The organism is Sphingobium sp. FG125, assembly GCF_057809795.1.
Window position 1 is genome coordinate 54,137 of record NZ_JBMDKQ010000003.1, and the last position, 57,291, is coordinate 111,427.

General features: G+C 63.1%; 52 protein-coding genes, 1 tRNA gene and 1 pseudogene (2 of these 54 only partly in view). 21 read left to right on the plus strand and 33 right to left on the minus strand.

The features are described 5' to 3' along the window. The 4 genes from ftsH to ACODSR_RS03490 all read left to right on the plus strand — a co-directional run. Positions 1–605, plus strand: the final stretch of a protein-coding gene (gene ftsH, locus ACODSR_RS03475; protein WP_489073760.1) for an ATP-dependent zinc metalloprotease FtsH. The gene continues 1,345 nt to the left of window position 1, outside the view; only the last 605 of its 1,950 coding nucleotides appear in the window; its start codon lies beyond the left edge, outside the window; its stop codon occupies positions 603–605. A 180-nt stretch (positions 606–785) separates the two neighbouring features. Further along, positions 786–2,243, plus strand: coding sequence for an IMP dehydrogenase (gene guaB / locus ACODSR_RS03480; protein WP_489073762.1), 1,458 nt, complete (start codon positions 786–788; stop codon positions 2,241–2,243). A 123-nt stretch (positions 2,244–2,366) separates the two neighbouring features. Then, complete coding sequence (locus tag ACODSR_RS03485; protein ID WP_489073764.1) at positions 2,367–3,542, plus strand: RsmB/NOP family class I SAM-dependent RNA methyltransferase; 1,176 nt, start codon at positions 2,367–2,369, stop codon at positions 3,540–3,542. Positions 3,543–3,633: 91 nt separating this feature from the next. Then, positions 3,634–4,155, plus strand: coding sequence for a tetratricopeptide repeat protein (locus ACODSR_RS03490; protein ID WP_489073766.1), 522 nt, complete (start codon positions 3,634–3,636; stop codon positions 4,153–4,155). Positions 4,156–4,590: 435 nt separating this feature from the next. Here ACODSR_RS03490 and rsmA read toward each other — a convergent pair whose 3' ends face one another. From rsmA to ACODSR_RS03510, 4 genes are all read right to left on the minus strand, one after another. Next, complete coding sequence (gene rsmA / locus ACODSR_RS03495; RefSeq protein WP_489073767.1) at positions 4,591–5,430, minus strand: 16S rRNA (adenine(1518)-N(6)/adenine(1519)-N(6))-dimethyltransferase RsmA; 840 nt, start codon at positions 5,428–5,430, stop codon at positions 4,591–4,593. Beyond that, on the minus strand, positions 5,420–6,460 hold the full coding sequence (gene pdxA, locus ACODSR_RS03500; protein WP_489074148.1) for a 4-hydroxythreonine-4-phosphate dehydrogenase PdxA: 1,041 nt from the start codon (positions 6,458–6,460) through the stop codon (positions 5,420–5,422). The genes rsmA and pdxA overlap by 11 nt, the downstream gene beginning before the upstream one ends. Then, positions 6,438–7,823 (minus strand): peptidylprolyl isomerase, encoded by a 1,386-nt coding sequence (locus ACODSR_RS03505; RefSeq protein ID WP_489073769.1) that lies wholly within the window; start codon positions 7,821–7,823, stop codon positions 6,438–6,440. Before ACODSR_RS03505 ends, pdxA begins: the two co-directional genes overlap by 23 nt. Positions 7,824–7,909: 86 nt before the next feature. Continuing rightward, complete coding sequence (locus ACODSR_RS03510) at positions 7,910–10,159, minus strand: LPS-assembly protein LptD (RefSeq protein ID WP_489073771.1); 2,250 nt, start codon at positions 10,157–10,159, stop codon at positions 7,910–7,912. Between the two features lie 196 nt (positions 10,160–10,355). On the opposite strand from ACODSR_RS03510, the gene ACODSR_RS03515 reads away from it, so the two are divergent. The 3 genes from ACODSR_RS03515 (at position 10,356) to ndk (ending at position 12,860) form a co-directional block, all read left to right on the plus strand. After that, entirely contained in the window at positions 10,356–11,801 is a 1,446-nt protein-coding gene (locus tag ACODSR_RS03515; RefSeq protein ID WP_489074150.1) for a leucyl aminopeptidase, read from the plus strand. Between the two features lie 109 nt (positions 11,802–11,910). Further along, complete coding sequence (locus ACODSR_RS03520; protein ID WP_489073773.1) at positions 11,911–12,348, plus strand: DNA polymerase III subunit chi; 438 nt, start codon at positions 11,911–11,913, stop codon at positions 12,346–12,348. 89 nt (positions 12,349–12,437) lie between these two features. Beyond that, positions 12,438–12,860, plus strand: a complete 423-nt coding sequence (gene ndk / locus ACODSR_RS03525; RefSeq protein ID WP_006953431.1) for a nucleoside-diphosphate kinase — start codon at positions 12,438–12,440, stop codon at positions 12,858–12,860. A gap of 63 nt (positions 12,861–12,923) precedes the next feature. On the opposite strand, the gene ACODSR_RS03530 is transcribed toward ndk, so the two are convergent. Both ACODSR_RS03530 and ACODSR_RS03535 read right to left on the minus strand, forming a co-directional pair. After that, positions 12,924–13,598, minus strand: a complete 675-nt coding sequence (locus ACODSR_RS03530) for a glutathione S-transferase family protein (RefSeq protein ID WP_217673470.1) — start codon at positions 13,596–13,598, stop codon at positions 12,924–12,926. Positions 13,599–13,805: 207 nt separating this feature from the next. Then, the gene (locus ACODSR_RS03535) at positions 13,806–14,870 is read right to left on the minus strand and encodes an AraC family transcriptional regulator (protein ID WP_489073775.1); all 1,065 of its coding nucleotides are present in this window, start codon (positions 14,868–14,870) and stop codon (positions 13,806–13,808) included. A gap of 173 nt (positions 14,871–15,043) precedes the next feature. Here ACODSR_RS03535 and ACODSR_RS03540 point away from each other — a divergent pair, with 173 nt between their 5' ends. The 3 genes and pseudogenes from ACODSR_RS03540 to ACODSR_RS03550 form a co-directional block, all read left to right on the plus strand. Beyond that, complete coding sequence (locus ACODSR_RS03540) at positions 15,044–17,287, plus strand: TonB-dependent receptor (protein WP_489073777.1); 2,244 nt, start codon at positions 15,044–15,046, stop codon at positions 17,285–17,287. 11 nt (positions 17,288–17,298) lie between these two features. Then, the gene (locus tag ACODSR_RS03545) at positions 17,299–17,787 is read left to right on the plus strand and encodes a cupin domain-containing protein (RefSeq protein WP_489073779.1); all 489 of its coding nucleotides are present in this window, start codon (positions 17,299–17,301) and stop codon (positions 17,785–17,787) included. Positions 17,788–17,831: 44 nt separating this feature from the next. Next, positions 17,832–17,966, plus strand: a pseudogene (locus ACODSR_RS03550) (ATP-binding protein); the annotation flags it as partial. 70 nt (positions 17,967–18,036) lie between these two features. On the opposite strand, the gene ACODSR_RS03555 reads toward ACODSR_RS03550, so the two are convergent. Both ACODSR_RS03555 and ACODSR_RS03560 read right to left on the minus strand, forming a co-directional pair. Next, positions 18,037–18,204: an Arm DNA-binding domain-containing protein gene (locus ACODSR_RS03555; RefSeq protein ID WP_489073781.1), complete on the minus strand. Its 168-nt coding sequence runs from the start codon at positions 18,202–18,204 to the stop codon at positions 18,037–18,039. A 163-nt stretch (positions 18,205–18,367) separates the two neighbouring features. Then, positions 18,368–18,441 (minus strand) — tRNA-Cys (locus ACODSR_RS03560). A gap of 199 nt (positions 18,442–18,640) precedes the next feature. On the opposite strand from ACODSR_RS03560, the gene ACODSR_RS03565 reads away from it, so the two are divergent. The 6 genes from ACODSR_RS03565 to ACODSR_RS03590 all read left to right on the plus strand — a co-directional run bounded on the left by ACODSR_RS03565 (position 18,641) and on the right by ACODSR_RS03590 (position 27,246). Then, entirely contained in the window at positions 18,641–19,273 is a 633-nt protein-coding gene (locus ACODSR_RS03565; protein WP_489073783.1) for a protein-L-isoaspartate O-methyltransferase family protein, read from the plus strand. A 10-nt stretch (positions 19,274–19,283) separates the two neighbouring features. Continuing rightward, a complete protein-coding gene (locus ACODSR_RS03570) occupies positions 19,284–20,759 on the plus strand; it encodes a TolC family outer membrane protein (protein WP_489073785.1) in 1,476 nt (491 codons plus the stop codon). 37 nt (positions 20,760–20,796) lie between these two features. After that, a complete protein-coding gene (locus ACODSR_RS03575) occupies positions 20,797–21,303 on the plus strand; it encodes a DUF2497 domain-containing protein (protein WP_489073787.1) in 507 nt (168 codons plus the stop codon). Positions 21,304–21,411: 108 nt separating this feature from the next. Then, complete coding sequence (gene add / locus ACODSR_RS03580; protein WP_489073789.1) at positions 21,412–22,551, plus strand: adenosine deaminase; 1,140 nt, start codon at positions 21,412–21,414, stop codon at positions 22,549–22,551. A gap of 45 nt (positions 22,552–22,596) precedes the next feature. Then, a complete protein-coding gene (locus tag ACODSR_RS03585; protein ID WP_489073790.1) occupies positions 22,597–25,563 on the plus strand; it encodes a valine--tRNA ligase in 2,967 nt (988 codons plus the stop codon). A gap of 231 nt (positions 25,564–25,794) precedes the next feature. Continuing rightward, positions 25,795–27,246: an MATE family efflux transporter gene (locus ACODSR_RS03590; RefSeq protein ID WP_489073792.1), complete on the plus strand. Its 1,452-nt coding sequence runs from the start codon at positions 25,795–25,797 to the stop codon at positions 27,244–27,246. A gap of 9 nt (positions 27,247–27,255) precedes the next feature. On the opposite strand, the gene ACODSR_RS03595 is transcribed toward ACODSR_RS03590, so the two are convergent. Next, positions 27,256–28,911, minus strand: a complete 1,656-nt coding sequence (locus ACODSR_RS03595; protein WP_489073794.1) for an ATP-binding protein — start codon at positions 28,909–28,911, stop codon at positions 27,256–27,258. A 195-nt stretch (positions 28,912–29,106) separates the two neighbouring features. On the opposite strand from ACODSR_RS03595, the gene ACODSR_RS03600 reads away from it, so the two are divergent. Then, positions 29,107–30,198 (plus strand): acyltransferase family protein, encoded by a 1,092-nt coding sequence (locus tag ACODSR_RS03600; RefSeq protein ID WP_489073796.1) that lies wholly within the window; start codon positions 29,107–29,109, stop codon positions 30,196–30,198. On the opposite strand, the gene ACODSR_RS03605 is transcribed toward ACODSR_RS03600, so the two are convergent. The 13 genes from ACODSR_RS03605 to ACODSR_RS03665 form a co-directional block, all read right to left on the minus strand. After that, on the minus strand, positions 30,176–31,180 hold the full coding sequence (locus ACODSR_RS03605; protein WP_489073798.1) for an LLM class flavin-dependent oxidoreductase: 1,005 nt from the start codon (positions 31,178–31,180) through the stop codon (positions 30,176–30,178). The two genes, ACODSR_RS03600 and ACODSR_RS03605, sit on opposite strands and share 23 nt — an antisense overlap. A 46-nt stretch (positions 31,181–31,226) precedes the next feature. Next, positions 31,227–31,667 carry an Hpt domain-containing protein gene (locus ACODSR_RS03610; RefSeq protein ID WP_489073800.1) on the minus strand — a complete coding sequence of 147 codons (441 nt, stop codon included), beginning with the start codon at positions 31,665–31,667 and terminating at the stop codon, positions 31,227–31,229. A gap of 245 nt (positions 31,668–31,912) precedes the next feature. Further along, positions 31,913–32,152: a sulfurtransferase TusA family protein gene (locus ACODSR_RS03615; RefSeq protein ID WP_489073802.1), complete on the minus strand. Its 240-nt coding sequence runs from the start codon at positions 32,150–32,152 to the stop codon at positions 31,913–31,915. 5 nt (positions 32,153–32,157) lie between these two features. Then, positions 32,158–33,522 (minus strand): ribosome biogenesis GTPase Der, encoded by a 1,365-nt coding sequence (gene der / locus ACODSR_RS03620; RefSeq protein ID WP_489073804.1) that lies wholly within the window; start codon positions 33,520–33,522, stop codon positions 32,158–32,160. A 128-nt stretch (positions 33,523–33,650) separates the two neighbouring features. Next, entirely contained in the window at positions 33,651–35,000 is a 1,350-nt protein-coding gene (locus ACODSR_RS03625; RefSeq protein ID WP_489074152.1) for an outer membrane protein assembly factor BamB family protein, read from the minus strand. 14 nt (positions 35,001–35,014) lie between these two features. Then, a complete protein-coding gene (locus tag ACODSR_RS03630) occupies positions 35,015–35,713 on the minus strand; it encodes a tetratricopeptide repeat protein (protein ID WP_489074154.1) in 699 nt (232 codons plus the stop codon). 76 nt (positions 35,714–35,789) lie between these two features. Further along, positions 35,790–36,662, minus strand: coding sequence for a 3-methyl-2-oxobutanoate hydroxymethyltransferase (gene panB, locus ACODSR_RS03635; RefSeq protein ID WP_489073806.1), 873 nt, complete (start codon positions 36,660–36,662; stop codon positions 35,790–35,792). Between the two features lie 58 nt (positions 36,663–36,720). Further along, positions 36,721–37,056 carry a type II toxin-antitoxin system RelE/ParE family toxin gene (locus ACODSR_RS03640; RefSeq protein WP_489073808.1) on the minus strand — a complete coding sequence of 112 codons (336 nt, stop codon included), beginning with the start codon at positions 37,054–37,056 and terminating at the stop codon, positions 36,721–36,723. Further along, on the minus strand, positions 37,049–37,330 hold the full coding sequence (locus ACODSR_RS03645) for a type II toxin-antitoxin system Phd/YefM family antitoxin (protein WP_489073810.1): 282 nt from the start codon (positions 37,328–37,330) through the stop codon (positions 37,049–37,051). Before ACODSR_RS03645 ends, ACODSR_RS03640 begins: the two co-directional genes overlap by 8 nt. 110 nt (positions 37,331–37,440) lie before the next feature. After that, positions 37,441–39,900 carry a TonB-dependent receptor gene (locus ACODSR_RS03650; protein ID WP_489073812.1) on the minus strand — a complete coding sequence of 820 codons (2,460 nt, stop codon included), beginning with the start codon at positions 39,898–39,900 and terminating at the stop codon, positions 37,441–37,443. Positions 39,901–40,060: 160 nt separating this feature from the next. Then, positions 40,061–40,249, minus strand: coding sequence for a YezD family protein (locus tag ACODSR_RS03655; RefSeq protein ID WP_294136866.1), 189 nt, complete (start codon positions 40,247–40,249; stop codon positions 40,061–40,063). A gap of 102 nt (positions 40,250–40,351) precedes the next feature. Continuing rightward, positions 40,352–41,020: an RBBP9/YdeN family alpha/beta hydrolase gene (locus ACODSR_RS03660; protein WP_489073815.1), complete on the minus strand. Its 669-nt coding sequence runs from the start codon at positions 41,018–41,020 to the stop codon at positions 40,352–40,354. A 162-nt stretch (positions 41,021–41,182) separates the two neighbouring features. Then, complete coding sequence (locus tag ACODSR_RS03665) at positions 41,183–41,548, minus strand: PRC-barrel domain-containing protein (RefSeq protein ID WP_489073817.1); 366 nt, start codon at positions 41,546–41,548, stop codon at positions 41,183–41,185. 88 nt (positions 41,549–41,636) lie between these two features. On the opposite strand from ACODSR_RS03665, the gene ACODSR_RS03670 reads away from it, so the two are divergent. Beyond that, complete coding sequence (locus ACODSR_RS03670; protein WP_294136863.1) at positions 41,637–42,068, plus strand: OsmC family protein; 432 nt, start codon at positions 41,637–41,639, stop codon at positions 42,066–42,068. On the opposite strand, the gene ACODSR_RS03675 is transcribed toward ACODSR_RS03670, so the two are convergent. The 4 genes from ACODSR_RS03675 to ACODSR_RS03690 all read right to left on the minus strand — a co-directional run bounded on the left by ACODSR_RS03675 (position 42,040) and on the right by ACODSR_RS03690 (position 47,023). Further along, positions 42,040–42,918, minus strand: coding sequence for a DMT family transporter (locus tag ACODSR_RS03675; RefSeq protein ID WP_489074156.1), 879 nt, complete (start codon positions 42,916–42,918; stop codon positions 42,040–42,042). The genes ACODSR_RS03670 and ACODSR_RS03675 overlap by 29 nt on opposite strands. Positions 42,919–43,015: 97 nt before the next feature. Further along, positions 43,016–43,834 (minus strand): class I SAM-dependent methyltransferase, encoded by an 819-nt coding sequence (locus ACODSR_RS03680; protein WP_489073819.1) that lies wholly within the window; start codon positions 43,832–43,834, stop codon positions 43,016–43,018. Between the two features lie 97 nt (positions 43,835–43,931). Continuing rightward, on the minus strand, positions 43,932–45,461 hold the full coding sequence (locus ACODSR_RS03685) for a TadA family conjugal transfer-associated ATPase (RefSeq protein WP_119747268.1): 1,530 nt from the start codon (positions 45,459–45,461) through the stop codon (positions 43,932–43,934). Further along, the gene (locus tag ACODSR_RS03690; RefSeq protein ID WP_489073822.1) at positions 45,458–47,023 is read right to left on the minus strand and encodes an integral membrane-like protein; all 1,566 of its coding nucleotides are present in this window, start codon (positions 47,021–47,023) and stop codon (positions 45,458–45,460) included. The genes ACODSR_RS03685 and ACODSR_RS03690 overlap by 4 nt, the downstream gene beginning before the upstream one ends. Positions 47,024–47,140: 117 nt before the next feature. On the opposite strand from ACODSR_RS03690, the gene ACODSR_RS03695 reads away from it, so the two are divergent. Together ACODSR_RS03695 and ACODSR_RS03700 are read left to right on the plus strand one after the other, a co-directional pair. Continuing rightward, positions 47,141–48,151 (plus strand): glycosyltransferase family 2 protein, encoded by a 1,011-nt coding sequence (locus ACODSR_RS03695; RefSeq protein WP_489074158.1) that lies wholly within the window; start codon positions 47,141–47,143, stop codon positions 48,149–48,151. Beyond that, complete coding sequence (locus ACODSR_RS03700; protein ID WP_489073824.1) at positions 48,124–48,849, plus strand: class I SAM-dependent methyltransferase; 726 nt, start codon at positions 48,124–48,126, stop codon at positions 48,847–48,849. The genes ACODSR_RS03695 and ACODSR_RS03700 overlap by 28 nt, the downstream gene beginning before the upstream one ends. Here ACODSR_RS03700 and ACODSR_RS03705 read toward each other — a convergent pair. After that, complete coding sequence (locus ACODSR_RS03705; protein WP_489073826.1) at positions 48,841–50,337, minus strand: hypothetical protein; 1,497 nt, start codon at positions 50,335–50,337, stop codon at positions 48,841–48,843. The genes ACODSR_RS03700 and ACODSR_RS03705 overlap by 9 nt on opposite strands. Positions 50,338–50,455: 118 nt before the next feature. Here ACODSR_RS03705 and ACODSR_RS03710 point away from each other — a divergent pair, with 118 nt between their 5' ends. Next, positions 50,456–50,809, plus strand: a complete 354-nt coding sequence (locus tag ACODSR_RS03710) for a YciI family protein (RefSeq protein ID WP_489073828.1) — start codon at positions 50,456–50,458, stop codon at positions 50,807–50,809. Positions 50,810–51,076: 267 nt separating this feature from the next. Here ACODSR_RS03710 and ACODSR_RS03715 read toward each other — a convergent pair whose 3' ends face one another. The 6 genes from ACODSR_RS03715 to ACODSR_RS03740 all read right to left on the minus strand — a co-directional run. Next, complete coding sequence (locus ACODSR_RS03715) at positions 51,077–51,331, minus strand: ATP synthase F1 subunit epsilon (RefSeq protein ID WP_006951519.1); 255 nt, start codon at positions 51,329–51,331, stop codon at positions 51,077–51,079. A 151-nt stretch (positions 51,332–51,482) separates the two neighbouring features. Further along, positions 51,483–52,928, minus strand: coding sequence for a F0F1 ATP synthase subunit beta (atpD, locus tag ACODSR_RS03720; protein WP_119747278.1), 1,446 nt, complete (start codon positions 52,926–52,928; stop codon positions 51,483–51,485). Positions 52,929–52,952: 24 nt separating this feature from the next. Then, positions 52,953–53,837, minus strand: a complete 885-nt coding sequence (locus ACODSR_RS03725; RefSeq protein ID WP_489073830.1) for a F0F1 ATP synthase subunit gamma — start codon at positions 53,835–53,837, stop codon at positions 52,953–52,955. A gap of 147 nt (positions 53,838–53,984) precedes the next feature. Beyond that, the gene (gene atpA, locus ACODSR_RS03730; protein WP_489073832.1) at positions 53,985–55,514 is read right to left on the minus strand and encodes a F0F1 ATP synthase subunit alpha; all 1,530 of its coding nucleotides are present in this window, start codon (positions 55,512–55,514) and stop codon (positions 53,985–53,987) included. Between the two features lie 2 nt (positions 55,515–55,516). Then, the gene (locus tag ACODSR_RS03735) at positions 55,517–56,071 is read right to left on the minus strand and encodes a F0F1 ATP synthase subunit delta (RefSeq protein WP_489074160.1); all 555 of its coding nucleotides are present in this window, start codon (positions 56,069–56,071) and stop codon (positions 55,517–55,519) included. A gap of 182 nt (positions 56,072–56,253) precedes the next feature. Further along, positions 56,254–57,291, minus strand: the 3' portion of a protein-coding gene (locus ACODSR_RS03740) for a S1C family serine protease (protein ID WP_489074161.1). 510 nt of this gene lie beyond the right edge of the window; the window shows 1,038 of its 1,548 coding nt (coding positions 511–1,548); its start codon lies beyond the right edge, outside the window; the stop codon is at positions 56,254–56,256.

A 57,291-nucleotide genomic window follows, 5' to 3' on the forward strand; every position in this document is an offset into this window, starting at 1 on the left:
TCATCCCGCGTGGCCGCGCTTTGGGCATGGTCATGCGCCTGCCCGAACGCGACAGCTACAGCTATCACCGCGACAAGATGCACGCGAACATGGCCGTCGCCATGGGTGGCCGCGTCGCCGAAGAAATCATCTTTGGCTATGACAAGGTGTCGAGCGGCGCATCGGGCGATATTCAATATGCCACCAAGCTGGCGCGCGACATGGTCACCCAATGGGGCATGTCCGACAAGCTGGGTCCGCTGCAATATGAAGAGCAGCAGGGCGAAACCTTCCTTGGCTATTCGCAAAGCGCCCGCGTCCATATGTCGGACGAAACCGCCAAGCTGATCGACAAGGAAATTCGCGGGCTGGTGGAGCAGGGCTATAATCGCGCCAAGGAGCTGCTGACCGGTCATGAGGATCAGTTGCACCTGCTGGCCAACGCCATGCTGGAATATGAAACGCTGAGCGGTGACGAGATCAAGGCGCTGCTGGAAAAGGGTGAGATCACCCGCGACGATGGCACGACGATCAAGCCGTCGGTCATTCCGGCAGCAGGTTCCTCCATCCCGCGCGCAGGCAAGCGCAAGGGACCGTTTGGTAACCCGTCGCCAGCCGGAGCCTGATTCGCCAGGACATAGACAGGGCGCGCGACCGCAGGGTTGCGCGCCCTTTTTCATGCCCCCGCCACCTGCGCAATAAAATGCCCCAAAGGGACTGGCCGTCCGCGCCCATAGTGGTTACATGGGCCGCCACAAATCCCCCGGAACCAACCAGAGGTTCCGCATCAGAAAGTGGCATTTTCCATGGATATCCGCCTCGGCCTCACCTTTGACGACGTGCTGTTGCAGCCCGGCGAATCCGACGTGCTGCCCAGTCAGGCAGACACATCCACCTATGTCACGCGCGAGATCAAGCTGAACATCCCGATCCTGTCGTCGGCGATGGATACGGTGACGGAGGCCGACATGGCGATCGTCATGGCGCAGCTGGGCGGCATCGGCGTGCTGCACCGGAACATGACGGTAGAGGAACAGGCCGACGCGGTGCGCGCGGTCAAGCGGTTCGAGAGCGGCATGGTCGTCAACCCCATCACCATCCTGCCCAGCGCCACGCTGGCCGACGCGCAGATGCTGATGAAGAAGCACCGGATCAGCGGCATTCCGGTGGTGGAAGAATCGGGCAAGCTGGTTGGCATATTGACCCACCGCGACACCCGCTTTGCCGAAAATCCGGCCCAGCCGGTCAGCGAACTGATGACGAAGGATAATCTGGCCGTCGTCCCCGCAGGCGTCAGCCAGGACGAAGCCAAGCGGCTGCTGCACCAGCGCCGGATCGAAAAGCTGCTGGTGGTGGACGACGCCTATCGCTGCGTCGGCCTGATCACGGTCAAGGACATGGAAAAGGCGGTCACCTATCCGCAGGCGACCAAGGACGGCACTGGCCGCCTGCGCGTGGCGGCGGCGACCACGGTGGGCGACAAGGGGCTGGAGCGCAGCGAGGCGCTGATCGACGCGGAATGCGACCTGATTGTCATCGACACCGCCCATGGCCACAGCAAACAGGTTTCCGCCGCCGTCGAAGCGGTCAAGCGTCTGTCCAATCATGTCCAGGTCGTTGCCGGCAACGTCGCCACCGCCGAAGCGACCCGCGCGCTGATCGGCGCGGGGGCAGATTGCGTGAAGGTCGGCATCGGGCCGGGATCGATCTGCACCACCCGCGTGGTGGCAGGCGTGGGCGTGCCGCAGCTGACCGCGATCATGGATTCGGCCGAAGCCGCCGCCAAGCTCGGCGTGCCGGTGATCGCCGATGGCGGGCTGCGCACATCGGGCGACGTGGCCAAGGCGCTGGCGGCGGGCGCTGGTTGCGTCATGGTGGGATCGCTGCTGGCCGGGACCGCCGAAGCGCCGGGCGAAACCTTCCTCTATCAGGGTCGCGCCTATAAAAGCTATCGCGGCATGGGCAGTGTCGGCGCGATGGCGCGGGGTAGCGCCGACCGCTATTTCCAGGCGGACATCAAGGATCAGATGAAGCTGGTTCCCGAAGGCATTGAGGGTCAGGTGCCGTTCAAAGGCCCGGCCAAGGATGTGATCCACCAGCTGGTCGGCGGGGTGAAGGCGGCGATGGGCTATACCGGCAGCCGCACCATCCCGGACCTGCAGGAGCGCGCCCGCTTCGTGCAGATCACCAATGCCGGGCTGTCCGAAAGCCATGTCCATGACGTCACCATCACGCGGGAAGCCCCCAATTATCCGACGCGCTGAGTCACGAGAAAAGCCCCTCCCCTTCAGGGGAGGGGTTGGGGTGGGGGACTTCATCCCGGCGCTGCGCCTGTCGCACGCCCCCACCCCCAACCCCTCCCCTGAAGGGGAGGGGCTTATTTTGTTATGACCCCCGCCGCGCGCCTTCAGGCTGCGATCGAGTTGCTCGACGCGATCATCGCGTCGGCGCGGGACGGTGGGCCTGCCGCCGACACGTTGATCGCGCGCTATTTCAAGGAGCGGCGCTATGCTGGGTCGCGGGACAGGCGGGCGGTGCGTGACCATGTCTATGACGCGATCCGCCGCGCGGGCGAGCGGCCCGATACCGGGCGCGAGGCGATGATCGGGCTGGCGCAGGATCGGCCCGATCTGGCCACGCTGTTCGACGGATCAACCCATGCGCCTATGCCGATTGAACCCGGCGAGGTTGGCACCAGCGCCGGGGCGGTGCCAGCCTGGCTTGTGCCGCTGCTGGCCGCGCCGGTCGAACAAGATGCCCTGCTGGGCCGCGCGCCAGTCGATCTGCGGGTCAATCGGCTGAAGGCCACGGCTGCCGCCGTCGCGCCGCACCTGCCCGACGCCCAGCCGATCGCGGGATTGCCCGATGGCCTGCGGCTGCCCGAAGGCTTCCCGGTCGAGCAGTCCGAAGCCTGGAAACAGGGACTGGTCGAGGTGCAGGATGGTGGCAGCCAGATGATTGCGCTGGCCTGCGCCGTCGCGCCCGGTATGACCGTAGTGGATTTATGCGCCGGGGCGGGGGGCAAGACACTGGCGCTGGCCGCCGCGATGGCGGGGCAGGGGACGCTGATTGCCGCCGATACGATCCGCGCGCGACTGGCGCGGCTCAGCCCGCGGGCCGAGCGGGCGAGGGCGACCTTCATCGAAACGCTGCTGATCGATCAGGGGCATGAGGGGCGCGGGTTGGACAGTCTGAAGGCCCAAGCCGATGTCGTGCTTGTCGATGCGCCCTGTTCAGGCACCGGCACATGGCGGCGTAACCCGGAGGCGCGCTGGCGGCTGACGCAGGCGCGACTGGACCGGCTGGTCGCGGAACAGGCGCGGATTCTGGATTTTGCCGCGCCCTTGCTGGCCCCCGGCGGGGGGCTGGTCTATGCTACCTGCGCGCTGACGGATCAGGAGGGACGCGATCAGGTGGATGCTTTTCTGACCCGGCATGACGGATGGACGGTAGAGGCGCTGGATATGCCGCTGGGCCGCGCCCATGGCGCTGGCTGGTTGCTGACGCCGGGCCATGATGGCACGGACGGTTTCTTCTTTGCGCGGCTGCGCCGGTCGGCGTGAAAGCGGCGGCGTGAAACAGGCCATGGACAAGCGCCCGCAAAATGGCGACAGTTGGGCCACATCAATGCCTGAAACATGGCTGGAGACACTCATGCGTTTTACCCCCGCTTCGATCGCGCTCGCCGCTGTCCTGACCACCGTGTCCAGCGTCGGCCTGACCCAGCGTCCCGACGCACAGATCGAGCCGCGGTCGATCGAATGGCAGAAAGCCGGTGCCGCGGCCTTTGCGGCGGGCAATCTGAACGGTGCGACCGATGCGCTGGAAAGCGCGCTGGCGGTCGATCCGCGCAACCGGGCTGCCTATGTCGATCTGGCTGAGGTCGCCCGCGCACAGGGGCTGCAAGGCAAGGCGATCCGGCTTTACAAGGAGGCGTTGCTGCTCGACCCGACCGACGTGACCGCGCTGGCGGGGCAGGGCGAGGCAATGGTAGAGAAGGGCGCTTTGGCCAAGGCCAAGGAGGTGCTGGCCAAGGCGCAGAGCTTGTGCAAGGCCGACTGCGCGCCCGTTGGCAAACTCGCCGCCGCGATCCAGAAAGGACCGCCCGCCGTGGCGCTGACCGCCAAGGATGCCGTCCCGACCGCGCCCAAGACGGTGCCGACCGAGACGCCGTAAAATAGGATTTGCGGCGCTTAACTTCGCATATTTCCCGGCAAATGCGACATTTTGTTATCGGGTTGCGATAGATTATTATGCGGGCCGTTTTGGGTATCGACAGTGAGAAAGAGCCTGCGCGCACAATGTAATACCACAGTGCTGTGATTGTGACTCATCTCCCCTCCCCGGCGGGGAGGAGCCTAATGGGTCGTGATCATTGCACCTTGGTATAACATGGCTGGCGGCGTGTAGGACAGCGGTCGTCCCGCGCGCCTGGAGTGTGGTGATTTTAGGGCGAATCCTCTACCTCCGTTCGTTTCGAGCCCTTCGACTGCCCGCCTGCGGCTGGCGCTCAGGATAAACTACGTCGAGAAACCAGTGCGCGACGTTTCTCGACTTCGCTCGAAACGAACGGATGAAGGTAAAATCATAGCGCCTAGGCGCCGTGCAAGCCTACCGCCCCAGCACCCTTGCCACTGCAACAAACTCCTCGACGCTGACCGTTTCGGCGCGGCGTTGTGGGTCGATGCCGATTTCGGCCAGTGCATCGAGCGCGCCGGGCAGGCCTTTCAAACTTTGGCGCAGCATCTTGCGGCGCTGGCCGAAGGCGGCGGCGGTCAGGCGTTCGAGATGTTTGAGTTGCACACCGTCCGGCGCGGCCTTGGGCGTCAGGTGGACGACGGCGGACATGACCTTGGGCGGCGGTGTGAAGGCGCTGCGGTGGACTTTCATCGCGATGCGCGCGTCGCTGCGCCATTGGGACAGGATGGCGAGGCGGCCATAATGGTCGGTGCCGGGCTGGGCGACGATGCGTTCGGCGACTTCCATCTGGAACATCAGCGTCAGGGTTGACCACCAGGGCAGCGGCTCCCATGGGGCGGACAGCCAGCCGATCAGCAGCGCGGTGCCGACATTATAGGGCAGGTTGGCGATGATATGCGCGCCATCGCCCGCTTCGGCGCGGGCGTCGATTTCCATCGCGTCGCCCGACAGGATGCGCAGCTGGCCTGGAAAGGCGGCGTCCAGTTCCGCAAGGGCAGGCAGGCAGCGCCGGTCACGCTCGACCGCGACCAGCCTGGCCCCCGCGCGCAGTATGGCGCGGGTCAGGCCGCCGGGACCGGGACCGACCTCGAACGCGGGCTGGCCGTCGATCGTGCCGGGAACAGCGGCGATCCGGTCGAGCAATTGTTCGTCGAGCAGGAAATTCTGCCCCAGCGCCTTGCTGGCCTGAAGCCCGTGCGTGGCGATCACCTCCCGCAGCGGCGGGAGCTTCACCTTGGCTTCAGCAGACATAGGCGGCACGCGCGCGGGCGGCGTCGGCGGCCATGCGCAGCGCGGCGATCATCGCGCCGGGATTGGCGCTGTCGGTGCCTGCAATGCCAAAGGCGGTGCCATGGTCGGGCGATGTGCGGATGATCGGCAGGCCCAGCGTGATGTTGACGCCATCGTCGAAATTCAGCGTCTTGATCGGGATCAGCGCCTGATCATGATACATGCACAGCGCCGCATCATAGGCTTCGCGGGCGCGGGCATGGAACATGCCGTCGGCGGCCAGCGGCCCGACTATGTCATAACCTTCGTCGCGCAGCGATTCGACCGCCGGGCGGATGATGTCGATTTCCTCATGCCCCAGCGCGCCGCCTTCGCCCGCATGGGGGTTCAGCCCAGCGACGGCCAGGCGGGGGCGGGCAATGCCGAAATTCTTTTGCAGTCCCTTGGCCGTGGTGATCGCGCGGGCGCGGATCAGGTCGATGGTCAGCGCGGACGGCACTTCGCTCAATGGAATATGGATCGTGACCGGCACGACCTTGAGCGATGGTCCGGCCAGCATCATTACCGCATTGTGGGCCGACACGCCGCAGCGTTCGGCGACAAATTCGGTCTGGCCCGGATGGGTAAAGCCCACGCCATACAGCTGTTCCTTGCCCACCGGCGCAGTGACGATGCCCGCCGCCGATCCCGACCGGGCGAGGCCGACCGAGGCTTCGAGCGATTCAAACGCGGTGCGCGCACCATCGACGCTGGGGGTGCCGGGAATGATCTCGCCCGCCTGTCCGACCTGAAGGCAGGGCAGGGCCGAGCCGAAGGCGGCCGCGGCCTCCCCCGGCGCGCTGATCATCGCGATCGGGCCGAGCCAGACCGCGCGCAGGGCCGCAACATCGCCAACCGCAAAGAAGGGCGGCAGGCCGCGCGCGTCGCGCATCACCCAGCTTTTGGCGACGATCTCCGGCCCGATCCCGGCGGGATCGCCAAGCGAGACCGCAAAGGGCAGCGGCGGCTGGCCGAGCGGGGGCGCGGCGTCAGTTATATTCGATGATCGCATCACGACGCAGATCGCGCAGATAGATGCGCGCACGCTTGTTGACCCGTTCTTCTTCCAGCTGTGCCATAATCTGTTCGGGATTGGGCGCATTGGCCGACGCCGGATCATCACGACCACAGACGATCAACACGCGCACGCCGTCGGTGATGGAGCCGAAGGGGGGCGTGGCTTCGCCGACCTGGAGGTTGAGCAGGATTTCCTGCAACTGGGGCGGCAGGTCGCGCAGCTTCACATTGTCATTGTCGACCACGTCCGCGCCGATCTTTGCACCGACCTCATTGGCCTGTCCGCAGCCCTTGATCTCCTTGATCGCGGCGGCGAAACCTGCGGCCTTGGCGCTGGCCTGCTCCTTGGTCGTGCCTTGCGGGAACAGGACCGACAGCTGTTTCAGGCTGAGCAGCGAATCGCGCGGATCAGCGGTCAGCACCTTGCGCTTGTCCATCACATAGATCAGCGACACGCCGCCTGCGACCTCGATCGGCCCGGCAATCTGGCCGACCTGCATGTCGGCGGCGGCGGTGGCCAGTTCAGGCGGCAGCTGGACCGGGCGCACCCAGCCCAGATCGCCACCGACCGCTGCGGTCGATGCTTCGGAAAATTGCCGGGCATAGGCGGCAAAGCTGCCGCCCTGCTGGATCTGCTGAATGATGTTGCGCGCGTTGGCGAGAATCTGTTCGCGATTTTCCGGGGTCGCCGACAGATAGATTTCGCCGATGCGGAATTCGTCGCTGCCCTTGGCGGCATTCAGCCGGTCGACCACCGACTTCACCTCGTCCTCGGACACGTTGACGAAAGGCTGGATGTTGCGCCGTTGCAGGCGGCTCCAGGCGAGTTCGCCCTCGATCTGGCGCTTGATGCTGGCGGCCGAGCTGCCCTGGCTGCGCAGATAGGCGTCGAACTGGGTTGGCGACTGGCGGAAATTGGCCGCAACCCGCTCATAGCTTTGCTGGATTTCAGCCGGATCGACCTTGATGTCGTTGGCGGCGGCTTCCTGAATCTGGAGCGTTTCGTCGATCAGGTTGCGCAGCACCTGCACCCGCAGGCGCTCTTTTTCTTCCGCTTCCACCTTGCCGCCATTGGCGGTGATGATCAGCGCAAGGCGCTGGTCGATGTCGGTGCCGGTGATGATGCGACCGTTGACGATCGCGGTTGCCTTGCGGACATTGGGGTCGCTCTTGCCAAAGACGGTGACATCCTTGGGCAGGTTGAGCTGCTGGCTGGCGACGGCGCCGCCATCATCGACCGTTTGCGCGGGAACGCCCTGCACCCCGACGCCAAGCAGCGCTGAGGACAGGAACAGGGTGCGCAGGGCCGAACGAACGGCCGGAAACATGCGGGTGGGCGTGGAAACGACAGGCAGCATCGTCGGCAAATATCTCCAATACGGTCCGGCACGAATGCGCCAGTCCGCCTGAACCAGCCCTGACAGGGTAGCGGGAAGGGTGATCCTTATATGCCAATATTGCGGAAAGCTAGCCGAAGCTGGAAAGCATTGCCCTTTCGCGCGTCGCCATTGGCCTGATAGTCGCGCCGCCAGGTGAGGCCGAGCGTCAGACAATCATCCTCATAGGCGATGCCCAGGCGATGGCGGACCGGTTCATAACCGTCGGCAATGCTGAGCGGATCTTCCTTCCCATCGGTCAGGTCGATCACAGTGGAGCCGAACACCGACCAGAAGCGCGCGAACTGGATGCGCCCGCCAAGACGCAATTCTTCCCGGTCCTGCAAATCCTCCAGCGCCGCCAGTGCATCGCGGTTGAGCCGCAGATAGCCGACCATGGCGTAAGTATTCTTGCTGCCCACGGTCGCGTCCAGCTCATTGCGGCGAACGGCCAAATGATCCTTGTCCAGCCGGAACCTGTGGGTGAAGCTGATGAAATCCTTGTAGCGCACCGTCGTGCGGCCAACGATGTCGGACGTGCGATCCGACAGGCCGGTGCCGTCGGGCAATATGCTGGTGCGGCTGTTCAGGCGATAGCTTTGCCCCACGATGGTCTGGAGCGAGAAATCGGGCAGCGACAGGCTATATTCGATGCCATAGGTGATCCGCGTCGAATCCTCGAACCGGTCATAGCCGGCAAAGCGGTTGAGCGCGAAGAGGTTGCTGTCCTCCAGATCGACGGCGCGGGCATCCTCATTGGGGAGCGACAGGTTGGCGAGTTTGGGCGCGGCGACGATCTGGACGCGCGGGGCGATCCGCTGCACGCCGCCAAAGGCTTCGCCAATGAAGGGCCAGCGCATGTCCACTGCGGCGGCGGCGATGCCGCGCGCCTGCCACCCCGGATCGCCCGCATAGCTGGCGGTCGTCGTTAGCGCATTGTCGCTGCTGTGATAGGCATCGCCGCGCAGATAGCCGGTGAAGGTCACTTCCTGTCCCATGCCGGTCAGCGTGCGCAGATTCCATTCAGCCCCGGCAAAGGCGCGCTGCGTATCCTGGCCATGGGTGCGGGTGATCGCCAGCGTATTGGCCTGCAATTGCAGGACGCCGCCCAGCAGCGGGTCTTTCAATCGCAGCCGATAGTCGATGACCGGCAGTGCGATCGGCGTCTGCCCCTGCGAATCGCCCGCGCGCAGCGTCTGCACCGCCCAGCCGCGTAGCGAGAAATAGCTGTTCTGGCCGATTCGCTGCGCGCCGAGGGTCGAGCGCAGCCGGTCATCGCGGCTGATATCGTAGCGGCGCAGGAAGGTGCGGTCGCTCGCGAAGCGGATCGATCCATCGACGCTCCACTCCGGCGTCAGCTGCAACCCGCCGCTGGCGTCGAGATAGAAGCGCGGATCCTTTTCGGATGCGGCAGGCGTGGTGCCGCTGCTGTCGCCGGTGGCGACGCGGCTGCCATAGGTGGCATAGCCGGTGATCTGGTATGCGCCGCGATCATAGAGATGGCGGAAGCCCGCCTCCAGCATGGGCAGGCTGTTGCTATAGACGTGCGGCGTGACCGTCAGGTCGCGATTGGGCGCCAGCTTGAAATAATAGGGCAGCGCCACTTCAAAGCCGTTATTCCGGTCATAGCGCAGATTGGGCACCATCAGGCCGCTGCCGCCGCCTTCACCCACCGGATGGGACAGGCCGGGCAGCGGGATGAGCGGCAGGCCGAACAATTCGATATTGGCGTTGGTGTAGGTGACCCGCTCGCGCGTCGGGTCATAGACGACCTTGACCGCGTTGATCTGCCAGGTGGGTTCCTTGGGGCAGCCGTCGCTATCTTCCACCGCGCAGCCGGTATAGGCGGCGCGGTTGAGCGTATAGATGCCGTTGGTGCGGGTGCCGGTCGCTGCTGCCAACCGACCGCCTGACTGGAGGACCAGCAGCATATTGTCGACCACGCCGTCCTTGAGCGTATCGGTGACGTCGAACCGGTCGCCATAGGCGATATTGCCGTCGGGATCGGTGACCGAGACATTGCCGATCGCCTCCACCTTGCCACTGGTGCGGTTCCACACGACCTTGTCGGCGCGCAGGCGATTGCCATCGCGCAGCAACTGAACCGCGCCGCTGGCGGTGACGATTTCGCTATTGCTGTCATATTGCAGGGCGTCGGCGGAAAAGCCGATCTGGTCATCGCTCGCCGGAATGGGGGCGTCTGGCGCGCTGATCGGCACCTGTGGTTCATTGAGTTGCTGTGCCTTGGCCGGGGCGGTGACCGACAGGCACGACAAAGCGCAGCCGATCAGCAGGGCAGGACGCAAAGACAGGGACATAGGGGAGATAGCCAAAAGGTCAGGCCTCATGAAGGGGCGGTATCAGCGCCTGCCTATCGCACTGCTTGGCGCGCGCCGCAATCGCTGCGCTACGCTCTTTTCCGGCAAAATCGGTCGAACGCCTTTGCCAGACGGGACAAGCCGCACTATTTGGCAAGGATTACGTCCCAAAGCCCGAACAAGAAAAGGTCCCTTGATGGATATCGCGATCAGCCCGACCCGTCCCGATGCCGACACTCTGGTCCTGGCGCTGCCCAAGGGTGCGCCCGACAGCCTGCCGGTTGCCGCATCCGCGACGCTGGTGGCGGGCGCTGCGGCGGCGCGCTTTACAGGCGAAGCGGGCGCGACGTTCGAGAGCTTCGCGGATGAGGGCGGCAAGGTGCTGCGCATCGTCCTGCTGGGTACCGGCACGGGCAACGACGCGGATCTGGAGCGGGCCGGTGGCGCGCTGACCGCGCGGTTGCTGACCAGCGGCGCGACCCATGCGGCGGTCGAATTTGTCGGCGGCGCGAGCGGCGAGGGCGCGGCGCGGCTGGCGCTCGGCGCATTGCTGCGCGGCTGGCGGATCGACACCTATCGCACCCGGCAGCCCGAAAAGGCCAAGCCGACGCTGGCGACGGTAACGATCGTGTCGGCGGACGCTGGCGCGGCATGGGACCGGCATGCGGCTGTCGCGGCGGGCGTTGCCCTGACCCGCGAACTCGTGTCGGAACCCGCCAACATCATCTACCCCGAAAGCTTCGTGGCGCGCTGCCAGCATCTGGCGGACCTCGGCGTCAAGATCACGGTGCTGGATCGTCCGGCGATGGAGAAGCTGGGCATGGGCGCGCTGCTGGGCGTGGCGCAGGGTTCGGTGCGCGACGCGCGGATGCTGGCGCTGGAATGGGACGGCACGGATGGCAAGACCGAAAAGCCGCTCGTGTTCGTCGGCAAGGGTGTGACCTTCGACACCGGCGGCATTTCGATCAAGCCCGCCGCCGGCATGGAGGACATGAAGTGGGACATGGGCGGCGCAGGCGCGGTCGCAGGCGCGATCAAGGCGCTGGCGGGGCGCAAGGCCAAGGCGCATGTGGTGGGCATTTGCGGGCTGGTCGAGAATATGCCCGATGGCAACGCCCAACGCCCCGGCGACATTGTGACATCCATGTCCGGCCAGACGATCGAGGTGATCAACACCGACGCCGAAGGGCGACTGGTGCTGTGCGATGCGCTGACCTGGGCGCAAAAAACCTACACGCCCGACACCGTGGTGGATCTGGCGACGTTGACCGGCGCGATCCTGGTCTCGCTGGGCGATCAATATGCCGGGCTATTCTCCAACGACGATGGCCTGTCGGACGATCTGACCGCGGCGGGCAAGGCGACCGGTGAGCCGCTGTGGCGCTTCCCCCTGTCAGACGCTTACAACAAGCTGATCGACAGCCCGATCGCCGATATGAAGAATATCGGCGGCCGTTACGCCGGGTCGATCACTGCCGCCCAGTTCATCAAGCGCTTCATCGACGATGGCGTAAAATGGGCGCATCTCGACATTGCCGGGATGGTATGGGCAGACAAGCCGGGCGCAACCTTCGACAAGGGCGCGACCGGCTATGGCGTGCGCCTGCTAGACCAGTTTGTTGCGGACAAGTTCGAGCAGTAAGATGCCCCCACGCCCGTTCGGGCTGAGCCTGTCGAAGCCTCGTCCTTCTGCGCAAAGAAGAACGACCCTTCGACAAGCTCAGGGCGAACGGGATTAGGATTTTAAGGCCATGCAGGTCGATTTCTATCAGCTGAGCCGCGATCCCGTCGATCAGGTGCTGCCCGCCATTGCGGCGCGCATCCTGGCGATGGGCGCGCGCCTGCTGGTGGTGGCGGAACAACCGGACCGGCTGGAGCGGATTTCCGCCGGGCTGTGGAATGGTCCGCCCGACAGCTTCCTGGCCCATGGCCGCGCGGGCGAGGCGGGGGAGGGGCATCAGCCGATCCTGCTGGGTGCGTCCTGCGATGCGGCCAATGGCGCGCGCCATGTCGCGCTGGCCGATGGGCTGTGGCGCGAAGAGGCGCTGGATTTCGATCGGGTATTCCACTTCTTCGACGATAGCACGATTGAGGCGGCGCGGGCGAGTTGGCGGGCATTGGCCAAGCGGGACGGGATCGAATCCCGCTACTTCAAGCAAGACGGCCGCAAGTGGCTGCAAATGGCATAGAAGGGGCCAGGGTTAAGCCCCTTGCGGCCCGGCCCTGCCCCGTCTAAAGGCGCGCCCAGCATTTCCAACCATTCGGAGTATCGAGGGCCATGGCCGTCACGCGCACTTTTTCGATCATCAAGCCCGACGCGACCCGTCGCAACCTGACCGGCGCTGTCACCAAGATGCTGGAGGAAGCCGGTCTGCGTGTCGTCGCATCCAAGCGCATCCGCATGAGCCGCGAACAGGCCGAAGGCTTTTATGGCGTCCACAAGGAACGCCCCTTCTTCGCTGACCTCGTCGCCTTCATGATTTCCGGCCCCGTTGTCGTCCAGGTGCTGGAAGGCGAAAATGCCGTGCAGCGCAACCGCGACATCATGGGCGCGACCAACCCCGCCAATGCCGACGCCGGCACGATCCGCAAGGAACTGGCCGAATCGATCGAAGCCAATTCGGTCCATGGTTCGGACAGCGAAGAAAATGCCGCGACCGAAATCGCTTTCTTCTTCAAGCCGGAAGAAATTGTCGGCTGATCCACGCTGCGGCGTGAGAATGCATTAGGGCCGGGGAGCGCTTGCTTCCCGGCCCTTTTTTAATCACACCGCCTGCGGTGGCACTTCGAACCGGTCGATCACCCAATCTTCGGCCTGCGCGCCGCCGATCCATTCCTGCATCCACGGGTGCGCGATGATGGCGTGCATATAGGCTTCGGCAAAGCGGGCCACGGGCAATTGATAGGTGATGAGGCGCGTGACCACCGGCGCGAACATCACGTCGGCGGCGCCGAACGGGCCGAACAGGAAATCGCCATCCCCGCCATGGCGGGCGCGGGCCTGCGCCCATAGTTGCATCAGCCGCGCCAGATCCTGCTTGACCGCTTCGGACGGTGGCACCGCATCGTAAATCTGGCGGATATTCATGCTATGCTCGCGGCGTAGCGCGGCGAAGCTGGAGTGCATTTCCGCCGCCATCGACCGGGCCATGGCGCGCGCGGCGGGATCGGCTGGCCAGAATTTCTCATTCCCGGTCTTTTCGTTGAGATATTCGACTATGGCCAGGCTGTCCCACACGACAATATCGTCGCCATCCCACAAGATCGGCACCTTGCCGGACGAGGGCGCAAACTCGTCGCCCTCGCGCCGCTTTTCCCACGCCTCGTCATAAAGAGGGACGACCGCCTCTTCAAAGGGCAGGCCGGACAGCTTGCACGCCAGCCAGCCGCGCAGCGACCAGCTCGAATAGGCTTTATTCCCGATAAACAGCTTCATCATGCCGCTGCTTTAACCGCAGCGGCGCGCATAAGTCGAGAGCGGGAAACCAGCGACGGAACAGAGAATGTCCGCAGCGCAATCCCAACCCGCAATTTCCGATATCAAGGGATCGCACGACTGCCTCCGTCGGGGAGACGATTCAATTTCCGTCAGCGTATATCGAAAGCTTTGAGCATTTTTGATTTCATGCAGAACGCATATTCTTCATCACTCTGAATAACTTAACAAGTGCGCAATAGCGCCCTGTTCCAAACGGCCGGACGAGGCAATATTGCTATCGACTGGCGTGTGTTCAGCTTTTCTCCACTGGCTTGGCGACACGCCGGTCCAATGCCGGAAAGCTCTGCGGAAGCTGCCCGCATTCTGATAACCAAGGCGATAGGCGATCACCTTCATTTCGACGGCCTGACCAAGCATCTGTATGGCCCTGTCCCGGCGGTACAGGTCGATCAGCCGCTGATAATTGAAATTCGCAGCAGCGAGCCGGCGATGCAGCGTGCGTTCGCTGCATCCGAGTTGGCGAGCGGCCAGGGCCGCTGACGGCAGGTCGCTCAGCCGCTGCCCAAGCAGGGCCTTGAGCCGGTCGACGATGTCATTTTCACCCGCTTTTGCGGAAAGCCAACTCTGACAATAATCCTCCGTGATCGCGCGCGCTTCGTTATCGACGGCCACGATGCGTTTTGGCAGATCATCGAGGTGACCGCAGATAAAGCCCGCCGCCTGATCGAAGCGGATCGGTATGTCGCCAAGCAGCCGAAAATGATCGCTTTCGGCAGGTTCTGGGAAGGGAAATCCATATTCAAGAACCTGCAGCGAATGTCCGCTCAAGGACCTGAGCGCTGGCGCGACACCTGCCAGGGTCGTCTCCATGCAGAGCCGAAATGCACGCTCGCCAAGAGGATAGCGAGGTGAAAAGCGAAATTGCCAACTGTCCGGGCCGATCACAAGATCGCTGACCAACGGGTAGCCGATCACCACCGAATAGCGCGTCCATGTCTCGATCACGTCGCGCACTGTGTCTGAGTTGATCAGTCGATAGCCCAATATGCCCATATACTGAAATTTGGTGGCCAAACCGCAACGGATAGAAAAATCGACCGGCGTGCGTGCATCGAGCAATTCGAACAATTCGGACATCTTGGCATTGTCGATCGGCTGAAGTTCCATGACCGAACGCAGCGACACTCCCGATCCTTCAAGAATTTTTTCAGGGTCGCCGCCGATTTCCGCCAGATATAGAAGATGCCCTCTGAGCTTAGTAGGCTTGTCCATCTCATCCTCGCTTCAGTTCGCCTGCACAGCCTCAGTTGCGGGGCGCTGGCCGATCAAGCTCTTTTTTTGGCCGTATCGGCACCTTTTTTGACCCTAGGTCGGTCAACCTACCCCACATATACCTACCGGCTAAAGCGGGGCAACGATGATTGTCCGCGAGTGGGAGAGAGATGATGGCTAAACGCAGATTAGTGATGATGATGGTGCTGCTTGCCGGAACGGGGCTCGGCGCCCAGGCGCAGGCGCAAACCGCGGCAGCACCAGTTGATGCTACATCCTCCACGGGTCGTGACGAACCCACCGACATCGTCGTAACGGCGTCGAAAATTCGTGGCGCCCTCGACAGGGCGCCCTTGTCGGCGACCAGCCTGGCGGGAAGCACGCTCGAAGCGCTCGGTGTGCGCTCCGTCCGTGATGCGCAGATTCGCATGCCTTCTGTGGTCTACGACAATAGCGGTGGCTCGGCGCAGGTGTATATCCGTGGCATCGGGACCAATTCAGCCTATGCAGGGCTTGAATCGAGCATCGGGACTTATGTCGATGGCGTCTACCTCCAACGGCAGGTGGGCGCGTCCGTTGATGTTCTCGACATGCGCAGCATCGAAGTGCTGAACGGTCCGCAGGGTTCGCTCTATGGACGCAATGCGACCGGCGGCGTCATCTTGATCAATACGAACGACCCGGTCGACGCGTTCGAGGGCAAAATGCGGGCGACCATCGGCAATTACAACCGCCGCGAAGCGGAGGCTGTCCTCAATGCACCCCTTGACGAGAAACTTGCGTTGCGCGTGGCGGGGCGCTTCTCGCATCTGGGCGGTTACACCACCAATGTGGCGAATGGCGACCGGCTGAGCGGCTATGACCAGGGCACCGGACGGGTCAAGCTGAAGTGGACCCCGTCGAGCGACTGGTCGATCGTGCTGTCCGGTGAATATCACGAGCAAAGCCGGGATCCGATCGCGCGGCGATTGCTGGTCGCGTCGCCGCTTTGTTTTGCCTGCGCCGTATTCGGGACAGTGCCTTCGCCCGCTGGAAATTTTTATGAGGTCAGCCAGACTAAGACGCGGAACACTAAAATTCGCTATGCCGCCGCTACGCTCAATATTGCCTATACCGGCGATAAATTCGACGTCGTCAGCGTCAGTGGCGTGCGCGATTTTCATTACAAGGTCTTTGTGGATCAGGACTTTGCAAATGGCGATCTGTTCAACAGCCGGGCGGAAGAATTCGGCACCACCTTCACGCATGATACATATGTTCGCACCCACTTCGACGGCCCGTTCAACTTCCTTGCCGGGTTGAGCGGCGAAATCGACGATGACTCCTTGCTGATCCAGGTCTTTGGTGCCGCATTCGGCCCCCTTCAGGGCGCGGGCGGCACGTCAAAGGTGAAGCTGGCGTCGATCTCCCCTTATGCCGAAGGCTATGTGCAATTCACCGACAGCCTGAAGCTAATCCTTGGCGGTCGGTATAATATCGACCGCAAGAGATTGCGCGCCGTCAACAATGCGGCAGCCACGCCGGCGCTGGGCGCCGTTCCGCTGGTGGAGCAGCAGGGAATCTATCGCAATTTCACACCGCGCATCGTCCTGTCGCATGAAACACCGCGTTCCACCGTATATGTCAGCTACAGCAAGGGCGCAAAGAGCGGTGGGTTCAATACGCCGGCCTTCATGCCATTGGTCGAATTGAAACCCGAGACGCTGGAAAGTTTCGAAGCGGGCATAAAGGCGAACGGCTGGGATAATCGCATTCATGTCTCCGCTGCTGGTTTCTATTATAATTACAAGAATATACAGGTCAGCTTCGTCGACGCCGCCACCGGGGGTGTGCGCGCCGAAAATGCGGCGAGCGCTCGTGTATACGGGCTGGAACTGAACGGTGAATTCCGCATAGTTCAAGGTCTTACGCTAAGTGGCGGCGGGTTGATGGAGAGCGCGACTTTCCGCACTTTCCCTGCCGCCGCGATCTTCTGTCCCCGTGCGCAGCCGTCGCCCGGTTACGCGGGTTGCCCAGCCCCGACGGGCGCGCCCGGTTTCGCGAATGGCGTTGCGAACTTGTCGGGAACATCCTTGCCGCGTGCGCCTGATCTTTCGGTGTTCGGATCGATTCAGTATGATTTCCCGATCGGGGCGGCGTGGAAGGGGTCCTTCATCCTCAACAACCGCTATACCACAGGCTATGATTTCTCGGCAGGCGCAGGTGGGCCGCTGAAGCTCAGTCGCCAGCAAGCCTATAATCTGATGTCTGCCAGCATTACCGTGTCGCAGGTTGGTAAGGGGCTCGACGTCAGGCTGTACGCCGACAACATTACCAAAGCCCGTTATTATGACGAAGTACCCTCATCCGCATTTGGCATCGCTGGCACTGCAGCCGCGCCGCGAACCTACGGCCTCAGCCTCGGCTACTCTTTCTAAAGGACATTGCCATGACGACTGTTCAAATGGATTCTTCCATTGCCCATGACCAGATTCGTTCCATTGCTTCTGAAGATATTGACTGGATACCTTATGGTTTGATCCCCAACAGCTACTTCCGTGTTCTGCACGTTGACGAAGGCAACAACATCGTCATCCTGAACTTCAAGATGCCTCCATCGACCAGAACACCTGTCCATGGTCATTATTGCACTGCGACAGCCTATACTCTCGAAGGCCAGTGGTTCTACGATGAACTGGCATTCAACAAGGGGGATTTGGCGTATGAAACCACGACGGAGGTTCATCAGCCCTACACGCGCGACCAGGGCGTGGTACTGCTTACGACGTTGATCGGGGGCGCCGGCAACGACAAATTGCTGGAAGATCATAATGAGGATGGAACGAGGACCCTTCTGCGGACGCGGCTGTTCAAAGCCTATGAGCGCATATCTCTGGCTGACGCGCTGCAACTGGACATGGCTTCGCTCGTCAACTGATCGGACGGTCGTGCCGAAGACGAGGAGCTGATGGTGCAAATTTCGGGGTTTTCGGCAAGGGCAAGCGCGTCCTCCACGTCGATCCCGCGATGACCACCGCGCTCCTCGACCGCGTCACCCATCATTGCGCCATCGTCGAGACCGGCAATGACAGCTGGCGCTTCAAAAACCGCAGATGATCCGCCCCTAGTGGTCCGATTTTGACATTTGCAGACCCATCCCAGCCGCCAGGGGATGCAAATGTCAAAATCAATCCACTAGCGACAGTTTGCGCGCCATGCCGTCGATGCGGTAATTGAGTCGCCACAGCTTGCAGCCTCTTGGATTGACGAGCAAATGCAAGCCCTGGGAGTCAGTAACCTTGCAAGGCTTGTCTGCGGGCTTGGCATTGCGGATAGCGGTATCGGTTAGCGCCATTGGGGGCCTCGATTCTGCTGGGGCCTTTCGAGGCCCCCAAATTAGGCCCCATCATCCGCAATTGCAGGCAAACAAGGGCATCCACTGACAATCAGAGAATGCCGAAGAACTACCGGCAATCAGGGATTTCCCAACTGTTGGCAGACGTCGCCAAACAGGATTTTGGAGGCCCGAGCCGGAATCGAACCGGCGTGCAAGGATTTGCAGTCCTCTGCGTAACCACTCCGCCATCGGGCCTTCCGTCGCGGTGGACGCCGCAAATGTGCGGCTTTGGTTGCAAAGTCAAGCGGCGGATCGGGCGGCGGTGTCAAGATTCTGGTCGCCTGCCATGCAAAGCCGCTTGGCGTGGCCTGCGCGCTGATTTAGAGGTCCGTTGATCCCCTTGCTGTATTGCATTGCCAATACAGTTGTGCCAAGTCCAGTCGACCAAGCGAGAATGATCGTGACCGAGCAGAATTTTTCTTCGATGCGGACCGCCATGGTCGAAAGCCAGTTGCGTACCAGCGACGTGGATGATCCGCGCGTGATCGCCGCGATGGCCAGCGTGCCGCGTGAGGATTATGTCCCGGCCGAACGCCGCGCCATGACCTATATCGATCGCCCGATCCCGCTGAGCGGGGGGCGTGCGCTCAACCCGCCATTGGTGGTCGGTCGCCTGCTGACCGAGGCGAAGGTTGCGCCGGGTGACAAGGTGCTGCTGATCGGCGCGGCAACCGGTTATAGCGCTGCGCTGCTGACCGCGCTGGGCGCGCAGGTGACGGCGGTCGAGGAAGAGGGCGGGCCGGACATTGCGGGCGCAACCGTGGTGCGCGGGCCGCTGAACGCCGGGGCGGCCGCTGGTGCGCCCTATGATCTTTTGTTCATCGACGGCGCGGTGGCGGAAGTGCCTGCCACGCTCGTTGGGCAGCTTGTCGACGGGGCGCGGGTCGTAACCGGCGTGGTCGAGCGCGGCGTCACGCGGCTGGCCAGTGGCCGGGTCGTCGCGGGCGTGCTGGGCCTGTCCAGCGTTGCGGATATAGAGATGGTGGTGCTGCCGGGCTTTGCCGCGCCGGAGCGATTCGTTTTTTGAGACGGGGATCATGACAGCAAAGCGACCTAATTTCCGGCGGACCACCGCTACAGCCTTGCTGTTGCTATCCTCTTGCCTGGCCGGTCCGGCCATGGCCGAAACGCTGCAAGGCGCGCTGGCGAAGGCCTATGCGTCCAACCCGACGCTGACCGGCGCGCGCGCAGGGCAGCGGGCGACCGATGAAAATGTGCCGATCCAGAAGGCGGGCGGGCGTCCTGCGGCGGATGTGAGCGCCAGCTTTTCGGAGAGCATCCTCAAGCCCACCATCAGCTTTACGTCGCCCCAGCGCACTGTGAACGCGCAGGCGCAGTTGAGCGTGCCGATCTATTCGGGCGGGGCCGTCCGCAATGGCGTAAAGGCCGCCAAGGTCCGGGTCGAGGCGGGGCAGGCCAATCTGCGCGGCACCGAAGCCAGCATTTTTTCGCAGGTTGTCGCTGCCTATATGGACGTGATCCGCGACAGCGCGATCGTCTCTCTCAATCAGGCGAATGTGAAGGTGCTGGAGGTCAATCTCCAGGCGACCAACGACCGGTTCGAGGTGGGTGACCTGACCCGCACCGACGTGGCGCAGTCGCAATCGCGGCTGGCGCTGGCGCAGGCCGATTTGCAGACGGTGCAGTCGAACCTGATCACCAGCCGCGAAAATTATATCGCGCTGGTTGGCGAAGCGCCCGACATGCTGGAGCCGCCGCCGGTTCTGCCGGGGCTGCCCGCCACGCCCGATCTGGCGGTGCAGGTCGCGCTGGTCGACAATCCCGACATTGCGGCAGCCAAGAAAGTGCGGGAGGCCGCTAGCTATGATGTGCGGGTGGCCAAGTCGGCCAATCTGCCTGCCATCTCCGGCTTTACCCAGGCGGGCTATACCAATTATCTCAATACGCTCGACAATGGCACGGCCGGGGGCGGATCGCAGATCAATAAACAGGCGCAGGCCGGCGTTCAGCTGAGCATCCCCCTCTATCAGGGTGGTCGCCCCGCCGCGCAGGTGCGCCAGCGCCAGGCACAGGAATCGCAGGCGATCGAGCAGGAGATCCAGGTCGAACGCGGGGTCATCGCCCAGGCGCGCGCCGCCTATGCCAGCTGGCAGGCCTCGCTCAAGGCGATCGAGTCCAACGAGAAAGCAGTCGAGGCGGCCAGCCTGTCACTGGAAGGCGTCCGGGCCGAAAATTCGGTCGGCACCCGCACTATCCTCGACATCCTCAATGCCGAGCAGGAGTCGCTTAACGCCCGCGTTCAGCTGGTGTCGGCACGGCGTAATGCCTATGTCGCCGGGTTCAGTCTGCTCGCCGCCATGGGCCGTGCCGAAGCCGACGATCTGGGGCTGGCCAGTGGCACGCTTTACGATCCGATGGTCAATTATGACCGGGTGAAGGGCAAATGGTTCGACTGGGACTATGGTGCAGCGCCCTTGCCGGTTGCCACGCGCACCGTTGACACGCTGCCACAAAACGCCAATGTGAGTCCCGAAACGGCACAACAGCCATAAGCGGCTGCAATTGCGGGGCCGATAGTCAGGGGACGGCATGGGCGACATGACAAAGGAACCCTCGATGGAAGAGATACTCTCGTCCATCAAGCGGATCATCGCCGAGGAAGGCGAGGAGGCGGTGCAGGCTGCGCCCCGCCGCGGCCGGGCTGATCCCGCGCCCAAGTCCCTGATCGAACCGGGCGAACCGGCGCCTGCACCCTTCGTCCCTCTGGTCGACGAAGTGCTGGAACTGACCGATGAGGTCGTGGTGGAGGATGTGATGCCCGCTCCCAAAGCTGCTGCCAAGGCGACGCCGGTGGCCAAGCCTGTCGTCGCAGCGGACGAATCGATCCTGTCGGTCGAAAGCGAAGTCGCGGCGCGTCATTCGCTCTCCGCTCTCTCTTCCATGCTGGTCGCCGCCCCCGAAGGCGCGGATAATACGCTCGACGGGTTGGTTCGATCGATGCTGAAACCCATGCTCAAGGAATGGCTCGACGCCCGCCTGCCTGCATTGGTCGAGGATATGGTGGCCAAGGAAATCGCGCGCATAACCGCGCGCTGAGCCGCATCCCCTCCCGCTCCATTTTTTGATACGGGGCGTGGACTATATCATGATGGACATGCGCCGCCCGATCCCCGGATAGACAGACGGGTTTTCAGGGGATTGGTGATGATGTTGAGCAGACGCGGCCTGGTTCGTGGCGTAGTGGGCGCATCGCTCGCCGCGATGGCGCCCTCCCTTCCGGCGTGGAGCGCGGTGGCCCAGCAGGCGGGCGATGCCGCCGACATGGCCCGCTTCATCGCCGCGCTGCCCAAGGCGGAATATCATGTCCATCTGGAAGGTACGCTGGAAGCGGAGATGAAGTTCGCGCTGGCACAGCGTAACGGGCTGGACCTGCCCTTTGCCGATGTCGCCGCGATGAAGGCCAGCTATATCTACCATGACCTGCCGAGCTTTCTGGCCATCTATTATGACGGCATGAAGGTGTTGCGCACGGAGAAGGATTTTCACGATCTGGCCTATGCCTATCTGGCGAAGGCCGCGTCACAGAATATCCTTTATGCCGAGATGTTCTTCGACCCGCAGGAGCATCTGAAACGCGGTGTGCCGATGGCGGCGGTGATCGGCGGTATTACCAGCGCGCGGGCGGCGGCTGCGGCGCAACTGGGCATCGGGTCGCAGCTCATCCTCTGCTTCGTGCGCGATCTGTCGGCGGAATCGGCCATGGCGGCGCTCGACGCGGCCCTGCCGTTTCGCGATCAGCTGGTCGCGGTCGGGCTGGATTCGGATGAGAAGGATCATCCGCCGATCAAGTTCGCCGCCCATTTCGCCAAGGCGCGGGCGGCTGGGCTGAAGGTCACGGCGCATTGCGACCTCAACCAGAAGGATATTTTGGCGCATATCCGCCAGGCGATTGTCGATATCCGGGTCGACCGGATCGACCATGGCGGCAATATATTGGAATCGCCGGAACTGATCGCGATGGCGAAGGCGCGGAACCTGTATTTCACTGTCTGCCCCAGCTTTTCCGGCACGGTGCGCGGGGAGAAGCCGCCGGTCGATGTGGTGCGCGGGATGCTGGACGCGGGCCTCAACGTCACCATCAATTCGGACGATCCGGCCTATATGGGCAGCGAATATCTCAATGAAGTGCTGGTGAAGGCGCAGGCACGCAGCGCGCTGACCAAGGCGGAACTGGTGCGGTTGCAGCGCAACGCCTTCAACGCGGGCTGGATGAGCGAGACGCAGCGCGCCGCCTGCCACGCGAAGCTGGACGCCTTCGCCAGGGCGCAGGGCGTGGCAGGATAATAGTTTCGCTGGAATGGAAGGGGAAGGGCCATTAAGGGCGCTTCCATGACCGATCTGCCCAAAACATTCGACCCCGCCGATATCGAAGCCCGCTGGTATAAGCATTGGGAGGCGAACGGCCTGTTCCGCCCCGAACGGCCGGACGCGCAGCCCTATACCATCGTCAATCCGCCACCCAATGTGACGGGCAGCCTGCATATCGGCCATGCGCTCGACAATACGTTGCAGGACATCATGATCCGCTACGAGCGGTTGCGCGGCAAGGACGCCTTGTGGGTGGTCGGCACCGACCATGCGGGCATCGCGACCCAGATGGTGGTCGAGCGGCAGATGAACGCCAAGGGCGAGAAGCGCACCGATTACACGCGCGACGAATTTGTCGCGAAGGTGTGGGCGTGGAAGCAGGAAAGCGGCGGGACGATCACCGGTCAGCTGCGGCGGCTGGGCTGTTCGATGGATTGGAGCCGCGAACAATTCACCATGGACCCGCATTTCAGCAAGGCCGTGGTCAAGGTGTTCGTGGAACTGCACCAGCGCGGCCTGCTCTATCGCGACAAGCGCCTCGTCAACTGGGACCCGCATTTCCGCTCCGCCATTTCCGATCTGGAGGTGGAGACGAAGGAGACGCAGGGCGGTTTCTGGCGCTTCACATATCCGCTGGCCGATGGCGTTCGCCTGGCCGACGGGGCGGACCATATCGTGGTCGCGACGACGCGGCCTGAAACGATGCTGGCCGACATGGCGGTCGCGGTCCATCCCGATGACCCGCGCTATCAGAGCGTGATCGGCAAGGAGATCCTCCAGCCGATCACAGGGCGGCGGTTGCGGATTGTCGGCGACGATTATGCCGACCCGGAACTGGGGTCCGGCGCGGTCAAGATCACGCCGGGACATGACTTCAATGACTTCGAGGTCGGCAAGCGCGCAGGGATCGCGGCGGGCGCGATGCTCAATATGTTCGATGCGGACGCCAATGTCGTGCAGACGGCGGATGGGCTGGTGCCGGACGCCTATCTGGGCCTGCACCGCTTCAAGCGCGACGGCGTGGAGGGCGCGCGTGAGGCTGTGGTGGCGGAGATGAAGGCGCTGGGCTTCCTCGCGCCGCATGTCACCAAGAATAAGGAAGGCGAGGAGGTCGCTACGGACTTCGAGCCGCGCGTGATCCAGACCCCGTTCGGCGACCGGTCCGGCGTGGTGATCGAACCCTGGTTGACCGATCAATGGTATGTCGACGCGGCCAAGCTGGCCGTCGCGCCGATGCAGGCGGTGCGTGACGGGCGGATCGAGATCGTCCCCAAGACATGGGAAAAGACTTTCTTCAACTGGATGGAGAATATCCAGCCCTGGTGTGTGAGCCGCCAGCTATGGTGGGGGCATCAGATTCCGGCTTGGTTTGGGCCTGATAAGGACAATCTCGTTGATGCGGTCATCAAAGGGTATCCGCACAACATCGAGCTTTCTTATCCTGATGACCAAAGCTTTGTTGCGGCCGATGAAGAAGCGGTAATCCTTCGTGCAAAAGAATATTATGGCGCGGATAAGGAAATCGGCATCGTAGGGTATCACTCTATAGATTTTGTACCCGATGTTTGGCTTCGCCGCGACCCCGACGTCCTCGACACCTGGTTCTCCTCGGCGCTGTGGCCGTTCGGGACGCTGGGCTGGCCGGAAGGCGCAACAGAAAAGCCCCTCCCCTTCAGGGGAGGGGTTGGGGTGGGGCCAAGCAGTCAGGCGTCACCTCTGGGGCAAAGCCCCACCCCCAGCCCCTCCCCTGAAGGGGAGGGGAGCCAATCGCTCGTCTCCCGCCACTATCCCAACGACCTGCTCATTTCCGGTTTCGACATCCTGTTTTTCTGGGACGCGCGGATGGCGATGCAGGGGATGGAGTTCATGGGTGATGTGCCGTGGCGCAAACTCTATCTCCATGGCCTTGTCCGCGCGGCGGACGGGCAGAAAATGTCCAAGTCCAAGGGCAATGTGGTCGATCCGCTGGGCCTGATCGACAAGTTCGGGGCCGATGCGCTGCGTTTCTTCATGAGTGCGATGGAGAGCCAGGGCCGCGACGTGAAGATGGATGAGAAGCGGGTCGAGGGCTATCGCAACTTTGCGACCAAGCTGTGGAACGCCGCGCGCTTCCTCCAGTCGAACGGGGTCACTGCATCGACCAGCATCGACGCGCCTGCCGCCACGCTGCCGGTCAATCGCTGGATCATCGCCGAGACGGTCGCGACCGTGCAGGCGATCGACACCGCGCTCGCCGACCTGCGTTTCGATGCGGCGGCCAACGCCATCTATCATTTCGTCTGGGACCAGTTTTGCGACTGGTATATCGAGCTGACCAAGCCTGCTTCGAGCGGAGCCGAGAAGGGCGCGATGGATGACGAGACCCGCGCGGTCGCGGGCTGGGCGTTCGACCAGATATTGGTGATGCTCCACCCGTTCATGCCCTTCATCACCGAAGAGTTGTGGCACCTGACCGGCGACCGCGTCAACGCGCTGATCGTCGCGCAATGGCCCAAGGTGCTGGCGGCGGTCGATACGGACGCGCAGGCGGAGATTGACTGGCTGATCCGGCTGGTCAGCGCGATCCGTACCGGACGGACCGAACTCAATGTGCCGCCGGGCGCCAAGCTGCCGATGGTGGTGCGCGACGGGTCGGAAGAGACGCATCGTCGCCTCGACCGGCAGGGCGCGGCGCTGGCGCGGCTGGGTCGGATCGAGAGCCTGACGTTCGGCGAGCCTCCCGAAGGTGGTGCGGCGCAGATCGTGGTGGATGAGGCGACCTTCATCCTGCCGCTGGAAGGCGTGATCGACATCGCTGCCGAAAAAGCCCGTCTCGCCAAGGCGCTGGCCGCGGCGGAGAAGGAGCGGGATGGTCTGGGCGGGCGATTGTCCAACCCCAGTTTCGTCGAGAAGGCCAAGCCCGAAGCCGTCGCCAAGGCCCGCGAGGATCATGCCGAAAAAACCGCCGAGGCGGAAAGGCTGAAAGCCGCGCTGGACCGGTTGGGGTAAGTTTGTATCTGTAGGCGCTGAGACAGAGGCGATCATATCCTTTGCAAGCCATCCTCCCCTGCAAGGGGAGGTGGATGGCCGCAGGCCAGACGGAGGGGTGTCACCCTATCGATAGGGTGACACCCCTCCACCATCGGCTACGCCGACGGTCCCCCTCCCCTTGCAGGGGAGGATTTTCGGGAACGGGTCTGCAAAGGAATCGACGCATCGGGGCAGGGTTGGGGAATGAATATGGCGGCAGGCACAGCAGGCGCAAAAGACCTGACGCAGGGGCCGATTGCGTCCACGCTGCTGCTGTTCGCCATTCCCACGCTGGCGTCGAATATCCTCCAATCCCTGAACGGCTCCATCAACGCGATCTGGGTCGGGCGGTTTCTGGGGCCGCAGGCGCTGGCGGCGACGGCCAACGCCAATATCATCATGTTCCTCATGTTCTCGGTCGTGTTCGGTTTCGGCATGGCGTCCACCGTGATGATCGGCCAGTCGATGGGGCGGCGGGATATTGACGCGGCGCGGCGCGCGTTCGGGTCGGCGGTCGGTTTCTGCATGGCGATGGCGGTCGTGGTTTCGACGGCTGGCTGGCTGGGCGCGCCGGTGTTGCTGCGGATGCTGGCGACCCCTGTGGAAGCCTATGGCATGGCGCTGGTCTATCTGCGCGTCATCTTCGTTGCGATGCCCGCCAGCCTGTTGTCGGTGATGATCATGATGGGGCTGCGCGGGGTGGGTGACGCGCGCACGCCGCTCATCTTCATGATCGTCAGCGTGGCCATGGACCTGATCCTCAATCCCGTGCTGATCCTGGGGCTGGGGCCGTTTCCTGCGATGGGCATTGCCGGATCGGCGACCGCGACTGCCGTGGCGGGCTTTGTCAGCCTGATCGGCATTATCGCTTACACCTATGCCAAGGATCTGCCGCTGCGATTGCGCGGCCCGGAACTTGCCTATCTTCGCCCCGCAGCGGACCAGATGGGGGTGTTGTTGGGCAAGGGGCTACCGATGGGCCTGCAGATGATCGTCATGTCCGCGTCGGGGCTGGTGATGATCGGCCTCGTCAATCGCGAAGGGCTGCTGGTGACGGCGGCCTATGGCGCGTCGCAGCAGCTATGGACCTATCTCCAGATGCCCGCCATGGCGATGGGCGCGGCGGTCAGCGCGATGGCGGCGCAGAATGTCGGCGCGGGCCGGTGGGACCGGATCAGCCGGATCACCGGGGTCGGCATCGGCTATCAATTGCTGATTACCGGCACGATGGTCGCGGTGATGCTGATATTTCACGAGCCGCTGCTGGGGCTGTTCCTGGGCGATAATGGCGCGGTGATCGCCGAAGCGTGGCACATGCAGTTGCGGGTCAGCTGGAGCTTCATCGCCTTTGGCTGCACCATGATCCTGTTCGGGGTGATGCGCGCCAATGGCGTGGTGGTGAAGCCGCTGATCATCCTGATCTTCACTTTGTTCGTGGTGCGGATCGGCTTTTATTATGTTGCCTATCCACTGATCGGGCCGGACGCGTTGTGGTTCAGCTTCCCGGCCGGGTCGTTCGTGTCGCTGCTGCTGGCGTTCCTCGTCTATGCCCATGGCGGCTGGCGCAAGGCCAAGCTGCTGGTGCCGGTGCATGAGGAAGAATGTCGCGAGGCCGTGAACAGCGAGGCTGAACCTGCCGGGCGGATTGCGCCGACAGGGTGAAGGGAAGGGTCAACGCCCCTGATTGCGCCAGCGGGTGATGGTGCGGTCGAGGATGGCGTCCTCGCCGCCGGACAGGCGCCATAGTTCGGTGAAGCTGGGGTCGCCCGATGCGGGGCGGCGATGTTCTTCCAGATTGTCGAGCGCGACGCGGATCGGCACCGCGACGCCTTCGCCGCAGATGATCGCTTCCCGATTGCGCAGCGCGGGGATGGAATCGAGGAAACCGCGCGCGCCTTCGGGCATGGCGGCTTTCACAAAGGCCTGGTCGCGGTCGTTGTTCAGCCGCATCGAAATGATGGTACCGCACTGCGACAGCACGCCTTCCGCCAGATCAGACGGACGCTGGGTGATGAGGCCCAGCGAGACGCCATATTTACGGCCTTCCTTGGCGATCCGTTCCAATATCTTGCGCACCGCCTGACCCGCGCCGGTGGTGCTGTTGGGGATGTAGCGATGGGCTTCCTCGCAGACCAGCAGGATCGGCCGTTGCGGTTCGTCGCGCGCCCAGATGGCATAGTCAAACACTAACCTCGACAATACCGACACGACGGTGGAAGTGATGTCGGACGGCATGGCCGACACGTCGATGATGGAGATCGGCTTGCCGTCCGATGGCAGGCGGAAAATCTTGGCGATGAAGGCCTGCATCGTGTCGGCGACCAACATGCCGGAGAACATGAAGCTGTAACGCGGATCGGCCTTGATCTCGTCAATCTTGGTTTTCAATCGCATATAGGGCAGGGAGTTGGTGCCCTTGTCGAGCTTGCCCATTTCATTCTGGAGGATGGAGGTCAGGTCGGACAGCAGATAGGGGATCGGCGAATCGACGGTCAGGCGGCCAATCTGTTCGGCTAGGCGATTTTTCGAGCGCGCCGCCAGCAGGCATTTGGCGAGAATGTCGCAATCGACGGTGCGTTCAGAACCGGACGAGGTGACGAACACCTCGCAATGTTCCTCGAAATTCATCAGCCAGTAGGGCAGGGCCAGATTGTTGATGTCGAATACCGCGCCGTTGGTGGCGAAGGCCGCGCCATATTCGCCATGCGGGTCGATCATGACGATATGCCCCTGCGGCGACAGGTCGCAGATGCGGTGCAGGATGAGGGCCGCACTGGTCGATTTGCCGGTGCCGGTGGAGCCGAGCAGCGCGAAATGCTTGCCCAGCATCGAATCGACATAGAGGGCGGCGCGGGTATCGTTGGTGGGATAGACGGTGCCGATTTCGACATTGGGGCGGTCGTCGGCGGCATAGATTTGCTGCATGTCGCGGCCCGACACGGGGAAGATATCGGTCCCCGGCGTGGGATAGCGGGTGACGCCGCGGCGGAAGCGATAGATGCGGCCGGTCAGCTTTTCCTCATCGCCCTCGCCCAGAAAGTCGATGTCGGCGATGATGCTCTTGCTCGCCTGATCCAGCGTCATCGCGCGCACGCTGGCGACGAGCCAGCAATTGCCCACGCGCATCTTCACCTGGCTGCCGACCTGTCCGGCCATTGCGGTGCACGGATCGGGGTCCTGCCCCAGCACGGCGAGGCGCGTGGCGTCGATCATCACCTTGGAACTGGAGCCGGCAATCTGGAACACCATACCCATGGCCTGCCCCAAAGCGGGGTGCGCGGAGGATGCAGCATTGGCAAATTGATGTGCGCCCGGCATCTGGGTCATGAGCCTTTGTCGTCCCTTCGACCGGAGCGGCTTCCGGCAAACAGGGACTTATCTAGGCGATAGAGGTAAAGATTGGCTTATAGTCGCACAGGGTTAATGCGCGGTAGACACAGGTCCGAAACGGATCGACATCAGGCAGCGCGGAACAGCGGGCCAGTTGGCGCATTATTGCCGCGTAACAGTCAGGATCTTTGCTTGTCCGAAACGATAGTGGCCGATGGAGCGCGTCGCTCCGACGCGATCGCCATAGCCCGTGTCATCTCTATCCTTGGCGTCGTCTATGTCCATGCCTGGACCGGGCAGAATGGCGAGGCGCTCGACGCGCTGCGCGGCACTGGGCAGGAGAGTCTGCGCTGGGCGCTGATGGAGATATTCGGGCGCAGCGCGGTGCCGCTGCTGGGGCTGATTTCCGGCTGGCTGATCGCCGGGTCGGAGAGCGCGCGGCACTGGTCGGGTCATGTCCGGCGCAAGGCGCGGACGATAGCGTTGCCGATGATCCTGTGGAACGGGCTGGCGATCCTGCTGGTGTCGGGCACGGCCTATTTCGCGTCGCTGAGCGCGCCGGTGCCGACGTCGCCCTGGTGGGTGGTGGAGGAGGTGCTGATCGTCAGCCGCAATCCTGACATCAATGTCCAGATGCCGTTTTTGCGCGACCTGTTCCTGTGCATGGTTGCCGCACCGCTGCTGGTGCGATCGCCGGGATCGGCGCTGTGGCTGGTGGTCATGGCGGCGGTAGCGGCGCATGTCGCAGGACTGGGACCGCCGGTGCTGATGCGGGCATCGATCCTGTGCTTCTTCACGCTCGGCATCCTTGCCCGGCGTGGCGGGTGGGAGCGGCGCGCGATTGCACTGCCGCTGGGGGTAGCAGTGCTGCCCTTTGCGCTGCTGATCAGCGTCCAGCTTCATGTGATGGTCGGGCTGGCGGAATTGCCGCCTCTGCCGGTGCGCAATGCCATCGATCTGGCGGTGCGGATCGCGGCGGCTCTCGCCTTCTGGCGGCTGGCCTGGGCGCTGGCGGGGAGCGGTGTGCGTGGCGTATTGCTGCGGATCGAGCCGTTCGCCTTCTTCCTCTTCTGCGCGCACCTGATCCTGATCTGGCTGTTTGGGCCATTGCTGGGCCAGATGTTCGGGCCGCTCGGATCGCCGTTCTATCCAGTCTATCTGCTGATCCAGCCGCTGCTGGTGCTGGGCGCGGTCATGCTGATCGCCACGCTGCTGCGCCGGATCGCGCCCGGCGCAGCTTCGGTGCTGAGTGGCGGACGCCTCAGGCCGGTTCGCGGGCGGTAAGCGCCTGCACGGCGGCCATGGCGATAGCGAAGCTGTGCTTGCGCGCCTGCACATCGTAGATCTGGCCGGTGAGGATCAACTCATCAACCTGGGTGCGGCGCAGAAAGGCGGCAATGTCGCGCTCGACATCGGCCTGCGTGCCGATGCTGGACGCGCTCAGCACATCGGACAGCATGGCCTGTGTCGGCGGTGGCATGCTGTCATAATAGCCTTCCACCGGGGGCTGGAGCTTGCTTGTCTGCCCGGTGCGCAGCCGCACGAAAGCCTGCTGCATTGAACTCGCCAACAATTGCGCTTCGTCCGCGCTGTCGGCGGCAAAGACATTATAGCCCGCCATGACATAGGGATATTTGAGCTGCGCCGACGGACGGAAATCGCGGCGGTAGATCGCGATCGCCTCGTCCAGCGCGCCCGGCGCGAAGTGGGAGGCGAAGGCATAGGGCAGCCCCAGCGCGGCGGCGAGTTGCGCGCCATAGAGGCTGGACCCCAATATCCACAGTGGTACATCCTCACCCGCGCCGGGCGTCACCTCTATGCCCAGCCGCTCGTCGCCTGCAAAATAGGCCTGCAACTCCATCACGTCGCGCGGGAACTGGTCCGCTCCACCAGCCAGATTTCGGCGGATCGCCTGCGCCACCCGCTGGTCGGAGCCCGGTGCGCGGCCCAGCCCCAAATCGATCCGACCGGGAAACAGCGCGGAGAGCGTGCCAAACTGTTCGGCGATCAGCAACGGGGCGTGGTTGGGCAGCATGATGCCGCCTGCGCCGATGCGGATGGTGGAGGTGGCATGGCCGATATGCGCCAGCACGACCGAGGTTGCAGCCGATGCGATGCCGGTCGCGCCATGATGTTCGGCGACCCAGTAGCGATGATAGCCCAGCGCTTCTGCATGGGCGGCAAGGTCGGCGGCGTTGGCCAGCGCGGTTGCGACGTTGTCGCCTTCACGGACGGGGACCAGGTCGAGCAGGGAAAAGCGTGTCATGCCCACCATATGGGGGCATAGTGGGTTTTATTTCAATACGGAAAAATCAGACGGCGCGGCCAAAGCCCTGTGCCGGGGTGTCCGCGCGACGGCCAAATGTCACCGGACGACGCGCCACCAGCGGGTTGGCGTCGCGGTCCAGCAGCGCCATCGTCTCAGAAAAACAGGGGCGCAGCGCCACGACGGTTTCGATCAGTTCGTCCGGGCTTTCCCGCGTTTCCACGCAGCGGCGGGCGACCATCTCAATTTCTTCGGCCATGGCACTCAGCCGATAGGCGCCAAATTGCGCCGATTCGCCCTTGAGCGTATGGGCGGGCGTCACCAGCGCGGCGGCATTGCGGGCGCGAAAGGCATCCTCGATCGCGCTGATGGATTTGACACCATCTTCACGGAAATAGCCAAGGATGCGCAGAAATGCCGTACCCAGCTCACCGCGGGTGCGTGCAAAATCGCTCCAGTTCACCAGATCGGTTTCTTGATGGGGCACCCGTGCCACTCCTTGCTCTACAGGCAAGAAAATAGGCGGTGCGCGTAAACAGAGCGTTAAAGCGTGGCGAAGAGCAATGGATTGTTCGCTTCAATTCGGCGCGATGCAAAGGCGATCATGCAGTTTGCAAACAGACATTGGCGTTTTGAACGACGCTCATCCTCCCCCGGCGGGGGAGGTGGATGGCCGCAGGCCAGGCGGAGGGGTGTCACCCTATCGAGAGGGCGACACCCCTCCACCATTTGCTACGCAAACGGTCCCCCTCCCCTTGCAGGGGAGGATTTAATTGCCAATGCAAACCGATCGGGAGCAAGCACGGCAAAGGACCAGCCATGCTGCCGGGCGAGCGCTTCCAGTTCGCGCCCGGCAATCGGGTCGTCCGCTTCGATCACTATAGCGTGCGTATCGCGCATGGCCCGTGCCGCGCGCAGGGCGGGCCAGGGACATTTCATGCCGCGCGCATGGACGATGACCGGGTCGGCCATCGCGCCTATTTGCCGAACGGGTTTTTGGCGCTGCGCAGCGTCAATCGCACCGGCACCGCGCCAAAGCCCAGTTCCTTGCGGATGCCATTGACCAGATAGCGGCGATAGCTTTCGGGCAGGTCGTCAAGCCGCGTGCCGAACAGGATGAAGCCGGGGGGACGGGTCTTGGCCTGGGTGATGTAACGCAGCTTGATCCGCTTGCCGCCGGGCGCTGGCGGCGGATTGGCCTCCAGCGCGCTTTCAAACCAGCGGTTGAGGACGCCGGTGGACACGCGCTTCGACCAGGTGGTGCGGGTTTCGAACGCGACGCGGATCAGGTCGTCCAGCCCCTTGCCGGTTGCCGCCGACACGGTCATGATCGGCACGCCGCGCACCTGCGCTAGGCCGTCGAACAGCGCCTGCTTGATGCCCTGGTAGAGGGCCGAACCATGTTCGACTGTATCCCATTTGTTGAGCGCGACGACGAGCGCGCGACCTTCCTCCAGCACCTTGTCGGCGATGCGCAGATCCTGCGCCTCCAGCCCGCGCGTCGAATCGAGCAGCAGCACGACGACTTCGGCGAAGTTCACAGCGTTCAGGCCATCGGTAACGGCCAGCTTCTCCAGCTTGTCCTGCACCTTGGCATGTTTGCGCATACCGGCGGTGTCGATCAGGCGGACAGGGCGTTCCTGGCCTTCGTCGCTGATCCACATCCAGTCGACGGCGATGCTGTCGCGGGTGATGCCCGCTTCCGGCCCGGTCAGCAGGCGGTTTTCGCCCAGCAGGCGGTTGATCAGCGTGGATTTGCCCGCATTGGGGCGACCGACAATGGCGAGCTTGAGCGGCGCGCTCTCGTCATCCTCGTAAAATTCCTTTTCGTGCGGCTCGTCATCTTCCTTTTCCAGATGCGGCAGCAGTGCCTGGAACAGGTCGGCCAAGCCCTGGCCATGTTCGGCGGAAAAGGGGATCGGTTCGCCCAGCCCCAGGCTGAAGGATTCCATCACGCCATCATCGGCGGCCTTGCCCTCCGCCTTGTTGGCGACCAGCACGACCGGCGCGTCATTGGCGCGCAGCCAGCGGGCGATTTCCTCGTCCAGCGGGGTGATGCCCGCGCGTGCGTCGATCATGAATAGGGCCAGGTCGCAATTTTCGACCGCCGCCTCGGTCTGCATCCGCATCCGGCCGGGCAGGCTGTTGGCGTCCTCATCTTCATAACCAGCGGTATCGACGATGATGAAGTCCAGGCCAAGCAGATGCGCCTCGCCCTCCCGCCGATCGCGGGTGACGCCGGGCTGGTCATCGACCAGCGCCAGTTTCTTGCCGACCAGGCGGTTGAAGAGGGTGGACTTGCCCACATTGGGCCGCCCGACAATGGCTACTGTGGGCAGCATGGAGGCCCGTTTCCTTCTGACAAATTCAAAATCGACAAACGCCGTGCTCCCGCGACGGCGGGAGTCCAGTCCGAATGGTGGAACTGGACTCCCGCCTTCGCGGGAGCACACTAGCATATGTGTTGCTCTTAGCGGAGTGCCGTCAATTTTCCATCATCGGCAAGCAGATAAAGCATGTTGTTGGCGACGATGGGCGAGAGCGACATGGAGCGATCCATGTCCACTTCGGCCTGCACGCTGCCGTTGGTGGGATCGACATAGACCATCTGGCCGCGTGTGGACACGACGATCAGGCGATTGCCCGCCAGAACAGGGCCGGTCCAGCGGATCGCCTTGTCCTTCTTCTTTTCTTTCTGCCAGCGGCGCAGCTGGCTGACCCAGCGGATCTTGCCGGTGGCGCGCGCGACGCAAAGCAGGCGGGCGTCGCTGGTGACGACGAACACCCATTCGCCGACCACCGACGGGGTGGAAATGCCCGCAATATTGATTTCCCACAGGCGCTGGCCGCTGGTCAGCTCATAGGAAGCCATGCGACCGCCCTGTCCGATCGCAAACACGCGGCCACGGTCGATCACCGGGTCGGCATCAATGTCGGTCAGCGATGCAACGGCGGTCGAAATGCTGGTGCGCGAGAGGGCGTCGCCCCACAGGGTGCGGCCATTTTCATAACGATAGGCGGTCAGTTCGCCGGAGCTGTAGCCTGCGATCACCGTGCCTTGGGCGGCTGCGGGGGCGGCGACGCCGAACACGCCGGTCACCTGCAACGTGCCGCTGTCGGTCCACTGGGTTTCGCCATCGGACTGGTTCAGCGCGAAAATCTGATTGTCCTGACCCATCACATAGACATGGCCATTTTCCAGCGTCGGCGCGCCGCGAAGCGGCCCGGCCAGATGCTTCTTCCAGATGATCGCCCCGTCGGCGGTGTTGAGCGCGAATACGTCGCCAAGGCCAGTGCTGGCGAACACCCGGTCGCCCAGCACGCTGACGCCGCCGCCGAAAAGCGAACGGCCATTGCCCTTGCCCTCGGCAGGCAGGCTGGTCTGCCATAATTTGCCGCCACTCGCCGCGTCAAACGCGATGACATGGGCGCCCGCGTCGGTCACGAACAGCTTGCCGCCCGACACGACCGGCGACGCGGCAAGGCGCGCCTGCGGCGAGCTGCCCTTGATCGAGGCGCTCCACACCTGCGTGGGCGATCCGCCCAGTGAGACATTGCCCATCGCCTTGGACGGGTCGCCGCCCGGCTGCGCCCATTGTTCGTTGACATAGGGGGCGGGCAGGCTGACCGGCACGTCGGCCAGGGCCGGTTCAACCTCGACACCCTGTTCATTGTTCAGGATGGACACGCGATTGCCCAGCACCGGGGTCTTGGGACCGCCCTTCTTGCCGCCGACAATGCCGCAGCCGGCCAGCAGCGCGATCATCAGGGTGAGCGTTACGGCGCGGCCAATGGGCGCTTTATTCTTCATGCTGTCCATTCCCATGCGCTCATTCATCCCTGTGCCGGATCAGCGGGCAATTCAACCGCGTCGATCCCAAATAAACCTGCCATCTGTCGCGCGCGTGAACGGATCGACTGGGGCACATTGGCGTCCTTGGCGATTCCGGCGAACAGCGGCCCGGCGAGGTCATTCTTGCCCATCTTCATATAGGCGATGGCGACCAGCTCGCCCGCGCTGCCGAACCAGGGCGCACCCTCGATCGCCAGCGGTTTCAGGCGATCGACGATCTGCTGCGGCTTTAGCGTTTCAAATTGCAGTGCGGTCTGGCGGATCAGCGCCAGATCACGATAGGGCTGGTCCAGCCCGGTATCGGCGACCATCGCGCCATAGAGCGCGATGGCGCCCTTGGCGTCGCCCTTGCGCGAAGCGGTGCCGGCCTGCACCAGCAGCGCCGAGGCGCGATAGCCCGGCTGGCTGGCCTTGGTCAGTGCGTCCAGCTGCTTGGCATCGGGCGTGCCGCCGCCGGTCGCGGTCGCCAGCACGGCGTCCATCTGTTCCGACATGGCTTCTGATTGGGTCTTGCTATGATGTTGCCAGTAGAGCCAGCCGCCAAAGGCCGCCAGACCGACGACGACCGCGACCAGGATCCAGCGCCCATAGCGCTGCCATACGGTCAAAAGCTGGTCCTGACGGACCGCTTCATCGACTTCACGCATGAAGGCTTCGCTATTTTGCGGCGTCAGGGCCACGATATTCTCCGGGACATGGATCAAAAACAGGCAGGCAGAAGGCGCGATCAATAGCGGCGCTTATGCCACAGGCAAATCACTTTTTCGGGCGATAGACCTGTTCTTCGGTCGGAAAGCTGCGCGCCCGCACATCGGCGGCATAACGCTCTGCTGCGCTGGTGATGGTTTGCGCGATGTTGTCGAAGCGTTTGACGAAGCGCGGCACCCGTTCGAACATGCCCAGCATATCTTCGGTCACCAGCACCTGCCCGTCGCAATGGGCCGACGCGCCAATGCCGATCACCGGCACATCGACGCTGTCGGTGATGGCAACGGCGAGGTCCTCCATCACCCCTTCCAGCACCAGGGCAAAGGCGCCCGCCTGCGCGACGGCGCGGGCATCAGCCATGATCTTGGCATGTTCTTCCTGGCTCTTTCCCCGCGCGCCATAGCCGCCGAGCGCGTTGACCGCCTGCGGGGTCAGGCCGACATGGGCCATGACCGGGATGCCACGCTGGCTGAGGAAGGCGATCGTTTCCGCCATGACCTGCCCGCCTTCCAGCTTGACCGCCGCCGCGCCGGTTTCCGCCATGATGCGGCTGGCGCTGGCAAAGGCCTGCTGCGGCGAGGCTTCATAGCTGCCGAACGGCATGTCGACGATGACGACGCTGTGATAGCTGCCGCGCACAACCGCCGCGCCATGGGCGCACATCATGTCGAGTGTGACGGCGAGGGTGGAGGGCAGGCCGTAAATCACCTGCCCCAGCGAATCGCCGACCAGCAGCATGTCGCAATGCGGGTCGAGCAATTGCGCCTGCCGCGCGGTGTAGGCCGTCAGCATCACCAGCGGCTCTGCGGTTTTCCCCTCAAATTTGCGCCGCTGGATGGCGGGCACGGTCAGGCGCTTCATCGGCGCAGGGGTGGGATTGGCGCGGCTGGTCGAGGTGTCGAGCGTGAAGGTCGTGGACATGGGGGCGCTCTACCGCACCGTGGCGCGGCGCGCAAATGCCGGAGGAGCAGGGGTGGTCTTACTGGCCCAGCAGGCGTTGGCTCAACAGTGCTTGCATATCACGGCGGCCATCGGCGATCATGAGGATGAGGACGATGTCGTCCACGACGCTGTACAGGAGGCGATAGGGCGGATGGACAATTTGCCTGCATTCCTTGGTGCCGGAAGCCTCCAGTTCCTGCGGAATGGACCCACGCAGCGGATAGTTTCGCAACGCGAGAACACGCTCGTTCAATTGGCTCAGAAGTTCATCGGCTGCTTCTACGGATCGGACCTCTGCCATATAGGCGTGGATCGCGCGCAAATCGGCGTGCGCGGCCCTGGTCAGGATCACCTTGTAGGGCGCGTCAGTCATCTTCGGCGTGACGCCGGGATTTCAGCTGTTCCACTGCTTGTTCCCAAGGGATGGTACGACCGGCTCTTAAATCTTCCATTCCCAACGCCAGTATCTTGAGCATCGCCAATGTTTCCTGGATCTTTTCATAATCGCGAATGTCCTGCACGATGGCCTTCGCCTCGCCATTTTGGGTGAGGATCATCGGTTCGGCACCCTCGCTGAGGTCGGCGAGGATTTCGGCGGCATTTGCCTTGAAATAGCTGATCGGTTTGATCCGGGTGGAATAGCGCATGATGGTGATCCTTGATCAAATTCGGACCATATATAGTCTATTGCGCCCCACAACGCAAACGGGGCGGCATTGCTGCCACCCCGCCGGGGGTGAGCTGGATAATTTGGGGATCAGAAGCTGAATTTGATCGTGCCGCCCCAGCTTTGCGGATCGCCGGGCTGGCCGGCGATCAGGCCGGTGTTGCCAGGCGCGACCTGCAGGGTTTCGATATAATCGACGTCGAGCGCGTTGCGGACCCAGCCGAACACATCGAACCCTTCGCCCCGGAAACCGGCGCGGAAGTTGGTCAGCGCATAGCCCTTGACGTTGGTGTAGATGGACGGTGAGGCGTTGCTGTTCCAGTGCGATCGGTAATTGCCATCGACGCCGAAATAGACCTGTCCTTCCTTCGCCAGCAGCGTCATCGGCTGGTTGATCTCCGCGCCATAGGAGAAGGCCCATTTGGATACGCCGGGCAGGTCGGCACCGGAAATGTCGCACTGGCGCGGGCTGAGCGCGCCCGGAACGCCCGGCTGCGAATAGTCCGGCGTCGCATTGGCCGCCTGGAACGTGCCGCCCGACAATTCGGGTGGGCAGGGCGCGTCCACGAACTTCTTATATTTGGCGTCGGTATAGGCACCATTGGCATAGGCGGTGAAGCGGTCGCTGGCGACGATCTTGAAGTCTGCTTCGATCCCCTGCGACCGGACCTTGCCCGCATTGGCGAGGTAGCCGCGCACCGTGCCGAACTGGCCGCCATTCACCGTTGCCTGGAAATTCTTGATGTCGGTGCGGAAGGCGGTGAGGTTGAAGGTCGCCCGGCGATCGAAGAACTGGGTCTTGAGGCCGATTTCATAATGGTTGACCGATTCCGGCTTCACCGTGCTGGCGTCATAATTGACACTATTGTCGGCGTTGAGCGGCAGGCCGTTCTGGTTGATCCCCAGCGTCTTGAAACTCTTGGCATAGGTCGCATAGGCCAGCACGTCGCGGGCGATCTTGTAATTGATGTTGAAGTCGTAGGTGAAATTCCATGCGCTGTCGGAGGGCGCGCTGACCTGTGGCTGATAGACGCCACATTGCTGGGTGGTCCCCTTGATGGTCCCCGGTTCAGCGACGGTTGTGCAGCTGATGGCCTGCCCCTGGGCGTTGGTGACGACGCGCTGATAAAAGCCCGATTTCTTGTCATAGTTCAGGCGCAGGCCCGGCTGGATCGTCAGGGCGTCCGTTACTTTCCAGCTCAGCTGACCGAACAGGGCGGCACTGTCGGCCTTAAGATATTGGGTGTTGCTAGCGGTCAGGCCTGCCAGCGTCGCCGGGATGTTGGCTGGATTGGCCGGATCGGTCGATGGTGCCAGGCTCCATTGCGCAGCGGCGTTGCCCTGCTGCTCGGTGCCTTGCGTGTCGATCCGCTGCTTGAAGCCGAACAGGCCGAGGACGAAATCGACATGCTGGCTTTCGTAATTATAGCGGAATTCCTGGCTATATTGGTCCTGCTGTGAGGGGTTTTGCGATTTCGAGACGATCGACAGGCCGGTAAAGTCGCGGTCATTTTCCGGCTTCCAGTCCCAGAAGCGCCAGGCCGTGACGGAAGTTAGGGTGCCGGGACCAACATCCCATTTGATCTTGGCCGACACGCCGCCAATCTTGTTGCCAGCGTTTAGGTTGCTATCCAGATCAGTCAGCCGGTCATAGGGATTGCGGCTGGGGACGACATAATTTTGCGCGGCGGCGAGTGCGTCATATTGGCGATTGAGCGGGCGCTGGGTGCGACCGACGCGCACAAAGGTCGTGCCGCAGCATTCGGGGTCCTGCTTGCTGTAGTCGCCCGACAGGGTGATGCTGAAATTGTCACTCGGCTTGAACAGCAACTGACCGCGAAGGCCAAGATTATCCTGTTCGTTGATCCAGCGCTGGCTTGTCACATTGTAGAGTGTGCCGCGACGGCTGGTCGATGCCATGGCAATGCGCACGGCGACCGTGTCGGACAGAGGACCGGAGACAGCGGCCTTTGCCTGTTTGAGGTTGAGATTGCCGACAGTCAGTTCGGCGCGGCCCTCAAAATTGAAGGTCGGCTGGTTGGTCGTGATGTTGATCGCGCCTGCCGTGGTGTTCTTGCCATAGAGCGTGCCCTGTGGCCCGCGCAGCACTTCGACCTGCGCGACGTCGAGAAAGTCGAATGTCGCGGCGGCAACGCGGCTGTTATAAACATCGTCGACATAGATGCCGACGCCCTGTTCAAAGCCGTCGCTGGTCAGGCCGAATGGCACGCCAAGGCCACGAATGTTGACCGAGGTGTTGCGCGGGTTGGTGGTGTAAACCTGCAAGGTAGGCGCGAGCTGTTGCAGCTTGACGATGTTGAAATTGCCGGTCGCTTCAATGCTGTCGCCACGGACCACGGAAATGGCCAGTGGCACTTGCTGCGCACTTTCCTGACGGCGGCGGGCGGTCACGACGATGACGTCGCTGCGCGGGTTCTGCGTTTGCGCGGCCGGGTCGACCGGCTGCGGCGTGGTGTCCTGTGCAAAGGCGGCAGGCGTGATGAAGGAGGTGCTTGCCACGCTGGCAAGCAACAGAAAACGCGCAATCATATTGGTCCCCTTTTCCGGCGGTCCGGTGTTGAATCGATCGCGGCGTTTCCGGTGGCCCGGTCAAAGCCTGTAATTTCAGGGTGACGCTCAATAGTGCGGCTCACCCCCTTGCCGCCTGGGTCATGATGACCCGGTAGCCCCGTTTACTCGCCCTCCGCTGTCAGCTGGTCAGGCGCGTCTTTTCGGTCACATCGATCTGGACCACGCGGGCGTCATGGACGGTCAGCGTGATCGATCCGAATTTCAGGCCCGCCAACACGCCGCGCACCTTGTCGATGCTGATCGTGATGTCGGACCGTTGTGCGTCGGTGCGACCGTTGCGGAAGTCAGTTGGTCTTGTGTCAGTCATGCGTACCTCTTTCCGCACATTATCTCAACTAAATTGATAGACAAAAAAGTAAATATAAGGGGCGCTCAAGTTTCTCTTGTCGCGCCCCTTGGGGTTCAAAGATCACAAATGGGCGCGAAGGCCCGCAGAGATCAGCGTCTGCCGCGCGAGCGGAATGGCTGGACGGGACTGGCGCATGGCGGACGCCTGTGCCTGGGCATTGTCGATCAACCGTTCGAGCAGTCCCTGCCCAAACGTCCATTGGCCAAGGCCCGAATCGGCGTTGATGTGACCGACATGGCCTGCATCGACAAATTCGCTGCCCCAATATTTGCCAATGCTGTGGGCGCGCTCGAAGAAGATGTAAGGGTCGTCCCGGCTGGCCACCAGGATGGACGGGAAGGGCAGCGGCGCGCGCGGGGTAGGGCCAAAGCCGCCAATCGTTTCGGGCGTTTCCATCCGGTCGCAATCGGGCGGCGCAACCAAGAGCGCGCCGGTCACGGGCCAGCCATAAGCCTGGCTTTGCAAAGCACCCCACCAGGCGACGGCCATGCAGCCCAGGCTGTGGGCGGCCAATATGACCGGGCCGTTGGCGGCGCGGATCGCTGCATCCAGCCGCGTGACCCAGGCATTGCGGTTGGGGCTGGCCCAGCTGCCCAGATCAACCCGCTCGCAATCGCCGCGTGTTTCCTCCCACAGGCTTTGCCAATGGCACGGCCCGCTATTGTTAAGGCCAGGGATGGTCAGCACGACCGGCTGGCGCGTGTCACCCGAAAATCCGAATCGCTCCATGGTCTGATCCTCATCCTGTCTATCCAGGACATGAGGATAATTCTATTGTTATGGTAGACAATGGACAAGCGACAAAATGTGTCGAAATCTGGGCGACCGGAAAGCGCAGGCGGGCAAGTGGCTTTGCCGCCACCGCCCGTCCGCCAGCCAGCCAGCCAGCCCTTACCAGGGGTAGATCAGACCATAATATTGATAGACGTTGCGGCCATAGCCATCGTCATAATCGGGGCGTTCGTCGGCCATGTGCCGCGGCGCTTCATCCAGCAGCTTGCGGTCCAGATCGACCACATAGCCGCCCTGCTGCGTGTCGTAATTCAGCATCGACCAGGGCAGGGGATAATGGTCATGCCCCATGCCCAGAAAGCCGCCAAAGGACAGCACCGCATAACGGACCTGCCCTGTAACCTTGTCGACCATGAAGTTGGAGATTTTGCCGAGCTTTTCGCCCTGCCGGTTATAGACGGCGGTGCCCTCTACCCGATCGGATGCGATTAGCTCGCCATGATTTTCCAGTGTTGCGTCGGACATTGTCACTCTCCTGCACAAGAAGGATCATAAGGATGCAACTACGCGGCTGCCCGCGGGTTCCTTGTGCGCAAGAGCAGGAGATAGAGTCATGAAGATCAATCGCAGCGGATCAGCGGTATGGAGCGGCGGGCTGAAGGACGGCAAGGGCGCGATATCGACCCAGAGCGGTGCGCTGGATGCCTATCCCTATGGATTTGCCACCCGTTTTGAAGGCGTGCCGGGCAGCAACCCCGAAGAACTGATCGCCGCCGCCCATGCCTCCTGCTTCACCATGGCGCTGTCGCTGATCCTGGGTGAAGCCGGGCTGACCGCATCCAAGATGGATACGAAGGCGGTCGTCACGCTGGAAAAGCTGGACGATGGTTTTGCCGTCACCGCCAGCCATCTGACGCTCAAGGCCAGCATCCCCGGCGTGGATGATGCGACATTTCAGGATCTGGCGGGCAAGGCCAAGGCCAATTGCCCGATTTCCAAATTGCTCAAGGCCGACATCAGCCTGGATGCAGAGCTGTTGTCCTGATCCGCGCCGCCTTGCCGCGGATATGTTCGCGCCAGGCAATATAGAGACCGCTGGCGATGATCAGGCTTGCCCCGATCCAGGTCGTCGCCAGCGGCCATGGCTCGCCGATCGCAAGGCCCAGCAGCGTCGTCCAGATGATCGCGCTATAGTCCATCGGCAGCACTACCGATACCGGCCCCCAGCGTAGGGCTGCGGTCAGACACAGCTGGGCGATGCCGCCGAACAGGCCGATCAGCAGCAATAGCCACCATGTGACCGGATCGTGCATCTGCGCGAAGAAGGGCATGGCGATGCCGAGCGGGATCATCGACAGCGTCGTGAACCAGAACACCACCACGCCCGCGCTTTCGGTCCGGCCAAGTTCCCGCAGCACCAGGCTGACGCTGGCCGTCACGAAGGCGGCGGCGATGGCGACCGCGACCCCCTGTAGCGGGAAATGGCCGGCATCGGGCCGGATCATCACCAGCACGCCGACAAAGCCGATCAGCACGGCGGCCCAGCGATGGACGCCCGTCGCCTCCCGCAGGATCAGCGCCGACAGGATCGTGCCGAAGATCGGCATGGTAAAGCCGATCGTTGCGGCTTCGGCGGGCAGCAGCAGGATATAGGAGAGGAAATTGAGCAACATGCCGCTCAGCCCCAGCATCATGCGGCTGGCATGGACGCGGATGCGGTTGGTGCGCACGGTGCGCAGTCCGTCGGCCATCGCCACCCAGCCGAGCACGAAGGGCAGGGCGAGCGCCTGGCGATAGAAAAGCGATTCGACGACATGCACGCCCCGCCCATCGACCACCCGCACGGTCACGAACATGATCGACAGACAGATGACGGCGGTCAGCCGCAGCCCGATGGCAAAGAGCGGCCGATGCGGTCGGGATTGGGGCGGGGACGGCGTCACCGCTCCGCCTTAACCCGGTTGCGCCGTGGCGCAACCGGGTTGGGTCTATTTACAGCGGCTTGACGAATTTGAGCGTCATGCGATCGCTCTCGCCGATCGCCAGATATTTGTCGCGATCGACATCCTTGTTGGTCAGCACAGGGGGCAGGGTCCATACGCCGTTGGCCCAATCCGCCGTATCCTTGGGATTGGCGTTCACTTCCGACGCGCCGACATAAGTGAAACCGGCGGCCTCAGCGATGCGGCGGATGGTCGAGACTTTGAGGTAGCCGCTGGTTTTTTCCAGCGCGCTGTCGCGCCCTTCGGGCAGTCGATGATCGACCACGCCCAGCGTGCCGCCGGGCTTGAGCATCGCAAAGAAGGCCGCGAAGGTCGCCGCTTCCGTGCCGCCCATCACCATATTATGGACATTGCGGAAGGTCAGCACTGTGTCCACGCTGTTGGCGGGGATCGTCGCGGTCTCTTCGGGATAGGGAACCACCGTCACCTTGTCATAGACGGCTGGCTTGGCGGCCAGGAATGTCTTGTAGCCGTCCAGATAGCGACCGGTGGGTTGCAGCGCGTAGAATTTGCCCTGATCGCGCAGCAACGGCGCCAATATTTCGGTATACCAGCCACCGCTGGGCGAATATTCCACCACAGTCTGGGTCGGTGTCACACCGAAAAAGGCCAATGTTTCAGCCGGGTGGCGATATGCGTCACGCGGCACATTGGTTGGCGTGCGGCTGGGCGCGGCGACGGCGGCGGCAATCGGGTCTGCCGCCTTGTGCGCGGCATGATCGCCATGGCCGGCATGTTGGGCCAGCAGGGGCAAAGCGGGCAGGGCAAGGCCGGTCAGCAGCAGTCCGGCACGGGCGAGACGGTTCATCGGCAGTCCTCTCTTGATAGGTCAGGAGAGGGGTGTGCCGGTCGTAGCGATTGGAAGCAAGGGGGCTGGAGGGGAAATCCCCGCCAGCCATGATTCCTTACAGGCAGGCTTCCAGGAACGGCTGGTCGAAGCCGAACATGCGTGCCTTGTCCAGCGTGTAGGGACGCAGGCCCATCGACCGATATTCGCCGACGATCTTGCCGCTGTCATCCTCGTCATGATATTCGAATTTGAACAATTCCTGGGTGACGATGACGTCGCCTTCCATGCCGATCACCTCGGTCACGTTGGTGATGCGGCGCGAACCGTCGCGCAGACGCTTGACCTGGATGATCAGATCGACCGAGTCGGCGATCTGCTTGGAAATGGCTTCCTTGGGGATTTTAATGTCCCCCATCAGGATCATATTTTCCATACGGCCCAGGCACTCACGCGGGCTGTTGGCGTGGAGCGTACACATGGAGCCGTCATGGCCGGTGTTCATCGCGGCAAGCAGATCGAAACATTCCGCGCCACGAATTTCGCCCAGGATGATGCGGTCCGGGCGCATACGCAGGGCGTTCTTGACCAGATCGCCAATGGTGATGGCGCCATTGCCCTCCAGATTGGCCGGGCGGGTTTCCAGCGGCAGCCAGTGTGGCTGTTGCAGCCGCAATTCGGCCGCATCCTCGATCGTCAGCACGCGCTCACCCGGATCGATCATCTTCGACAGGGCATTGAGCATCGTCGTCTTGCCCGAACCGGTGCCGCCCGAAATGACGATGTTGAAGCGGCAGGCGCCAGCGATCTTGAGCGCGGTCGCCATTTTGGGGCTCATCGCGCCCCATTGGGCCAGCATGTCGATGGTGATCGGCTTGGCCGAAAATTTACGAATCGAGATGGCGGTGCCGCGCAGGGACAGCGGCGGCACGATGACGTTAACGCGGCTGCCGTCGGGCAGGCGGGCGTCGGCCAGCGGGGTGGTCTGGTCGACGCGGCGACCGACCTTGCTGACGATCCGCTGCGCGATCTGGAACAGATGCTCCTCGTCCCGAAACTTGATCGGAGCAATGATCAGCTTGCCCTTTTTTTCGATATAGGTCTGGTCCGGGCCATTGACCATGATGTCGGTCACATCCGGGTCGGACAGCAATTCCTCCAGCGGCCCCAGGCCCAGCAGTTCATCGACCAGCACCTTTTCCAGCGCGAACTGTTCGCGCCGGTTGAGGGTGAGCTTCAGCTCCGCCAGCACTTCCATGATGATCGGGCGAAATTCCTCGGCCAGCTCATCCTTGGTCAGGGTTGCGGCGGCTTCAGGATCGACTCGCTCCAGCAGGCGGGGAAGCACCTGTTCCTTGATCTTGTGGACGCTGGCTTCAAACCCCTGCGGCCCCGCGTCGGCTACATGTTCGTGATTGGCGCGGTCGGACAGGCGCTGGATCGCATCGGCATTGCGCTGCATCTGGCTGGTCGGCGCGGTGAGCGGATCGAAGCTGGTTTCGCCGGGCAAGGCGGCGATGTCGAGCGGGGGGAACTGGTCACCGCCGCGCGGTTCGTCCTTGGGCGCGCCGCCGCCCTGCATCGGCCGGGCGACGCCAAAGCCGGGCTTGATGCCAGCAGGTCCATTTTTCCGTCCAAAGGCGCTCATAGGTCTCCGCCAGTAATTCGCGATCGAAGCCGCCCGAAAGAAGGCCGATCAGATAGGGCTTGGGAAGGTGAATAAGATGGAAACTTTGACAAATGGCTAATGCGGCGGCGACGGATCAGCAGCGCCAGCCCCAGCAGCGCGATCAGGCTGATCGCCGCGCCGACTTTTTCCTGCCACAGCCGCACCCGTTCGATGCGATAGGTGCCGGGCCGGGCGTAAAAACGGATCAGCGGGCCGTGGCTCGCCACCGCCTGCCCATTGCGGGTCACCTGCCAGATCGGGAAAGCGGCATGGCCGATCGTCACGGGGCCAGGGCGAGCAACGGTGATGCTGTCGCCGCGCGGGAGGCTGGCATAGCGGCCAAGGTCAGTCCAGCGATCGACCCGATCGACCAGTGAAGCGTCGAACCCTGCGGGCAGATATTCCGGCGCGTCGGGCTGGTGTCGATCGATCCGGGCATAATCGACCGGCATGTGCAGCAGGGCGCTGGCGATCAGGCCGGTGAGCAGCAGCGGGAAAGCCAGCACCACGCCCGCGCCGATCGCGATGATGCGGCGGGGCGGGCAGGCGGCAATCGCCGTGACGGCGGCAAATTCGGTGATCGCCAATATGCGCCAGGGGAATTGCACCTTGTCGAGCAGGTCGATGCTCCACAACAAGGGGATCAGATTGACCGCCGCCAATGCGGTGCCGACCGTGATCGCGGTCCATAGCGATCGCGCGCGCCAGGCGAGCAGGACGAGGCCCAGCGCGATACAGGGGAACAGCTCGATATCCTCGCGCCAGATCGACCAGCCGCTCGCCTGATATTTGCCGGTCCACAGCAAAGCCGTGGACATATGCGACTGGAGCGTCGCGGCGGGCAGCAGATAGAAAGCGGCAAGCGCAAAGGCGAGTAGCCCGGCGATAAGACCCGGCAGCAATGTCGTGCGATCCTGCATGATCCGCTGGAGCATTAGCGGCGCGATCAGGAACAGGCCGGTCAGCGTCGCCAGCGGCAAATGGGTCAGGATCAGCGCAGCATAGGCGCTGGCGAGGAGCGCCACCCCGCGTCGCGACGGCAGCCAGTGGATGCCCAGTGCGATCAACGGCAACCAGACGAACCCGGCAAATTCCGCCAGCGCGCCACGGACATAGAGGTCGAACAGATGATAGGGCGCAACCATATAGAGCGCCGCGCCCAAGAGCGGCCTCGTCCCGCGCTCGGCCAGCCACGCATATATGGTCAGCCCCGACGCGATCATCAGCAGCAGGCCAGCACCGGTGATCGCTTGGCCCACGGTGAGGCCGATCGCGTTCAGCCCGCCCGACAGCCAATAGGCGAGCGGCGGGTAGAAATAGAAGGTGGGGCTGCCCAGCCCCTCGAAACTGCGCGGCAGCCAGCGTTCATAGAGATGCCCCGCCGCCATCTGCTCGCCAAAATGGCGGGTCCACATATGATTATAGAGATGGCTGTGCGTCGCGCCCGGTCCCCATAGCAGGGCAGGCAGCATCACCGCACACCCCAGCAGGGTCAGGGTCCAGACCGGATGGCGGCTGGCAAGGGAGGCGATGGCGCGCATGGGCCGGTGATGGCGCAATATGGTAAATGAAGCGTGAGGATGGCGGCGCGCGCTTACATTCCATTAACCATTATGGCCGATAGCAGAGGCAGCTTTTCCGTGAGGATCATCGCGCCCATGCGCACCCTGTCGATCGTCATCCCCGTCTATAATGAACAGGACAGCCTGTCGCTGTTTCTGGAGGCGGCGCGTCCGGCGGTGGGGCAGGCGCTGGCGTTGATCGGCGCGGATGCGCGGGCCGAATATCTGTTCGTCAATGATGGCAGCAGCGACCGGACCGGCGACATATTGGCGATATTGGCGCGGCTGAACCCCGATGTGCGTTGCATCACCCTGTCGCGCAATTTCGGCAAGGAAGCGGCGCTTGCCGCCGGGATCGACCATGCCCGCGGCGACGCGGTGATACCGATCGACGTCGATCTGCAAGATCCGCCAGAGGTGATCGTCGACATGGTCCGCCACTGGCTGGCCGGTGCGCAGGTGGTGAACGCCCGCCGCACCGACCGTTCGACCGATGGCTGGTTCAAGCGGACGAGCGCGCGCGGATTTTACCGCCTGCTCAACCGCCTGTCCGATTATCCCATCCCCGAAAATGTCGGCGACTTCCGGTTGCTTGATCGGCAGGCCGTGGATGTCATCAAGCAATTGGGCGAACAGGCGCGGTTCAACAAGGGGCTGTTCAGTTGGATCGGCTTTCGCGTCGCCACGGTCGATTATGTACGCGCCGCGCGCGGGACAGGGACGAGCAAATGGCGGCTGGGGAAGCTCTGGTCGCTGGCGATCGACGGCATTACCGCGTCGACCACCATGCCGCTGCGCATCTGGTCCTATATCGGCGGCGGCATTGCTTGCCTGGCCTTTGCCTATGCCGCCTTTCTGGTCGCGCATACGATCATCACCGGGGTCGATACGCCCGGCTATGCCTCTATCATGGTCGCGGTGCTGGGGCTGGGCGGGCTTAATCTGCTCAGCCTGGGGATCATCGGCGAATATCTCGGCCGGGTTGCGCGCGAAGTGCGGCAGCGGCCGCTCTATGTGGTTGCGGACCAGTCCGCTGCGCCGGTGGCCCCGGTCGCCACGCCAATCAGGGATGAGGATGAATGGACCGATCAGCCTATGCGAGCCTGAGCGCGCAGGAGGGGAGCCATTGGTGGTTCGTCGCCCGCCGCGCTATATTGGACGCGCTGATCCGCACCCGGATCGCGCCGCGCGCCGACGCGCGCATTTTGGAAGCGGGCTGCGGCACCGGCGGCAATCTGGCGATGCTGGCGCGCCATGGCAGCGTCGATGCGCTGGAATATGATGATGACGCGCGCTGCCACGCCAGCGAACGCGGCATCGCCCGGATCGAGCCGGGAATGCTGCCCGACCGGATCGGTTTTGACGGCGCCCGCTATGACCTGATCGCGCTGCTCGACGTGCTGGAGCATGTGGAGGAGGATCGTGCTTCGCTTGCGGCATTGCGCGCGCGACTGGCAGACGGGGGCCGGATCTTGCTGACCGTCCCGGCGGTGCCATGGCTCTGGTCCGACCATGACGTGCTGCACCATCATAAGCGCCGCTATACGCTGGCCGGGCTGCGGAAGGTGGCGCAGGAGGCTGGACTGAAGGTCGAGGCGATCGGCTATTTCAACAGCCTGCTCTTTCCGCTCGCCGTTGCGACGCGCACCGCGCATCGGCTGCTGGGGCGCAAGGGCGGACTGGACGCGCAGCCATCGCCACCGGTCAATGGTGTGTTGCGGCGGATTTTCGGCTGGGAACAGCATCTGCTCGGCCGCGTGCGTTTTCCGATCGGCCTGTCGCTCTACGCGATCTTGTCAGCCTGACGGATCGTCGGGATGGTGCCACGGCCCGTCCCAGCAGCGCGCGGGGTCGGCGGCACTGACCGGCGCGGGGTTGGCGGGCCGCACCAGTGACGGCATCTTGTCCAGCGGCGCGACATAGGAATTGATTGGAAAATCGCCAAAACTCTGGTGCCATGCCTTGAACAGGCTGCACCGGACCTGCGGCGCGGCGGGGTGCGCCAGCGCCCGGCGGATTTCCACAATGCCAGTGACGGACCCGATCGCCAGCAGCACGACCAGCGGCACGCGCGCGCGGGGTGTGCGAAGAAGGGCGTCTGCGACCATCACCGCCAATATCGTCAATGCGCAGATCGATCCGCGCATCATGAAATCGGTGGACGCGCCAATCTGGACGAAGGGAATGGCGATCAGCCACAATGTCAGCATCGCCAGCGTGTCGCGGCCAAAGCGCGGACGATGGACCAGCAGCGCCAGCGGCGCGACATAGACCAGCACCTCCAGCAACTCGAACAGCCCCCATTGCAGCGGCGACAGCGCCATCAGCCGCACGCCGACCCCATCGCCCGCTGCGCTGAGATAGAGCAGGCCGGGGACGCAGAGAAGGGTGGTGAGCGCGGGGAGGACGATGTCAGCGGGGCGGATCGCGCCTGCTCGCAAACTTCTTATCCCCGCCAGTGCGGCAAATGGCATTGCCCCTATCAGCCCCAGCGGCGACCAGAGTGCGGTCAGCGGTAGCAGCGTTAGATAGACGCCGAGCGGCAGCTTCTCCGCCCGCCACAGCAGGAAGCCGAGCGCGCCGATCCAGCCCGCCAAGGCATGTTGCGGCACCCAGAAAGCGAGGGTGATGGTCGATGAATATTGGAGATATGCCCAGTTTTCGAGATGATCCGACAGCCCGCCGCGAAACAGGATGCGCCCCAGCGCGTCGAGACCGCTGAACCCGATGACGACGACCAACGCGATCAGCCTGGCGCGGCGCGTCGCAAATAGGGTGGACCCCAAAGCCAGCAACGTGCCGAGCAGCAGGCTGTTCTGGACCAGCAGCGCGATGTCGGCGGCGCGCCCGCCCAGCGCCTTGGCCGCCAGTGCAGGCATCAGGAACATGCCGATCGGCGCGCGCAGCAACTCCGCTTCGCCGCGTGCGCTATAAACGAAGGGCCAGGGATTGATGCTCATGTCGCGCAGCACCGCAAACCGCACCTGCCAGTCGATATTGGCGTAGAAGAAGCGGCCCTCTCCCCCCAATGCCAGCAGCGTCGTCGCGACGCCGATGCAGATCAGCCATGTCGCAGGCGTTGGCCCGGCAAAGCTGCGCGCCGACCGGACGACGGCAACGCAGAGCGCCGCTACCAGCAGCGCGCCCAACCCATAGGCCCAGAGCGGCATGACATCCAGAAAGCGCCATAGCAGCAACTGATCGACGCCCAGCCAGCCGACCAGCAGGGCTGTCAGCCAACTGCCGGGCAAAGGGCGCTGGAATGATGCACGGGCAGGGGGCGGGGCAGTCATCGGCCCTGTTCATGGCAAGGCGGGGGAGGCGCGGCAATCGGCGATTGCTGATGCGTAAAAATTGTTGCGGCCTGTCCGCCGATTGCGGAGACTGTCATGAGCGATCGGGAGGCAAACAATGCGTGTGATGGTGCTGGTGAAGGCGACGCCGGATAGCGAAACCGGCCTGTTCCCCGAACCCTGGACGAGCGAGATGATGGCCGCGATGGGTCACTATAATGACGCATTGCGCGACGCTGGCATATTGGTTGCTGCCGATGGCCTGACCCCTACATCGCAGGGCAAGCGGATCGCGTTCGACGGCACGGATCGCAGCGTGATTGATGGTCCGTTCCTGCCCAGCCGCGATCAGGTGGCCGGTTTCTGGCTCTGGAATGTCGCGGATATGGACGAAGCGGTCGCCTGGGCCAAGCGCTGCCCCAACCCGATGCCTAGACCCAGCGAGATCGAAATCCGGCCCTTTTACGAATAGCCGCCCAGCAAAAACGCGATCATGAAGTTTGCAAATCCGCCTTGGCGTTTTGAACAAAGCTCATCCTCCCCTGCAAGGGGAGGTGGATGGCCGAAGGCCAGACGGAGGGATAGGGTGACACCCCTCCACCAGTCGCTTCGCGAACGGTCCCCCTCCCCCGCTGGGGGAGGATTTTGGACATGACGTGACCGCCCAACAAAAAAGGGGCGCTGTCGAGCGCCCCTCTGGATGACCGCGCCGCGTTGGGCCGGTTGTCAGGTGCCGTGATCAGCCGGCTTTTTCGGCCAGGACGGTCAGACCCTTTTCATTGACCTCGGCAAAGCCGCCCTCGACCGGGATGATTTCCGGCGTGGACCCTGCGGTCGCATAAATCTGGATGCTGCCGTCGCGCACGGTCGACATGAAGGGCGCATGACCCTCCAGCACGCCGAAGTCGCCATCGGTGCCGGGCACCACGACCTGATAGACATCCTCCGACCGGAAGAGCTTTTCGGGGGTCACGAGTTCAAAATGCAGTGCCATCAAACAGACTCCCCCCTCCCTTTCAAGGGAGGGGTTGGGGGTGGGTGCGATTGCGTAGCAATCGCCAGCAACCTGTCGGGATAGGTCGACGCTCACTTCGCTCGCGACCCACCCCAACCCCTCCCTTGAAAGGGAGGGGCTATCTTCTTTTTTACGCCGCTTCGGCAGCCAGCTTCTTGGCCTTTTCGATGGCCTCGTCGATGCCGCCGACCATGTAGAAGGCGTTTTCGGGCAGATGGTCATATTCGCCATCGACCACCGCCTTGAACGATTTGACCGTATCCTCGACCGCCACGAACTTGCCGCTGATGCCGGTAAAGACTTCGGCGACGTGGAAGGGCTGCGACAGGAACTTCTGGATCTTGCGCGCGCGGGCGACGGTCAGCTTATCCTCTTCGGACAGCTCGTCCATGCCCAGAATGGCGATGATGTCCTGCAGCGACTTGTACTTTTGCAGGATCGACTGGACCGCGCGGGCGGTGTCATAATGTTCCTGGCCCACGGTACGCGGCTCCAGCACGCGGCTGGTGGAGTCGAGCGGATCGACCGCCGGGTAGATGCCCAGTTCGGAAATCGCACGGTTGAGAACGGTCGTCGCATCAAGATGCGCGAACGAGGTTGCCGGTGCCGGATCGGTCAAGTCGTCCGCGGGAACGTAAACGGCCTGCACCGAGGTGATTGACCCCTTGTTGGTGGAGGTGATGCGTTCCTGCAACTGGCCCATGTCGGTGGACAGGGTCGGCTGATAGCCCACGGCCGAGGGAATGCGGCCGAGCAGAGCGGACACTTCCGCGCCCGCCTGGGTGAAGCGGAAGATATTGTCGACGAAGAACAGCACGTCCTGATTTTCGACGTCGCGGAAATATTCCGCGATGGTCAGACCCGACAGGGCGACGCGGGCGCGCGCGCCCGGCGGCTCGTTCATCTGGCCGTACACGAGAGCGACCTTGGAGCCTTCGGAGATGGCGTTGCCATCGGCATCCTTGGCAATGACGCCGGCGTCGAGGAATTCGTGATAGAGATCGTTGCCCTCACGGGTCCGCTCACCCACGCCCGCAAACACCGACGTGCCGCCATGGCCCTTGGCGATGTTGTTGATCAGTTCCTGAATAAGAACCGTCTTGCCCACGCCTGCGCCGCCGAACAGGCCGATCTTGCCGCCCTTGGCATAGGGGGCGAGAAGGTCGATGACCTTGATGCCGGTGACCAGGATCGAGCTTTCGGTCGACTGGTCGACAAACTCAGGCGCCTTGGCATGAATGGGCGAGCGCATTTCGGTCGCGACCGGGCCGCGCTCGTCAATCGGTTCGCCAACGACGTTGAGGATGCGGCCGAGCGTGGCGGGGCCGACGGGGACGCTGATCTGCGCGCCGGTGTCGGTCACTTCCTGGCCACGGGTCAGGCCTTCGGTCGAGTCCATCGCGATGGTGCGGACGGTGTTTTCACCCAGATGCTGGGCGACTTCCAGCACCAGACGCTGGCCGTTATTGCTGGTTTCCAGCGCCGAAAGAATGAACGGGAGCGCATCGGGGAAGGTCACGTCGACGACAGCGCCGATGACCTGCGAAATGCGGCCTACATTGTTGGTGGTTGCCATGACTGCTTCCTTGCGTGCGTGTGCTTAGAGGGCTTCAGCGCCCGAAATGATTTCAACGAGTTCGGTGGTGATCGCGGCCTGGCGGCTGCGGTTATACTGGATCGTCAGCTTGTTGATCAGGTCGCCTGCGTTGCGCGTGGCATTGTCCATCGCGGTCATCGACGCGCCCTGTTCGGATGCGTTATTTTCCAGCAGCGCCTTGAACAGCTGGATCGCGACGTTGCGCGGCAGCAGGTCGTCCAGGATCGCTTCCTCGCTCGGCTCATATTCGACCGTCGCGGCGATGGCGTTGCGGTCGGCATCAGCGGGGATCTTGACCGGGATGATCTGCTGTTCGGTCGGGATCTGGGCGAGGGCCGACTTGAAGCGCGAGTAGAAGAGATGCGCGACGTCGAACTTGCCGTTCAGATACATTTCGGTCAGCTCGCCCGCGATGGCGTGCGCCTGATCATAGCCGGGCTGCTTCGCGCCGGTCGTGTCATATTGGGCGATGATCTGGCCGGGATACATGCGGTTGATCACCGGACGGCCCTTGCGGCCGATCAGGTAGAATTTGACTGTCTTGCCCTGTTCGATCAGCTCGTCCGCCTTGGCGCGCGCGGCTTTGACGATGTTGGCGTTGAACGCGCCAGCAAGGCCACGGTCGGAGTTGGCGACGACCAGCAGATGCACATCATCCTTGCCGGTGCCAGCCAGCAGCGGCGACGCGCCTTCACCCGAACCGCCCGCAATTTTCGAGGCGAGCGAGGCGACGACGGCTTCCAGACGGCTGCTATAGGGGCGCGCGGCTTCCGCTGCGGCCTGCGCCTTGCGCAGCTTCGCGGCGGCGACCATCTGCTTCGCCTTGGTGATCTTCTGGGTCGATTTGACCGACCCGATGCGGATCTTCAGTTCTTTGAGGCTAGCCATCTCAATCCCATAGTCTCCTCTCCCTTAAGGGAGAGGATAGTGAAACTTGGCGGCATCGCCGCCTAGTTGAACTTGGTGAGGGTGTTCTGCCTCATCGAGGCAGGGCCACCCTCACCCAACCCTCTCCCTCAAGGGAGAGGGCATTCGTTACGCGAACGTCTTGCCGAAGCTGTCGAGCGCGGCCTTGAGCTGGCCCTTGGCTTCGTCGCCCAGATCCTTGGTATCGCGGATCGTGGTCAGCACTTGCGGGTGATCGTGGCGCAGATAGGCCAGCATCAGCTCTTCGTAGCGGGTCACGTCCTTGACAGCGACGCTGTCGAGATAGCCGTTGGTGCCAGCGAAGATCGACGCGGTCTGCTCTTCGAAGGGCAGGGGCGAGAATTGCGCCTGCTTGAGCAGCTCGGTCAGGCGCGCACCGCGGTTCAGCAGCTTCTGGGTCGAAGCGTCGAGGTCAGACCCGAACTGGGCGAAGGCCGCCATTTCGCGATACTGGGCCAGCTCCAGCTTGATCGAGCCGGACACCTTCTTCATCGCCTTGGTCTGCGCGGCGGAACCGACGCGCGACACCGAGAGGCCGACGTTAATGGCGGGACGGATGCCCTGGTAGAAGAGGTTGGTTTCCAGGAAGATCTGGCCGTCGGTGATCGAAATCACGTTGGTCGGGATATAGGCCGACACGTCGCCCGCCTGGGTTTCGATGATCGGCAGCGCGGTGAGCGAACCCGAACCATTGTCGCTGTTCATCTTGGCCGCGCGCTCCAGCAGGCGGCTATGCAGATAGAACACGTCGCCCGGATAGGCTTCACGGCCCGGAGGACGACGCAGCAGCAGCGACATTTGGCGATAGGCCACGGCCTGCTTGGACAGATCGTCATAAACGATGACCGCGTGCATACCATTGTCGCGGAAATATTCGCCCATGGTCACGCCGGTATAGGGCGCGAGATATTGAAGCGGAGCTGGCTCGGAAGCGGTCGCGGCGACGACGATGGAATATTCCATCGCGCCATTTTCTTCGAGCTGCTTGACGATCTGCGCCACGGTCGAACGCTTCTGGCCGATCGCGACATAGATGCAATAGAGCTTCTTGCTCTCGTCATCGCCCGCGTTCGCGGCCTTCTGGTTGATGAAGGTGTCGATCGCCACGGCGGTCTTGCCGGTCTGGCGATCGCCGATGATCAGTTCGCGCTGGCCACGGCCAACGGGGACGAGCGTGTCGATGGCTTTCAGGCCGGTCTGCACCGGTTCATGGACCGAGGTGCGCGGGATGATGCCGGGCGCCTTGCGCTCGACGCGCATACGCTGGTCGGACACGATCGGACCCTTGCCGTCGATCGGATTGCCCAGGCCGTCCACGACGCGACCCAGCAGACCCTTGCCGACGGGCACGTCGACGATGGTGCCCGTGCGCTTGACGGTGTCGCCTTCCTTGATCGCACTGTCGGACCCGAAGATCACGACACCGACATTGTCGGCTTCCAGGTTCAGCGCCATGCCCTGAATCCCGTTGGCGAACTCGACCATTTCGCCCGCCTGGACGTTGTCGAGGCCATGGACGCGGGCGATGCCGTCACCCACGGTCAGCACGGAACCGACTTCGCTAACCTGCGCTTCGGTGCCGAAATTGGCGATCTGGTCCTTGATGACCTTCGAAATTTCTGCGGCGTTGATATCCATGTTCAGCCTTTCATCGCCATAGCGAGACTATTCAAACGGGTACGAATGGAGCTGTCGATCATCTGGCTGCCGATCTTGACGACCAGCCCGCCCAGGATCGCGGGGTCGACCTTCGTGTCGAGCGACACGTCGCGGCCGACACGGGCCTTGAGGCTTTTGCCGAGCGCTGTGATCTGCGTCTTGGTCAGCGGATGCGCGCTGGTCACTTCGGCGCGGGCCTCGCCCTTGTGATTCGACAGTAGCGTTTCAAAGGCGCGGATGACGGCGGGAAGCTGGCCAAGACGGCGGTTCCCGGCAAGCACACCCAGAAATTTCGTGGTCAGCGGATCAATTCCCATGGAGGATGCGACCGCGGCGATCGTCTTGCCAGACGCATCGCGGCTCAGCACGGGGCTATTGATAAGCGCTTTGAAATCAGGCGATTGGGCAATCGCTGCCTTCAACGCGGCCAGGCTTTCCGCCACGGCGTCGAGCGATTGGCCATCGCGTGCCAGATCGAACAGCGCAACCGCGTAGCGGCCGCTGAGGCTGGCCTGTATCCCGCCGGTAGTCTCCACGCGCTTACCGTCCTCCATGTGATGTGCCGGTCATGCAAAGAGGGGGGAGCAGTTACGCCCGTCCCCCTTGTTGTGGGGCCGGTTAGCAGCGCGATTATGACTATGCAAGTCATGCTGCGCGATTCCGTCAATAGTGCGAAATCACTGGCATTTGACTGAGTTTTTCTGTGAGCGCGAATCGACTATTGCGCAGGATCGACCGGAGCAAGCCGACCTTTCTGGCAATGATAGACAATCCGCTCATTGGGCTGGGCCGGGACCAAGGCCGCCATTTGCGATTGCAGCGCGGCGATCCGGGCCAGCGCCTCCGGGTTGCTGCCACAGGCGGGAATCGGCTTGTCGCCCACCAATGCGCGCGCCTTGGCCATCGTATCCCCATCGGGCAACCAGCGATCGACGCGCAGCACGCCATTGACCGGATCGAAACGACTGGAGGCCAGATAATGGCCGTCCGCCGGGATGGTGACGCGCTGCCATCCGGTGCCGCTGGCGACATATTGGGTGTCGCCATTGACGCAGCCGCCTTCGGCCCAGTTAAAGCCGATATCATTGGGTTGCGACAGCGTCAGGCGGCTGCGCGCTATGTCAACCTTGCAGATATTGTCGCCCGCCCAGGCGAAGGCGGCATTGCTGACAACGTCCCCGTCCTGCGCCACCGCGACCTTTTCGTCGATGCTGGCGAAGCTGGGTTTGAAGAAGAACAGTCCCAGCGCACCGAACAGCAGCAGCCCGCCAGTCGCAATCGCCCAGGTCGCGTGCTTCTCCCGCTTCTGGCTGTAGAACAGCCCGCCAGCGCCCAGGCCCAGCACGGCCAGCGCCAGCAGCACGGCGGCCCCGGCCATCGCATTTTCGCGCGCGGAAATGACCTCCCGCTCGGCAGCATCGCGGGCGCGATCCATCGCCTGTTGGCGTGCGCTGTCGCTGGCGCGCAGCTTCTGCTCGCTCATCGCCGATTCGCGCTGGAGGATGGCAGCTTCGGCCGAATCGGCGTCGGCAAAGGAGCGGCACGGCACGACGGTATGGAGCGACGACACGCCTGCCTGCCGCAGGAAGGAGGCGATTTCGCGCCAGGACACGGCAAAGCCGAACTCCGCATCGCTGCCGTCGGATACCGACCCGAAGCTGTTGACCCCCAGCACCCGACCGCAATCATCGACCAAAGGCCCGCCGCTGTTTCCGGCAGCAAGCGGCGCGGTGTGCAGCAGCGTGTCGAAACTGCG

Coding starts and splice junctions, on each gene's coding strand:
- ACODSR_RS03715 (WP_006951519.1), bottom strand. CDS start 51,331: ATGGCACTGCATTTTGAACTCGTGACCCCCGAAAAGCTCTTCCGGTCG.
- ACODSR_RS03555 (WP_489073781.1), bottom strand. CDS start 18,204: ATGGCGCTAACCGATACCGCTATCCGCAATGCCAAGCCCGCAGACAAG.
- ACODSR_RS03505 (WP_489073769.1), bottom strand. CDS start 7,823: ATGCTGCCTGTCGTTTCCACGCCCACCCGCATGTTTCCGGCCGTTCGT.
- ACODSR_RS03665 (WP_489073817.1), bottom strand. CDS start 41,548: ATGTCCGACGCAACACTGGAAAATCATGGCGAGCTAATCGCATCCGAT.
- ACODSR_RS03710 (WP_489073828.1), top strand. CDS start 50,456: ATGCGTGTGATGGTGCTGGTGAAGGCGACGCCGGATAGCGAAACCGGC.
- ACODSR_RS03575 (WP_489073787.1), top strand. CDS start 20,797: ATGGGCGACATGACAAAGGAACCCTCGATGGAAGAGATACTCTCGTCC.
- ACODSR_RS03705 (WP_489073826.1), bottom strand. CDS start 50,337: ATGACTGCCCCGCCCCCTGCCCGTGCATCATTCCAGCGCCCTTTGCCC.
- add (WP_489073789.1), top strand. CDS start 21,412: ATGATGTTGAGCAGACGCGGCCTGGTTCGTGGCGTAGTGGGCGCATCG.
- ACODSR_RS03725 (WP_489073830.1), bottom strand. CDS start 53,837: ATGGCTAGCCTCAAAGAACTGAAGATCCGCATCGGGTCGGTCAAATCG.
- ACODSR_RS03700 (WP_489073824.1), top strand. CDS start 48,124: ATGGACCGATCAGCCTATGCGAGCCTGAGCGCGCAGGAGGGGAGCCAT.
- ACODSR_RS03680 (WP_489073819.1), bottom strand. CDS start 43,834: ATGAACCGTCTCGCCCGTGCCGGACTGCTGCTGACCGGCCTTGCCCTG.
- ACODSR_RS03595 (WP_489073794.1), bottom strand. CDS start 28,911: ATGACCCAGATGCCGGGCGCACATCAATTTGCCAATGCTGCATCCTCC.
- ACODSR_RS03540 (WP_489073777.1), top strand. CDS start 15,044: ATGGCTAAACGCAGATTAGTGATGATGATGGTGCTGCTTGCCGGAACG.
- der (WP_489073804.1), bottom strand. CDS start 33,522: ATGCTGCCCACAGTAGCCATTGTCGGGCGGCCCAATGTGGGCAAGTCC.
- ACODSR_RS03690 (WP_489073822.1), bottom strand. CDS start 47,023: ATGCGCGCCATCGCCTCCCTTGCCAGCCGCCATCCGGTCTGGACCCTG.
- ACODSR_RS03695 (WP_489074158.1), top strand. CDS start 47,141: ATGCGCACCCTGTCGATCGTCATCCCCGTCTATAATGAACAGGACAGC.
- ACODSR_RS03640 (WP_489073808.1), bottom strand. CDS start 37,056: ATGACTGACGCGCCCTACAAGGTGATCCTGACCAGGGCCGCGCACGCC.
- ACODSR_RS03605 (WP_489073798.1), bottom strand. CDS start 31,180: ATGACACGCTTTTCCCTGCTCGACCTGGTCCCCGTCCGTGAAGGCGAC.
- ACODSR_RS03565 (WP_489073783.1), top strand. CDS start 18,641: ATGATCGTGACCGAGCAGAATTTTTCTTCGATGCGGACCGCCATGGTC.
- rsmA (WP_489073767.1), bottom strand. CDS start 5,430: ATGTCTGCTGAAGCCAAGGTGAAGCTCCCGCCGCTGCGGGAGGTGATC.
- ACODSR_RS03655 (WP_294136866.1), bottom strand. CDS start 40,249: ATGACTGACACAAGACCAACTGACTTCCGCAACGGTCGCACCGACGCA.
- ACODSR_RS03590 (WP_489073792.1), top strand. CDS start 25,795: ATGGCGGCAGGCACAGCAGGCGCAAAAGACCTGACGCAGGGGCCGATT.
- ACODSR_RS03685 (WP_119747268.1), bottom strand. CDS start 45,461: ATGAGCGCCTTTGGACGGAAAAATGGACCTGCTGGCATCAAGCCCGGC.
- ACODSR_RS03510 (WP_489073771.1), bottom strand. CDS start 10,159: ATGTCCCTGTCTTTGCGTCCTGCCCTGCTGATCGGCTGCGCTTTGTCG.
- ACODSR_RS03660 (WP_489073815.1), bottom strand. CDS start 41,020: ATGGAGCGATTCGGATTTTCGGGTGACACGCGCCAGCCGGTCGTGCTG.
- ACODSR_RS03625 (WP_489074152.1), bottom strand. CDS start 35,000: ATGGACAGCATGAAGAATAAAGCGCCCATTGGCCGCGCCGTAACGCTC.
- ACODSR_RS03650 (WP_489073812.1), bottom strand. CDS start 39,900: ATGATTGCGCGTTTTCTGTTGCTTGCCAGCGTGGCAAGCACCTCCTTC.
- ACODSR_RS03585 (WP_489073790.1), top strand. CDS start 22,597: ATGACCGATCTGCCCAAAACATTCGACCCCGCCGATATCGAAGCCCGC.
- atpD (WP_119747278.1), bottom strand. CDS start 52,928: ATGGCAACCACCAACAATGTAGGCCGCATTTCGCAGGTCATCGGCGCT.
- ACODSR_RS03515 (WP_489074150.1), top strand. CDS start 10,356: ATGGATATCGCGATCAGCCCGACCCGTCCCGATGCCGACACTCTGGTC.
- ACODSR_RS03490 (WP_489073766.1), top strand. CDS start 3,634: ATGCGTTTTACCCCCGCTTCGATCGCGCTCGCCGCTGTCCTGACCACC.
- ACODSR_RS03545 (WP_489073779.1), top strand. CDS start 17,299: ATGACGACTGTTCAAATGGATTCTTCCATTGCCCATGACCAGATTCGT.
- guaB (WP_489073762.1), top strand. CDS start 786: ATGGATATCCGCCTCGGCCTCACCTTTGACGACGTGCTGTTGCAGCCC.
- ACODSR_RS03485 (WP_489073764.1), top strand. CDS start 2,367: ATGACCCCCGCCGCGCGCCTTCAGGCTGCGATCGAGTTGCTCGACGCG.
- ACODSR_RS03615 (WP_489073802.1), bottom strand. CDS start 32,152: ATGGCCGACCCGGTCATCGTCCATGCGCGCGGCATGAAATGTCCCTGG.
- ndk (WP_006953431.1), top strand. CDS start 12,438: ATGGCCGTCACGCGCACTTTTTCGATCATCAAGCCCGACGCGACCCGT.
- atpA (WP_489073832.1), bottom strand. CDS start 55,514: ATGGATATCAACGCCGCAGAAATTTCGAAGGTCATCAAGGACCAGATC.
- ACODSR_RS03645 (WP_489073810.1), bottom strand. CDS start 37,330: ATGCGCTATTCCACCCGGATCAAACCGATCAGCTATTTCAAGGCAAAT.
- ACODSR_RS03535 (WP_489073775.1), bottom strand. CDS start 14,870: ATGGACAAGCCTACTAAGCTCAGAGGGCATCTTCTATATCTGGCGGAA.
- ACODSR_RS03670 (WP_294136863.1), top strand. CDS start 41,637: ATGAAGATCAATCGCAGCGGATCAGCGGTATGGAGCGGCGGGCTGAAG.
- ACODSR_RS03570 (WP_489073785.1), top strand. CDS start 19,284: ATGACAGCAAAGCGACCTAATTTCCGGCGGACCACCGCTACAGCCTTG.
- ACODSR_RS03530 (WP_217673470.1), bottom strand. CDS start 13,598: ATGATGAAGCTGTTTATCGGGAATAAAGCCTATTCGAGCTGGTCGCTG.
- panB (WP_489073806.1), bottom strand. CDS start 36,662: ATGTCCACGACCTTCACGCTCGACACCTCGACCAGCCGCGCCAATCCC.
- pdxA (WP_489074148.1), bottom strand. CDS start 6,460: ATGCGATCATCGAATATAACTGACGCCGCGCCCCCGCTCGGCCAGCCG.
- ACODSR_RS03520 (WP_489073773.1), top strand. CDS start 11,911: ATGCAGGTCGATTTCTATCAGCTGAGCCGCGATCCCGTCGATCAGGTG.